A 48,423-nucleotide genomic window follows, 5' to 3' on the forward strand; every position below is an offset into this window, starting at 1 on the left:
CAAATTCGCCGAGCTTGTGGCCGACCATCTGGTCGGTGATGTACACAGGCACGTGCTGCTTGCCGTTGTGCACGGCAATGGTCAGACCGATGAACTCGGGCAGAACCATCGAGCGACGCGACCAGGTCTTGATCGGCTTCTTGTCCTTGTTCGTCACAGCCTTGTCGGCCTTGGCCACCAGATGGTGGTCGACGAAAGGACCCTTCTTGAGAGAGCGTGTCATTTGCTATCCCCTTATTTCTTGCGACGCGACACGATGAAGACCTGCGTGCGCTTGTTGTTACGGGTGCGATAGCCCTTGGTGAGGTTGCCCCATGGATCGACTGGATGGCGACCTTCACCGGTCTTGCCTTCACCACCACCGTGCGGGTGGTCAACCGGGTTCATCACCACACCGCGAACGGTCGGACGGATACCCATGTGACGCTTCGCACCGGCCTTGCCCAGACGGCGCAGGCTGTGCTCTTCGTTGGCGACTTCACCGATGGTGGCGCGGCATTCCACGTGCACGCGGCGGACTTCACCCGAGCGCATGCGCACTTGAGCGTAGACGCCTTCGCGTGCCAGCAGCGTGGCCGACGTACCGGCCGAACGCGCGATCTGCGCGCCCTTGCCGGGTTGCAGCTCGATGCAATGGATCGTCGAACCGACCGGGATGTTGCGGATCGGCAGCGTGTTGCCGGCGCGGATCGGAGCTTCCGAACCGCTCAGCAGCGTTGCACCGGCTTCCAGACCGCGCGGGGCGATGATGTAGCGGCGCTCGCCGTCGGCGTAGCACACCAGAGCGATGTGGGCGGTGCGGTTCGGGTCGTACTCGATGCGTTCGACCTTGGCCGGGATGCCGTCCTTGTTGCGCACGAAGTCGACCACGCGATAGTGATGCTTGTGACCACCGCCGCGATGGCGAATCGTGATGTGACCGTTGTTGTTGCGACCGGCAGCCTGGAACTGCGGCTCGAGCAACGGAGCGTGAGGGGCACCCTTGTACAGGTGATCCCGGGAGATCTTCACCGCGCCGCGTTGGCCCGGCGAAGTGGGTTTCATCTTGATGACGGCCATGATTAAGCGCCTTCCCCGACGAGGTTGAGCTCTTGACCTGCCTTCAGCGTCACATAGGCCTTGCGAACGTTGTCGCGGCGGCCGATGGACTTGCCAAAGCGCTTGGTCTTGCCCTTGGTGTTGAGCACGGACACGCCCTGGACTTCGACCTTGAACATCAGTTCAACAGCGGCCTTGATCTCGGGCTTGGTGGCGTCCTGCAGCACCTTGAAAGTGACGGTATTCGACTTTTCGCCGACCATCGTTGCCTTTTCGGACACGATAGGGGCGACCAGCACGGCCATCAGGCGGCCTTCCTGGTACTGGGTACGGAAGACCGGCGTAGGATTCATGCGGCTCATGCGAACATCTCCTTGAGCTTGTCGACGGCACCCTTGGTGACGAGCACCTTCTTGTAGTGCACCAGCGACACCGGGTCGGCGTAACGCGGCTCGACGACGAGCACGTTCACCAGGTTGCGCGAGGCGAGGTAGAGGTTCTCGTCGACTTCTTCGGCGATCACGAGCACGGACTCGAGATTCATGGCCTTGAACTTGGCGGCGAGCGGCTTGGTCTTGGGCGAATCCACGGTGAGCGAATCGACCACGGCCAGACGGCCTTCACGAGCGAGCTGCGAGAAGATCGACGCCATGCCGGCGCGGTACATCTTCTTGTTGATCTTCTGCGTGAAGTTTTCGTCAGGCATGTTCGGGAAGATGCGGCCGCCGCCACGCCACAGGGGCGAAGACGTCATACCGGCACGGGCGCGGCCCGTTCCCTTTTGCTTGAAAGGCTTCTTGGTCGAGTGATGGACCTGTTCGCGGTCCTTCTGGGCGCGCGTGCCTTGACGGGCGTTGGCCTGGAATGCGACGACGATCTGGTGAACCAGGTCTTCGTTGTAGTCACGGCCGAACACGGTCTCGGGGGCGTCGTACTTCGACGCGGCCTGGCCTTGCTCGTTCAGGAGTTCGAGTTGCATTACTTCGCTCCTTCAGCAGCTTGGGGCTTGGCCTTGATGGCCGGACGCACGGTGACGAAGCCACCCTTCGAACCGGGGATCGCACCCTTGATCAACAGAAGCTGACGCGCTTCGTCGATACGGAACACGTCGAGGTTCTGCGTCGTGACGGTGACGTCACCGAGGTGACCCGTCATGCGCTTGCCCGGGAACACGCGACCTGGATCCTGCGCCATACCGATGGAACCCGGCACGTTGTGCGAACGGCTGTTGCCGTGCGACGCGCGCTGCGAACGCATGTTGTGACGCTTGATCGTGCCAGCGAAGCCCTTGCCGATGGAAGTGCCTTGCACGTCCACCTTCTGGCCCACCGCGAACACGCTACCCGCGGCAATCACGCCACCGGTCTTGTGCTGACCGGCCGTATCGGCGGTCACGCGGAATTCCTGGATGATTTCGCCAGCTTCGACACCCGCCTTGGCGAGATGTCCGGCTTGCGGCTTGGTCACGCGCGATGCTTTACGCGAACCGAAAGTCACTTGAAGCGCGACGTAGCCGTCGGTCTCTTGGGACTTGATCTGGGTCACACGGTTGTTGGACACATCCACCACCGTGACAGGAACTGCGTCCCCGTCATCGGTGAAGAGACGCATCATCCCCACCTTGCGGCCCAGCAACCCGAGGGAGTTGCTCAGACTCATTTGTTTTCTCCAAAAATGGAAGTCTTCCTTCGCCGCTGCCACTTCAATTGGCGACAGCGTTTGGCCCCGTTGAAGGCCCTCGAAGAAAGGTTGATAAATCTCGGCTTGTACGCACCCGCGAAGGCGCAAAACGAGCAGAGCCGGCGATTATAGCCCGCACTGCCCTTTTCACGCAAGGCGTCGCCCCGAGAGGGGCATGCGTCCGGCCGATTCAACGGACAAGGTCCGTCGGCATTGCTGCCGACGGACCCTGAAGAAGCGCAGAACCGGAGTTACTGCAGCTTGATCTCGACGTCGACGCCAGCCGGCAGGTCAAGCTTCATCAGCGCGTCCACGGTCTTGTCGGTCGGGTCGACGATGTCCATCAGGCGCTGGTGCGTACGGATTTCGAGCTGGTCGCGCGACGTCTTGTTGACGTGCGGCGAGCGCAGGATGTCGAAACGCTTCATGCGCGTCGGCAGGGGCACGGGGCCCTTGACGATGGCGCCGGTGCGCTTGGCGGTGTCCACGATCTCAGCGGCCGATTGGTCGATGAGCTTGTAGTCGAACGCCTTCAGGCGGATGCGGATCTTTTGCTTCGTTGCCATGGTGTGTGTCCTTGTGCCTGCGGATTAAGCGATGACCTTGGCCACGACGCCCGAACCCACGGTGCGGCCGCCTTCGCGGATGGCGAAACGCAGGCCTTCTTCCATGGCGATCGGGTTGATCAGCTTCACGGTGATGCTGACGTTGTCGCCAGGCATGACCATTTCCTTGCCTTCAGGCAGCTCGATCGCACCGGTCACGTCCGTCGTGCGGAAGTAGAACTGCGGGCGGTAGTTGTTGAAGAAAGGCGTGTGACGGCCGCCTTCGTCCTTCGACAGCACATACACCTCGGCGGTGAAGTGCGTGTGCGGCTTGATCGAACCCGGCTTGCACAGCACTTGGCCGCGCTGGACGTCTTCGCGCTTCGTGCCGCGCAGCAGCACGCCCACGTTGTCGCCCGCTTGACCTTGGTCCAGCAGCTTGCGGAACATTTCCACGCCCGTGCAGATGGTCTTCTGGGTCGCAGCGATGCCGACGATCTCGATTTCTTCGCCGACCTTGATGATGCCGCGCTCGACAGCGCCGGTCACCACCGTGCCACGACCGGAGATCGAGAACACGTCTTCCACGGGCATCAGGAATGCACCGTCGATGGCGCGCTCAGGCGTCGGGATGTACGTGTCCAGTGCGTCGGCCAGCTTCATGATGGCTTCTTCGCCCAGCTTGCCCTTGTCGCCTTCGAGGGCGAGCTTGGCCGAGCCGTGGATGATGGGGGTGTCGTCGCCCGGGAAGTCGTACTTGTCCAGCAGCTCGCGCACTTCCATCTCGACCAGCTCGAGCAGCTCGGCGTCGTCGACCATGTCGCACTTGTTCAGGAACACGATGATGTAGCCCACGCCCACCTGGCGCGCCAGCAGGATGTGTTCACGGGTCTGGGGCATCGGGCCGTCAGCGGCCGAGCACACCAGGATCGCGCCGTCCATCTGGGCAGCGCCGGTGATCATGTTCTTCACATAGTCGGCGTGACCAGGGCAGTCGACGTGTGCGTAGTGGCGGTTGGCCGTTTCGTACTCGACGTGCGCGGTGTTGATCGTGATGCCGCGGGCCTTTTCTTCAGGCGCTGCGTCGATCTGGTCGTAGGCCTTGGCTTCGCCGCCGAACTTGGCCGACAGCACCGTTGCGATCGCAGCGGTCAGCGTGGTCTTGCCATGGTCGACGTGACCAATCGTGCCCACGTTCACGTGCGGCTTGGTGCGGGTGAATTTACCTTTTGCCATTTTTCAATCCTTAGAAAGAGCATTCCCGTGTATTGGTTTTACGTCTGCATCCGGTTGCTGATTCACCCCGCACGGGAACAGGATGGCACCGAATCGCAGACAAAAAAATCGCGCTGTTCGCACTCTTTTCGCGAAACACCGCGGAACCGGCTTTGCCGGGCCGCTGGTGTTGCCCCCGGTAGGGGGTGGGAGTCGCGACACGAAGTGCGCAGCGACCTGGGGGCGAACCTTACTTCGCGCGGGCCGCCACGATGGCTTCTGCGACGTTACGGGGGGCTTCAGCGTAGTGCTTGAACTCCATCGTGTACGTGGCGCGGCCTTGCGACATCGAGCGCAGCGTGGTCGAGTAGCCGAACATTTCCGACAGCGGCACTTCGGCCTTGATGGCCTTGCCGCCACCCATCATGTCTTCCATGCCCTGGACCATGCCGCGACGCGAGGACAGATCGCCCATCACGTTGCCGGCGTAGTCTTCCGGGGTCTCGACTTCCACGGCCATCATCGGCTCCAGGATCACCGGGCTGGCCTTGCGGCAGCCTTCCTTGAAACCGAAGATCGCGGCCATCTTGAACGCCATTTCGTTCGAGTCCACGTCGTGGTACGAACCGAAGTGCAGCGTCACCTTGACGTCCACCACCGGGTAGCCGGCGAGCACGCCCTGGCCCAGTGCTTCGATCACGCCCTTTTCGACCGCGGGAATGTATTCGCGAGGAACCACACCGCCCTTGATCGCGTCGACGAACTCGAAGCCCTTGCCCGGCTCCTGCGGCTCGACCTTGAGCACCACGTGGCCGTACTGGCCCTTGCCGCCCGACTGACGCACGAACTTGCCTTCGGCATCTTCGACGGTCTTGCGGATGGTTTCGCGGTAAGCCACTTGCGGCTTGCCGACGTTGGCTTCCACGCCGAATTCGCGCTTCATCCGGTCCACGATGATTTCCAGATGCAGCTCGCCCATGCCGGCGATGATGGTCTGGCCCGATTCTTCGTCGGTCTTGACGCGGAACGACGGATCTTCCTGTGCCAGGCGTTGCAGGGCGATGCCCATCTTTTCCTGGTCGACCTTGGTCTTGGGCTCGACGGCCTGGGAGATCACCGATTCCGGGAACACCATGCGCTCGAGCGTCAGGATGGCGGTCGGATCGCACAGCGTTTCGCCCGTGGTCACTTCCTTCAAGCCGATGCAGGCAGCGATGTCGCCGGCACGGATTTCGCTCACTTCGACACGGTTGTTGGCGTGCATCTGCACGATCCGGCCGATGCGCTCTTTCTTGCCGCGCACCGGGTTGTAGACGCTGTCGCCCTTGGTCAGCACGCCGGAATAGACGCGAACGAAGGTCAACTGGCCGACGAACGGGTCGGTCATGAGCTTGAATGCCAGCGCGGAGAACTTCTCGCTGTCGTCAGCCATGCGGGTGACGGGCGTTTCGTCTTCGTCCATGCCGTTGACCGGCGGAATGTCGGTCGGTGCGGGCATGTACTCGACGACGGCGTCGAGCATGGCCTGCACGCCCTTGTTCTTGAAGGCGGAGCCGCACAGCATCGGCTGGATTTCGCCGGCAATGGTGCGCTGGCGGATCGCGGCCTTGATCTCGAGCTCGGTCAGTGCCGTGCCTTCGAGGTATTTGTTCATCAGCTCTTCGCTGGCTTCGGCGGCAGCCTCGACCAGCTTTTCGTGGTACTCGGCACACACATCGACCAGATCGGCCGGGATGTCCTTGTAGGTGAAGGTGACACCCTTGTCTTCGTCCCAGTAGATCGCCTTCATCTTGACCAGATCGACGATGCCCTGGAAGCGGTCTTCCGCACCGATCGGGATCTGGATCACGACCGGGTTGGCCTTCAGGCGGTCGACCATCATCTGGCGCACGCGCAGGAAGTCGGCGCCGGTGCGGTCCATCTTGTTGACGAACGCGAGACGGGGCACCTTGTACTTGTTGGCCTGACGCCAGACGGTTTCCGACTGGGGCTGCACGCCGCCGACGGCGTCGTACACCATCACGGCGCCGTCGAGCACGCGCATCGAGCGCTCGACTTCAATCGTGAAGTCCACGTGACCGGGGGTGTCGATGATGTTGATGCGGTGTTCGTCGAACGTACCGGCCATGCCCTTCCAGAAGCAGGTGGTCGCAGCGGACGTGATCGTGATGCCACGCTCTTGCTCCTGCTCCATCCAGTCCATGGTGGCGGCGCCGTCGTGCACTTCACCGATCTTGTGGTTCACACCGGTGTAGAACAGGATGCGCTCGGTCGTCGTGGTCTTGCCAGCGTCGATGTGCGCCGAGATACCGATGTTGCGGTAGCGCTCGATGGGTGTAATGCGTGCCATGAGAATTTACTCCATTAACGGATGAAAGCCCGCTCACCACACGGCGAGTCGGGCTTCCAACCAGTCTGATTTGAGGGACGGTCTTAGAAGCGGAAGTGGCTGAACGCCCGGTTGGCTTCTGCCATGCGGTGCACTTCGTCACGCTTCTTCATGGCACCGCCACGGCCTTCCGTGGCTTCCATCAGTTCGTTGGCCAGACGCAGGGCCATCGACTTTTCACCGCGCTTGCGAGCGGCTTCCTTGATCCAGCGCATCGACAGGGCGAGGCGACGGACAGGACGGACTTCGACCGGGACTTGATAGTTCGCACCGCCCACGCGGCGCGACTTCACTTCGACCATCGGCTTCACGTTGTTGATGGCAACGGTGAACGCTTCGACGGGGTCCTTGTCCGGGTTCTTCTTTTCGATGAAGTCGAGGGCACCGTAAATGATGCGCTCGGCAACAGCCTTCTTGCCGCCTTCCATGATCACGTTCATGAACTTCGACAGCTCGACATTGCCGTACTTGGGATCCGGCAGGATTTCACGTTTGGGGACTTCGCGACGACGTGGCATTTTTTTAACCTCTTTGCTTCAGTTGGTACCGTTTCCGATACCGCGAGAGCCAGTTGGAACTCTCACTTACTCGACCCGACCTTGGGTCACTTCGTTCGATGTGCCCGCCAAGGCAACCGAACACCGCTTGTTTTCGAGAAGAAGGCTTATGCCTTCTTCGGACGCTTCGCGCCGTACTTGGAGCGCGACTGCTTGCGGTCTTTCACGCCTTGCAAGTCGAGCGAACCGCGCACGATGTGGTAGCGAACACCGGGCAAGTCCTTGACACGACCGCCGCGAACCAGCACGACGCTGTGTTCCTGCAGGTTGTGGCCTTCGCCGCCGATGTAGGAGATGACTTCGAAGCCGTTCGTCAGACGAACCTTGGCCACCTTGCGGAGTGCCGAGTTGGGCTTCTTGGGCGTCGTGGTGTAGACGCGGGTGCAGACACCGCGACGTTGCGGCGAGTTCTGCATGGCAGGGCTCTTCGAATTGATCTTCTCGACCGTTCGACCCTGACGCACCAGTTGATTGATGGTTGGCATGAATGAATGAATCCCAAAACACCCCGACCTTGGACCCCACCGTGACATGGGAAGCCGGGAATTGACGAAAACGTGAAACCCTTCGGAAATTTCCGAAAAGCCCGCGAGTATAGCAGGCGGACGGGCCGCGTGGCCAGCCCCCTACTTGATCCAGAGGCGAACGGCGTCCCAGGCACGGCCGAGGATGCCGGCCTGCTCGACCGCTTCGAGCGCCACCAGCGGCACCTCGGTCACGGGCTCGTCGCCCAACGTGACCTTGAGCGTGCCGACCTGCTGGTTCTTGGCGAAGGGCGCGACCAGCGGTTCGGGGCGCGCGACCTGTGTCTTGATCTTGCTCGCCGAACCCGCGGGCACCGAGACCACGATGGCTTCCGGGCGGCCCAGCTTGAGCGTGTTCGCCTTGCCCTTCCAGACCGCCGGTGTGGCGGCAGGCTGGTTGCCGTCGAACAGTTTGACGGCATCGTAAGCGGTGTAGCCCCAGTTCAGCAGCTTCTGCGACTCGTTGGCACGCGCGTTCTCGCTGGCCGCGCCGAGCACGATCGACAGCAGGCGGCGTCCGCCGTTCAGGTTCGGGAAATCGCGCTTGGCCGTGACGATCATGCAGTAGCCGGCGGCATCGGTGTGGCCGGTCTTCAGGCCGTCGACGGTCGGGTCGCGGAACAGCAGCAGGTTGCGGTTGGTGTCGTTGGTCGACGGCGTGCCCGGATAGCGGTACTTCTTGATCGCGTAATACTGCACGTACTCGGGAAAGTCGTGCATCAGGCGCGTCGCGAGGATGCTCAGGTCGCGCGCCGTCGTGGTGTGGCCCGACGCCGTCAGGCCCTCGGGATTCCTGTAGCTGGTGTTCTTCATGCCGAGCACCTTGGCCTGCTCGTTCATGAGCTGGACGAAGTGCTCGACCGTGCCGCCGACGCCCTCGGCCAGCGCCACCGTGGCGTCGTTGCCCGACTGCACGATCAGGCCCTTGATCAGGTCTTCCACCGGCACCTGCATCTTCGGATCGATGAACATGCGCGAACCGGGCATCTTCCATGCGCGCGGGCTGACCGGCAGCGTCTGCGTGAGCGAGATCTTCTTGGCCTTGAGCGCATCGAACACCAGGTAGGCCGACATCAGCTTGGTCAGCGAGGCCGGCTCGACCGGGCTGTCGATGTCCTTCTGCGCGAGCAACTGGTTGGACGTGATGTCGAGCAGCAGATAGCTGCGCGCGGCGACCTCGGGGGGAACGGGCATTTGCGCCGCGGCCAACATGCAGAAGGATGCCGAAAAAAACAGCACCAGCGCGCGGAGCGCGACAGACAGACGATTCATGGGGATGGGAGACCGGGCTACAGGTCCGCGCGCAGATGGCGGACAACAAGGTTTTTCAAGAGCGGCAATTGTCCGTGAAAGAAATGACCGCCTCCGGGGACGACTGTGACAGGAAGTGACTGCGGGCGAGCCCAATCCATCACGGCCGAGAGCGCAACGGTGTCGTCGGCTTCGCCATGCACGATCAACGTACGTTCGACCGCCCCTTCGGGCAGCACCGGCGGCACCACGCGCGCAACACTGGCACCGACCAGCGTCAGGTGTGCGACCTCGCGCTCGGTCCAGAGTTCCTGCAATGCAGTGATCGCGACGAAGGCGCCGAAGGAAAAACCGGCCACGGCCAGCGGACCCGACGGTGCGAGTTGCGCGACCACGGCACGGTAGTCGTCGCTCTCGCCGCGGCCTTCGTCATGCACGCCCTCGCTGGCGCCGACGCCGCGGAAGTTGAAACGCACCGCGGTCCAACCGCTGGCGATGAAGGCGCGCGCCAGCGTCTGCACCACCTTGTTGTCCATGGTGCCGCCGAACAGCGGGTGCGGGTGCGCGATCACGGCCACGCCGCGCGAAGGCTGGCCATCGGTTGGCAGGTCGCGCTGCACCTCGATGATGCCGGCGGCGCCTTCGAGCCGAAGCTTTTCGGTTTGCGAATTCATCACGGGCGCTCCGCTCAGCGCCCGACGTCGGCCGGCAGCACCAGGCGCTCGACCACCCGGCCATTCTTCAGATGCGACTCGACGATCTCGTCGATGTCGGCCTGGTCGACGAAGGTGTACCAGACGGCTTCCGGGTAGACCACGGCCACCGGGCCGCCCGCGCAGCGGTCCAGACAGCCGGCCTTGTTGACCCGCACCTTGCCGGCGCCGGACAGGCCGGCCGCCTTGACGCTGGCCTTGCAGTGGTCGAAACCCTGCTGCGCGCCGTGCAGGGCGCAGCAGTCCTCGCCGCCCTTGCGCTCGTTGAGACAGAAGAAGATGTGGCGCTCGTAGTAACCAGGCGCGGCGGGCGCGGCGGATGCGGCTGGAGTGGGGGAACGGGGCATCGCCCCATTCTAGGTTTGGCGTCTGCGCCGAGACAGCGCCACCAGCACGTAGCCCAGCGTCGCAAAGGGCCACAGCCAGCCCAGCCATTGCACCAGCCCATGGAAACGGATGAAGCGCCCCTGCTCCCAGGTCGCCAGCGTCTGGGCGAAGTACGCGCTCTCGGGCGCCTGGTTCAGCAGACTCAGATGCAGCACCAGCGCGGCCAGCAGCAAGGCCGCACACAGCCTGCGCGGCGCGGCCAGCAGCAGCAGGCCGAAGACGATGGCGGTCACGGTACCGACCTGCACCGGCAGGCTGAACCAGGCCCAGGCATGCGCCGGACCCCAGCTCAGCGCCGCAGACAACGCGCTGCCGGCCAGGCCTGCGCACAGGATCGCGGCCATCAGCATCGCGCGGCGTGGCACCGATCGCGTCACCATGAAGCCCAGCAGACACGGCACCAGCGCACCCAGCATCACGCACAGCAGTTCGATGCCGGGCACCAGCGGCTGCAGCTCGAACTCCCGCAGCGGCATCCAGTCGAGAAAGGGCGTGTCGACCAGCCATTCGGCGATCGCGTTTTCCAGCCGCTCGAAGACCTGGCCGAGGCCGAAGGGAACCGCTGCCGGGAACAGCAGCGCCACGGGCCACAAGGCCAGCAGCACCAGGCCGTAGCGCGCGTCATCGACGAACCATTGCGTGCGTGCGCGACTCCAGTGCGCCACCGCGCCCAGGCGCTCCAGCGCGGCAGCCAGCATCGAGCCGACCAGCGCGCCCAGCGCATTCAGGCCCAGGTCGACATTCGAGGGGATGCGCATCGGCAGGTAGCCCTGCAGCGTCTCCATGGCAAAGGCGATCGCAGCGCCGGCCAGCGTGGCGCGCAGCACCGCCGGGAAGACGCCGGCGCCCGGTTGCGTGCGCAGCACGACCAGCGCGGCCAGGAATCCGAAGGGCACGTAGCCCGCCACGTTGACCCCGAAGTCGAAGCCGGTCCAGTAGCGCGGCCAAGGCGCCGAGAGGTAGGACCAGGGCGCCAGGCCCTGGTCGCGCCAGTCCGTGAAAGGATAGAGGCTGGCGTAGACGATCAGCGCCGCATACGCCAGCGCCAGCGGCAACGCGGTGGACTTGTGCGGAGCGTTCACCGTGCAGGCGGCCGGAACGGTGCGCCGCACCCTAGAAGGGCTTGACGACCACCAGCACCACGATCGCCAGCAGCAACAGCACCGGCACCTCGTTGAACCAGCGGTACCAGCGGTGGCTGCGCATCGGCGCGCCGGCCACGAACTTGCGCAACAGCACGCCGCAGCCATGGTGGTAGCCCAGCACCAGCAACACCAGCGCCAGCTTGGCGTGCATCCAGCCATTGCCCGGGCCGCGGCCGATGCCGTAGCCCATCCACAGCCAGACGCCGAAGACCAGCGCCGGCACGGCCAGGAAGGTGGTGAAGCGCATCAGCTTGCGCGCCATGAGCAGCAGCCGGGCCCGCTCGGCCTCCGAGCCGGGCGGCACCATCGCCAGGTTCACGAAGATCCGCGGCAGGTAGAAGAGGCCGGCGAACCAGCTGGCGATGAAAACGATGTGCAGCGACTTGATCCAGAGCATGGACGCAGTTTAGTGGGGGCGAAAGCCGCCGCCGCGAAGCGCGCTCCTTTCGCGGAACACCGCGGAACGGGCTCCGCCCGGCCGCCGCTGTTGCCCCGGAGTGCTGCACGCAGTGAGCGCGACCTGGGGGCGAGCCAGAAATGCTTAAAAAAAAGCCCGGCGTCGAACGCCGGGCTGGGAAGCCCTTTTGCTGTCACACATCAAGGCACCCGCTCAGGGAGGAAAAGCGGGGAGCGGCAAGCCGCCCGGGGGTAATTTAACAAAGCGACAAGAACGTATCAAGCACGCGCACAACTATTTTTTAACAATTAACAGTTCGAATTGAATTCCAAAATACTCGTTGCATGCAGAGCCACGCAGCGCCCACAAGGTCTACGGCGGGCGGATGGGGCACACGGTAGTACATCAGGCACAATTTTCGACATGACCCTGCATGCCCCCTTCCCCGCCGGCCGGCCGCGCCGCCTTCGCCGCGATGCCTTCACACGGAACCTGGTTAGAGAGCATGCGCTCACTTCCTACGATCTGATCTATCCTGTCTTCGTGCAGGAAGGCGAACGCAAACGCGATCCGGTGGGCTCCATGCCGGGCGTCGAACGCTTCAGCCTCGACACGCTGTTGCCGGTGGCGGAGGAATGCGTGGCCCTGGGCATTCCGGTGATGGCGCTGTTTCCGGTCATCGATGCGGGCCTCAAAACCCCCGCGGGGGATGAGGCCTTCAATCCCGACGGCCTGATCCCGCGCGTCGTGGCCGCGCTCAAATCGCGTTTCCCGGATCTCGGCGTCATGACCGACGTGGCGCTCGACCCCTACACCAGCCATGGCCAGGACGGCCTGCTGGACGACCACGGCTACGTGCTGAACGACCCGACCGTCGAGGTGCTGGTCAAGCAGGCGCTGGTGCAGGCCGCGGCCGGCGTCGACATCGTGGCGCCGAGCGACATGATGGACGGGCGGATCGGCGCGGTGCGCGATGCGCTCGAGGCGAACGGCGACATCCACACGCGGATCATGGCCTACAGCGCCAAGTACGCGAGCGCCTTCTACGGCCCGTTCCGCGATGCCGTCGGTTCCGCGACGAACCTCGGCAAGAGCAACAAGAAGGTCTACCAGATGGACCCGGGCAACAGCGACGAGGCCCTGCGCGAAGTCGGCATCGACATCGCCGAAGGCGCCGACATGGTGATGGTCAAGCCCGGCATGCCCTACCTGGACATCGTGCGCCGCGTGAAGGACGAGTTCCACGTGCCCACCTTCGCCTACCAGGTGAGCGGCGAGTACGCGATGCTCAAGGCCGCCGCACAGAACGGCTGGCTCGACCACGATGCCGTGGTGCTGGAAAGCCTGCTGGCCTTCAAGCGCGCCGGTGCCGACGGGGTGCTCACCTATTTCGCGCTCGACGCGGCCCGGCTGCTGAAGCAGCAGCGCTGAACGCGCGCCCCTGCCCTGCATGCGCCTCTTCGAAATCACCGGGTCCCAGGTCGACGAGCACGACGCGCTGGCACCGCTCGCCTTGCCGGGCGCCTGCCGCCTGGGCTACCTCTGGATCTCCCTCACGCGCGAGGAATTCCGCGCCTCGCTGGCGGAGGTGCAGGGGGTTCTCCAGTCGCTGTGCGGCATGCAGCTGGTCGATCTGCATGTGAGCGACCTGCTCAACGACCAGTTGCCTTCGCACTACGACTACACCTCCCTCTACGACGTGCTGGTGTTCCGGCGCCTCGCGGCCGGCCCGGCGGCGCCGCATGCCGAGGGCCAGCCCCGGCTGCCGCGCAGCGGGCCGCCCGTGCTGCGGCGCGTGGACACCCGGCCGGTCGGCTTCGCGGTGTTCGACCGCGTGCTGCTGTCGGTGCACCCGGACGACGGCGCCGTGCGCGACGCCTACGCGGCCAAGCTGCTGGCAGCCGCGCGCAACGACCGCCCCGAGGGCACGGCCCCGGCGCTCGACGTGCGCGCCGTGAGCGCCCGCGTGCCCACCAGCCCGGCCGACCTGATGCTGCGCGTGGTCAACCAGATCGTCGATGCCTACCTCGACCTGCGCCGCGAGCTCACGCGGCAGCTCGACCACTGGCAGGCCGAACTGATCGACCCGAAGAGCCGCTTCACCAACTGGAGCGCGCTGATGGAGGCGCGCCAGTCGCTGCACCACCTCGACGAGATCTGCGAAGACCAGCGGGTGGCGGTGCAGGACTGGATCGACGCGATGGAAACGCTGCCGACACCCGACACCGCCCCCGCGCTGCGAGAGCGGGAGCTGCTCATGGTGCGCAGCCGCGACGTGCTCGAGCACATCGAGCGCGTGGTGCACCACGTGCGCCGGCTCGAACAGAACGCCGAGACCGCAGTCCAGATGCACTTCAGCGTGCAGAGCCACCGCGCCAACGACATCATGCGGGTACTGACCGCATTGACCGCCATCTTCCTGCCCTTGAACCTGATCGCCGGCATCTTCGGCATGAACTTCGAGTTCATCCCGCTGGTGCACAAGGCCGACGGCTTCTGGATCGCGATGGGCTCGATGGGGGTCATCGCGCTGGTGCTGGTGGTCGTGTTCTGGCGCAAGCGCTACCTCGCACGCACCGGGCGCTGAAGCCAAGCGCCCATGAAAAAACCGGGCGACGCTTGCGCATCGCCCGGTTTTTCCGGATTCGACTTCAACCGCCCTTCGGGCGGCCGTGGATCAGAGGCCGGCTTGGTTGGTGCGAGCCAGCGAACCGTTCGTGTAGGCAGCGGGGATGGTGCTGTTCACGAAAGCCTTGCGGTCCAGGTTCTGGTTCGGCGCGTGGGCGGCGGCCACAGCTTGCTCGGCCACTGCAGCGCGGCTGGTCGACGAGACCAGCGCGGGGGTGACGCGCGAACCGTTGGTCACGTTCTGGTTCGGAGCGTGTGCGGTCGCGACGGCTTGCGCTTCGACGTTGGCACGGCTGTTGACCGAGTTGACTTGCTGCACGCCTTGGTAGTTTTCAGCGTGAGCGCCGGCAACGGCGAGGAACGACAGGGCAGCAGCAGCGATGATTTGGGTGGTCTTCATTTTGATTTCCTTCAGTGTTCAAGAGTGCAATCGAACCGGTCGGGAGTGGTGGCGGTCCTGTTGACACGCTGCACCCTCGAGGGCCTGTTCACTCGGACTGGCTGGTGGGCTGGCCCGTGAGATGAATTGTGCCGCGAGAATATGGGGTAAACCCTTGCGAATCGGAACCACGGTGTTCACAAAAACGAAACAATGGGTCCCATTTCGCGTGCACAGCTTTGCATTCGAAGCGATTACGCTCCTTCCACGCCCCAGCGGCACAACCTGAAGCGCAATGGACAGCCTCGACCTTCTCAAGACCTTTCGCGAAGTCGCCGCACTCGGCAGCTTCTCGGGTGCGGCCAAGCGCCTGGACATGTCCAAGGCCACGGTCAGCAAGTACGTGGCCGAGCTCGAATCGCGCTTCGGCGTGCGCCTGCTGAACCGCTCGACGCGCTCGGTCAGCCTGACCGACGCCGGTGCCCTGCTGCTCGAGCGCAGCAAGCCGGTGATGGAGATGGTGGCGCTCACCCAGGCCGAACTGCAGGAGCATGCGAGCCGGCCCACCGGGCGGCTGCGCATCACGGCGCCACATGGCATGGGCCAGGGCGACCTGCCGCTGCTGCTGGCGCAATTCATGGGCTACTACCCCGAGGTCAGCATCAGCCTGCAGCTGACCAACCGCACGGTCGACATGGCCGAGGAAGCCGTCGACCTGGCGCTGCGCTTCGGCCCGATCGAGGACGACAACCTGATCGTGCGCAAGCTGCTGCAGATGCCGCTGGTGGTCTGCGCCTCGCCGATCTACTGGAAGAAGCACGGCAAACCGTCCCATCCGTCGGAGCTGGCCACCCACGACACGCTGACGCACTCCCGCCTGGGCACGCATCCGCAGTGGCGATTCGAGGTCGACGGCAAGCCGATGGACGTGCACGTGAAGAGCCGCATGGACTCGACCGAGGGTGCGCCGCTGATCGAGGTGGCGCTGCAGGGCTTCGGCGTGACCTACATGCCGGCGCTGCTGGTGCAGCCGCACCTCGACCGCGGCGAGCTGGTGGCGGTGCTGCAGGACTACGTGCGCGTCGACATGTGGCTGTCGGCGGCCTACCTTCAGCGCCGGCACAACAGCGCGGCACTGCGGGCACTGGTCGACTTCCTGCAGACCCGCATCGGCGCACGCGCCACAGCCGACGCCAAGGCCAAGGCCAGGGCCAAGACCCAGACCAAGGCAACGCCCGCGAAGTGATCGCTGGCGCAGCCTTGGCCGGGCGCCTCAGGCCAGGTGCTGCGCGAAGAACTTCAGCGTGCGCGCGCGCGCCAGCTTCGCGGCTTCGGCGTCGTACGCGCCGCGCTGATCGCAGTTGAAGCCGTGGTGCGCCTCGTACAGGTGCACCTCGACCTCGGGATGCGCCTTCTTGAACGCTTCGACGGTGTCGAGCGGAATCCACTGGTCCTGGGTGGCGAAATGCGCCAGCACCGGTACCTTGGGCTTGCGGGCGATCTCCTCCGGTGCGGTCGCGCCACCACCGTAGTAAGGCGCCGCGGCCGAGAGCCCGCTCACCCCTGCCGCCGCGCGCCAGGTCAGCAGGCCGCCCCAGCAGTAGCCGACGATGCCGACCTTGCCGCCGCGCGCCGCGTACTCGACGGCCGCCTGCAGGTCCTGCAGCACGCCGGGCGCGGGCAGCGCCTCGACGGCGGTCTTCAGCGCGAAGCCGGCGTTCATGTCTTCGGTGCTGTAGCCCAGCTCGACGTCCTTCTTCACGCGCTGGAAGGTCGCCGGCGCGACGGCCAGGTAGCCCTCGGCCGCGTAGCCGTCGGCCACCGAGCGGATGTGCGAGTTGACGCCGAAGATCTCCTGCACGACGACGACCGCGCCCCTGGGCTGGCCCGCGGGCTCGGCCACGTAGGCGGGAAAGGTGAAGCCGTCTTTGGCGGTGAGATCGATGAATTGACCCATGGTCGGTGCTCCTTCAGGTTTCAAGGGAAATGTCGGGTGGCTTGCTCAGTCTTGCGCGTTCAATGCGCGTTCGACGAAGTCGAGGCGATCCTGGCCCCAGAAGAGTTCGCCGTCGATCACATAGGTGGGCGCACCGAAGACCTGGGCGTCGATGGCCTGCTGCGTGTACGCCTCATAGCGCTCCTGCACGGCCTGGCTCTGGGATTGCTCGACGCGCTTGGCCGGCAGGCCGCATTCGACCGCCAGCGCCTCGAGCACGGTCGGATCGGCGATGTTGCGCTCCTGCTGCCAGACCGCGGCGAACACCGCGCTGGCGGCCCGCAATGCGGTCTCGGTGCCGTCGTGCAGGTCGATGGCGATCAGGAACTTGGCCGCATCGTCGCCGGACACCGGGAAAAACTTGGGCTTGAGGTTGATCGGCAGGCCCAGGTGGCGGGAGAAGCGCGCCATCTCGACCAGCCGGTAGGCCTGGCGCTGCGGTGCGCGCTTGCCCAGCGGCAGGCCGCCCGAAACCGGAAACACCGCGCCGAAGTCGACCGGCCGCAGCCGGACCGTCGCACCCGCGGCCTGCGAGATGCCGACGAAGCGCGCGTGGCCGAGGTAGGTCCAGGGACTTTGCGGGGTGAAGAAATAGTCGATCGTGCGGGGCATGGCGGTCCTCGGAGGTGTGCGGTGCTGTAATCCGGCTCGGCAGCTTTTTTAACCGACGCACAGCTTTTGTGCAGGAGGCGGGATTTGGACCAGCAAGTGCTTCTGATCACCGGCGGCGGTCGCGGCATCGGTGCCGCCACCGCCCTGCTCGCGGCGCAGCGCGGCTACGCGGTCGCCGTCAACTATGCCAGCAACTCGCTGGCGGCCGACGAGGTGGTGCGCCGCATTCGTGCCGACGGCGGCAACGCCATCGCGGTGCAGGCCGACGTGGGCGACGAGGCCCAGGTGCTCGCCATGTTCCGCAAGGTCGACGCCCGCTTCGGCCGGCTGGACGCCCTGGTCAACAACGCGGGCGTGGTCGACCAGCAGGCGCGGGTCGACGAGATGAGCGTGGCGCGGCTCGAACGCATGTTCCGCATCAACGTGATCGGCAGCTTCGTCTGCGCGCGCGAGGCCGTGCAGCGCATGAGCACGAAGCACGGCGGCAGCGGCGGTGCGATCGTCAACGTCTCGAGCGGCGCGGCACGGCTGGGCTCGCCCGGCCAGTACGTCGACTACGCGGCCAGCAAGGGCGCGATCGACACCTTCACCATCGGCCTGGCCAAGGAAGTGGCCGACGAGGGCATCCGCGTGAACGCAGTGCGCCCGGGCCTGATCGAGACCGAGATCCACGCCTCGGGCGGCATGCCCGACCGCGCCGCGGCGCTCGCGCCCTCGGTGCCGATGAAGCGCACCGGCAGCGCCGAGGAGATCGCCGGCGCGATCCTGTGGCTGCTCTCGGCCGAGGCCAGCTACACGACCATGGCGCTGCTCGACGTGACCGGGGGACGCTGAGATGGCCAGCCCCACCATGGACCTGATCAAGCCGATGATCACGCTGCTGGCCATCGTCAACCCGCTGGCGATCGTGCCCTTCTTCATCCACTACACGCAGGGTTACACCGAAGGCCAGCGCCGACGGACGGCCTGGGTCGCGGCCTTCAGCGCGTTCCTCGTGATCGCCGCGAGCGCGCTGGTGGGGCTGCAGCTGCTGGGCTTCTTCAACATCTCGATCGCCAGCTTCCAGGTCGGCGGCGGCATGCTGCTGCTGATCAGCTCGCTCAACATGCTCAATGCGCAGCCGGCCGAATCGAAGACCAGCGAGGAGGAGATCCGCGCCACCGAGGTCAAGGCCTCGCTGGGGGCGTCGATCGCCGTGGTGCCGCTGACCATTCCGCTGCTGACCGGCCCGGCCACCATGTCGACCATGGTGATCTATGCCGAGAAGACGCAGCACATCTGGGAACTGGCCGTGCTCGTGGGCTACGGCGTGGTGATCGGACTGGCGACCGGCATCGCCTTCTCGCTGGCCGAGCCGATCGCGCGCGCGCTGGGCAAGACCGGCATCAACGTGATGACGCGGCTCATGGGCCTGATCCTCGCCGCGCTGGCGGTGGAAGTCATGGCCGACGGCCTGGGCAAGCTGTTCCCGGTGCTGGGACGCAGCGCGCTTTGACGCCAGGGGCGCGTCAGCGCGCCTGATCGACCCAGGCCACCACCTCCGCGATCGCCGCGTCGCTGGCCGCCGCTAGCGCCTTCACGCCGCCCGGCGCATCGGCACCGGGCGCCGGCCGCTGCACCACGAAGCTGCGCTGCGCCAGCACGCTGTCGCCGCCGGCAGCGCTCTGGATCAGCGTGGCCCGCAGGCGCACCAGGCCGACACTCCGGGTCGGCGATTCGAAGTAGTGGCTGAATTCGTCGAGCGAGATGCGCAAGGTGCGCGGCACGCGGCCCGCGCTGCGCGCCAGGGTGGCGCTCTCCTCGCGGTTGAGCACCGTGCGCTGCACCGCCAGCGCATCCCGCAGCCGCTGGTAGATCAGCTGGTTGGGCGCCATGCTCCAGCGCGACTGGCCGTAGGGCCGCAACTCGTTGGCGTCGGCGTAGGCCAGCCGGTAGAGGATCTGCGTGCCCTCGAGCCGCGCGCCGGCATCGATCTCGGCCAGCGCCAGCGTGGGCAGGCGGGCCGCATCGGCCGGCACCGCGGGCAGCGACAGCACCGGACCGAAGTCGTAGAGCGTGGCCCGCGCCGGCCGGTCGGGCAGCGCGCCGCAGCCGGCCAGCAGGGCCGCGAGCAGCAGCGCGCCGGCACGAAGGCCGGAAGAGGGAAAACGTGCGTCGTTCATGGTCATCGCCTTCATCAGGGACGTGCGGCGGCGGGCGCCGAGAAGCCCGGCTCGCCCGGGCCGGCGGCCGTGCCGCCGTTGCCGAACAGCAGCGACTGCGGGTTGTCGTTGATGCCGTCGGCCGCGCGGCCCAGGCGGCGCACCGCGTGCGAGGTGTCGTCGGCCACGCGGTTCAGCCGCGGCAGCGTCGCGCCGTTGAAGCTGTCGACCGCCTGCGACAACGCCTTGGTGCCGTCACCCAACCGGTCGATCGGGCCGTCAGGTGCGTTGAGCCGGGTCGCGGTCGCATTGAGGTTGTTGGCCACGCGCGAGATGTCGCCGGCCGCGGTCCTGACCGTGCCCATCGCGTCGCGCGTGCGGTCGATCAGCGGCGGCAGCGCCTGCAGCGCCGGGTTGAGCCCGGTCTTGACCGTGTTGTCGATCTGGCGCGTGAGCTGGTTCGCGCTGGCTGCGGCCTGCGCAATGTTCTCCAACGCGTCGGCGATGCGTTTCTGGTTGGTGTCGCCGAGCAGCGTGTTGGCGCGCTTCGTGACCTCATCGACCTGATCGAGAAGGGCCTCGCCGCGGTCCTGAAGCTGCGCCAGCATGGAGGGCTTGAGCGGAATGCGCGGCGGGTTCTCGTCGTCGGGCGCCAGCACCACCTGCGACTCGCCCTTGTCGTCGATCGCGAGGAAGGCCAGGCCGGTCACGCCCTGGTAGCTCAGCGTCGCGAAGCTCGAGGTGGTGAGCGGCACGCGTTCGTCGACCGCGATGCGCAGGCGCACGTTGCCCTTGACCTTGGGGTCGAAATCGATCGCCGTGACCTTGCCGACCGCGATGCCGCGGTAGCGCACCATGGCCTGCGGCTGCAGGCCGCTGACCGCGTCGCGGGTGGAGAGTTCGTAGGTGTGGCGCACCGTGTTGTCGCGCGTGAGCCAGACCACCAGCGCCACCAGCACGGCGACCAGGCCGAGCACGAAGGCACCGGCGGCGAGGGCATGGGATTTGTTTTCCATGGTCTTATCTTTCCGAATCGGCGGCGGCGGCAACGGCCGGCACCTCATGCAGGGCTTCCATCGCGCGCAGGCCGCGTCCGCCGAGGAAGTAGTTGCGGATGAAGGGATGCTCGCAGGCGATCACCTCGCGCGGCAGGCCCGAGACGATTACGTGCTGGTCGGCCAGCACCGCGATGCGGGTGCTCAGGTCGAACAGCGTGTCGAGGTCGTGCGTGACCATCACCACCGTGAGCCCAAGCTCGCGGTGCAGGCTGCGCAGCAGGTCGCAGAAGCCGTCGGCGCTCTCGGGGTCGAGCCCGGCGGTCGGCTCGTCGAGCAGCAGCAGCGGCGGGTCCATGATCAGCGCGCGCGCCAGGGCCACGCGCTTGATCATGCCGCCCGACAGCGCCGACGGGTTCTTGTGCGCCTGCGACGGGTCGAGCCCCACCATCTGCAGCTTGACCAGCGCCGCGTCGCGGATCAGGTCGTCGGGCAGCAGCTTGAGTTCGCGCAGCGGCAGCGCGATGTTGTCCAGCACGCTGAAGGCCGAGAACAGCGCGCCGTGCTGGAACAGCATGCCGACCTTGGCCGCACCCTTGGCGCCGAGCTGGCCCGGGCGCTGGCCCAGCACCGTGACGTCGCCGCGCGTCGGATGCGCGAGCCCGAGGATCTGGCGCAGCAGCACCGTCTTGCCGGTGCCCGAGCCGCCGACCAGCGACAGCACCTCGCCGCGCCGGATCGTGAGGTCGAGGTCGCGGTGCACCACCTGCTCGCCACCGCCGGACGACGGAAAAGCGGTCCAGAGCCGACGGATCTCGACCACCACGGGCGCGTCGGCGGCGGGTGCGTCGATCATCGGAAGCCCACGCCCTTGAACAGCACCGCGAACAGCGCATCGACCAGGATCACCACGGTGATCGAGGTCACGACCGACGAGGTGGTGCCGCGCCCCAGGCTCTCGGTGTTGGGCTTCACCTTCATGCCGAAATAGCAGGCCACGAGCGCGATCAGGATGCCGAAGACCGCCGACTTGCCCAATGCGAGCCACAGGTTCGACAGCGGCACCGCACGCGGCAGCGCCTGCATGAAATAGGCGGGCGACAGGTCGATCGCGAGGTCGGCCGCGATCATGCCGCCGAACAGCGCGGCCATCGAGGTCCACATGCTGATCAGCGGCATCGCGATGGCCAGCGCCAGCACGCGCGGCATCACCAGCCGGAAGCCGGGCGGGATGCCCATGACGCGCATCGCGTCGAGCTCCTCGGTCACGCGCATCACGCCGATCTGCGCGGTGATGGCCGAGCCCGAGCGGCCCGCCACCAGCACCGCGGCCAGCACCGGCCCGAGTTCGCGGATCAGCGAGAGCCCCAGGATGTTGACCATGAAGGTCTCGGCGCCGTAGTTGCGCAGCTGGTTCGAGGTCAGGTAGGCCAGCACCACGCCGATCAGCAGGCCGACCAGCGCGGTGATCGGCAGCGCCGTGGTGCCGAACTGGTAGAGCTGGCCCGAGAGATCGCGCCAAGGCCCGCGGTGCGGCGCGCGGATCAGCGTGCCGATGTCGAGCACCAGCTGGCCGATCATCTGCAGGAAGTCGCGCGCCACCGCCAGCCCCCGCGGGCCGTTGTGCGCGAAGGACTTGAAGCGGTCCGCCAGCGTGGGCTGTGTCTCGACCGGCGGCCGGCAGGTGAATCGGGCGACGTGCTCGAGCACCGCCTTGTGCGAGGGATCGAGTTCCAGCCGCTGCGGCCAGACGCCGCCCCAGTGGTTCCAGAGCACTTGCGCGCCGATGTGGTCGAGCTGCTCGATCGGCCGCAGGTCCCAGGCCAGCTCGGTCTTCTTCCGCACCTCGCGCAGGCTCTGCGCGAGCGCGTTCCAGTCGTCGCGCGATGAAAAGGCCAGCGCGGTCCAGGGGCCTTGCGCCACGACGGCATTTGCACCGTCGGCCACGATGCGCGGCGACGCGTGCATCCCCCCGCTCGGCGCCGCGGCGACGGGGGTGGGCGCGGTGTGCGGCGCGGAGGATGGCATGGATGCGATCTGTTCCTGAAAGGCTCGTTGTGACGGCCGCATCATCCTAACCGCAGGGGGGTGACGAAAGGCTGGCGGCGCCTGCCCGCGCTAGCGGTTCGTCGGCTGCTTCTGCTCGTAGGCCAGCTCGAGCCGGTAGGCCAGGCCCAGGAACAGGGATTGCGCGAGCGCGAGGGTGCTGGTCAGCGAGCGAAAGCCGAAGGTCGCGCCGTCCTGCACCAGCAGCGTGGCCTGCGCCTGTGCGGCCAGCGGGCTCAGCTGGCTGTCGGTGATCGCCAGCAGCCGCGCACCGCGCGCGACGGCAGCCTGCGCGACCTCGAGCGTCTCCTGCGCGTAGGGCTCGAAGGACACCGCGATCAGCAGGTCGCCCGGCACCAGCGCGCGCAACTGGCCCTGCTGCATGTGGCCCAGGCCGTTGAGCCAGTGCACCGGCTTGGCCGTGTGCTGCAGCGCATAGGCGAGGTACGCGCCCACGGGAAAGGCGCGACGCGACGCCACCAGCCACAGCGTGGGTGCGTCGAGCATCAGCGCGACAGCGGCGTCGAAGGCCGCATCGGGCAAGGCGCGCTGCAGCGCATGCAGGCTGTCGATGCTGCCGCCGATGACCTCGTGGGCGATGTGCGCCGCGGACAGCGAGTCCTTGCCGGCGCCGACCAGGTCGCGGATGCGTTCCTGGTAGTCGCGGTTCGGCGCCAGCTGCCGCACCGCCCCGACCCGGAACAGCGCCTGCATCTGCGTGAAGCCGGAAAAACCGAAGTGCTTGGCGAAGCGCACCACCGCCGACGGCTGCACCTCGCATTGCCGCGCCGCCTCCTGGATGCCCTCGAGCGCGAGCCGGTCACGGCTCTTCTCGACATGGCGCGCGATGTTCTTGAGCTGCCGGCTCAGCGACGCATAGCCCGCGTGCACGGCGGCCAGGAACTCGTCGGCCGTCGCATACGGCGCGGGCCCTTCGGTGTCGGTCGTCCTCGGAGAGGATTTTCTAGTTTTCATTAATTTAGAAATGATTTTCTATTTTCCACTATCATCGGCCCTGCAAACCATTATCTGGTGCGCCTTTCACGACCGCGGCAGCGCGGCCTGGCGTGCCCTTCGAGAGACAACGCGAGGACGCGATGAGCACCCTTCAATTTCCAACGCAGCGGCCCTTCGATGTGGCCTGCCTGGGCCGCCTGGCCGTCGACCTGTACGCGCAGCAGATCGGCTGCAGCCTCGAGGAAGCGACCAGCTTCGCCAAGTACCTGGGCGGTTCGTCCGCCAACATCGCCTTCGGCACGGCCCGGCTCGGCCTGCGCTCGGCCATGGTCTCGCGCGTGGGCAACGAGCAGAACGGGCGCTTCCTGCTCGACACGCTGCGGCGCGAAGGCTGCGACACGAGCCAGGTGCAGATCGACGACCAGCGCCTGACCGGCATGGTGCTGCTGGGCATCAAGGACCAGGACACGTTCCCGCTGCTGTTCGCCCGCGAGAACTGCGCCGACATGGCGCTCGACGCCGACGCCATCGACGAGGCCTTCCTGGCCCGCTGCCGCGCGCTGGTGATCACCGGCACGCACCTGAGCACGCCGACCGTGCTGGCGGCCAGCCGCCGCGCGCTCGACATCGCGGGCCGCCACGGCCTGGTCCGTGTGCTCGACATCGACTACCGCCCCGTGCTGTGGGGCCTGGCCGCCAAGGGCGACGGCGAGACGCGCTACATCGGCAACCAGGATGTGAGCCGCCACCTGCAGGCGCAACTGGGTCAGTTCGAACTGATCATCGGCACCGAGGAAGAGTGGCTGATCGCCGGCGGCGTCGAGGGCGACCTGATGGCCTGCCTGCGCCGCGTGCGCGAATGCACGGACGCCGTGCTGGTGGTGAAGCGCGGACCGCTGGGCTGCAGCATCGTCGAAGGCGCGATTCCCGCGGCCCTCGACGACGCGCTGACCGTGTTCGGCGAGCGCATCGAGGTGCTCAACGTGCTGGGCGCGGGCGACGCCTTCGCCTCGGGGCTGCTCGCGGGCCTGCTGCGCGGCAAGTCGCTGGCCGAATCGGCGGCCATCGCCAACGCCTGCGGCGCGATCGTGGTGTCGCGCCATGGCTGCGCGCCCGCGATGCCGACGCCGGCCGAGCTCGATCACTGGTTTTCCGGTCATCGGCATCCCAAGCCCGACCGCGATCCGCAGCTGTCGCACCTGCACCGCGTCTCGGTCAACCGCGCCGCCTGGCCCGAACTCTACGTGCTGGCCTACGACCACCGCTCGCAGTTCGAGGACCTGGCGCGCCAGGCCGGCGCCGACGCCGCGCGCCTGCCGGGTCTGAAGAAGCTGATCAACCAGGTGGTGGCCGAGGTGGGCCGCGACCCGGGCTGCGAAGGCAAGCTGGGCGTGCTGATCGATGGCCGCATCGGCGAAGCCGCGCTGCACGACGCCACCGGCCGCGGCTGGTGGATCGGCCGCCCGATCGAGAAGCCGGGCTCGCGCCCGCTGCGTTTCGACGGCACCCATTCGCTGGCCTCGCAGCTGCTGCACTGGCCGCGCGAGCACACGGTGAAGTGCCTGGTGTTCTATCACCCGGACGACGCCGCCGCGCTGCGTGCCGAACAGGACGAGTGGCTGCAGCAGGTCTGGGAAGCCACCCGTGCGAGCGGGCACGAACTGCTGCTCGAAGTGATCCCGCCCAAGGACACGCTGGCGCCCGGCGACACCGGCGAGGCCGTGCTGCGTGCGATCCGCCACTTCTACGACCTCGGCTTCAAGCCCGAATGGTGGAAGGTGGGCACCATGTCCCAGCGCCACTGGCAGGCGCTCGATGCGCTAGTGCGCGAGCGCGACCCCTACTGCCGCGGCGCGGTGATCCTGGGCCTGTCGCAGCCGCTGGAGCAACTGGTGGCGGGCTTCGCCGAGGCGCAGGCGCCGATCGTCAAGGGCTTCATGATCGGCCGCACCGTCTGGGCCGGCCACAGCCTGGCGTGGCTGCGCAACGAGATCGACGACCCGACCTTGCAGGCGCGGGTGGCGGCCGACTTCCGGCGCCTGATCGCCGGCTGGCGCGCGAGCCGCGCGACCGTGGCGAACGGCGACGAGGTGGCGGCATGAGCCTGCTCGTCAAAGCCAACCCGAACGGCCGCGTGATCGCCGAGGTCACGCCCGCTTCCGCCGGCTGGACGCACGTGGGCTTCAAGGCCCTGCGCCTGGCCTCGGGCGACGAGGAGCGCTGGCACACCGGCACGCGCGAACTCTGCATCACGGTGCTGAGCGGCCAGGTCGACGTGCAGGTCGGCGAGCGCCGCTTCAGCGCCCTGGGCAACCGCGCCTCGGTGTTCGAGGAACGCTCGCCCACGGCCGTCTACGTGCCGCCCGGACGCGAGGTGTGCGTCACCGCGCTCGGCGCGGCCGAGATCGCGCTGAGCACCGCACCCGCGACCGGCCGCTTCGACGCCCGCGTGATCGAGCCTGCGCAGATGACGCGCAGCGTGCGCGGCCAGGGCAGCAACACGCGCCATGTCTGCGACATCCTGCCCGAGTCGGCGCCGGCCGAGGGGCTGCTGGTGGTCGAGGTGATCACGCCGGCAGGCAACGCCTCGAGCTACCCGCCGCACAAGCACGACAGCGCGGGCGAGGCCGAGACGGTGCTGGAGGAGACCTACTACCACCAGCTCAACCCGGCGCAAGGCTTCGCCTTCCAGCGCGTCTACACCGACGACCGCAGCATCGACGAATCGATGGCCGTGGAACACCGCGACACGGTGCTGGTGCCGCGCGGCTACCACCCCTGCGTCGCGCCGCACGGCTACGACCTGTACTACCTGAACACCATGGCCGGCCCCGAGCGCCGCTGGGCCTTCAAGAACGACCCCGCCCACGAATGGATGGTGGCGCCGCGCTGACGGCTCCGCGTTCATCGCCCCAGAAGAAAAGAAGAGCCCGCGCGACCACGCGCGGCACAGCGTTCAACACCCGGAGACAACCCTCATCATGAAGCGCAACACCCTTCGCATCCTCGCGGCCGCCCTGCTGGCCACCACCTTCGGCGCACAGGCCCAACCGGGCTTTCCGACGCAGCCGGTGAAGTGGGTCGTGCCTTACGCCCCCGGCGGCACGACCGACGTGATCGCACGCCAGCTCGCGATCCGCATGGGCCAGGACCTGGGCCAGCCGGTGATCGTCGACAACAAACCAGGCGCCGCCAGCATCATCGGCGCGACCTTCATCGCGCGCTCGGCGCCCGACGGCTACACGGTCGGCACCGCCGACTCGGGCACCCTCGCCTTCAATCCGGCGATGTACTCGAGCCTGAGCTACAACGCCGACAAGGACTTCAGCTTCATCGGCGGCCTCGGCAGGATGCCGCTGGTGCTGGCCGTGCACCCCGCCTTCCCCGCAAAGAACGTGCAGGAGTTCCTGGCGCTCGCGCGCAAGACGCCGGGCGCGATCTCGTCGGGTTCGTCGGGCCCGGGCTCGCCGCTGCACGTGGCGCTCGAGCTCTTCAAGCAGCGCACGCAGACCGACATCCTGCACGTGGCCTACAAGGGCTCGGCGCCCGCGATCCAGGACCTGATGGCCGGCAAGGTGCGCGTGCTGGCGGTGGCCACGCCGCAGCGGCTGGCGATCCTGCCCGACGTGCCGACCATGGCCGAGGCCGGCGTGCCCGGCTTCGAGGCCTACGCATGGCAAGGCTTCGTCGGCCCGGCCAAGCTGTCGCCGGCGGTGGTCGAGCGTCTCAACAAGGACCTGGTCGCGGCGCTCAAGAACCCGGAAACGCGCGCCAAGCTCGAGGAGATCGGCATCCAGCCGATGCCGATGTCGCCGCAGCAATTTGCCGACTTCACCCGCAGCGAGCAGAAGCTCTGGTCGGGCGTGATCAAGGCCGCCAACATCAAGCTGGACTGAGTGCCAGCATGCCAACGGAGACTCCCATGAACCCATCCCGCCTCCCCACCCGCCGCAGCGCATGCGGCGCCCTCGCCGCGCTGATGGCCGGCGCCGTGCTGCCCGCCTCGGCCCAGTCGGGCGCCTACCCCAACCGCCCGATCGAACTGATCGTGCCCTTCGCCGCGGGCGGCGGCACTGACGTGCTGGCGCGCTCGCTCGCCGAGTCGGCGCGCAAGCATCTGCCGCAGAGCCTGATCGTGATCAACAAGGCCGGCGCGAGCGGCGGCGTGGGCTGGTCCGAGCTGATCCATGCCAAGCCCGACGGCTACAAGCTCGCGATCATCACGGTCGAGCTGACCATGATCCCGCACATGGGCCTGACCAAGTTCACGGCCGACGACATGACGCCCATCGTGCGCCTCAACGCCGATCCGGCCACCCTCGCGGTGCGCGCGGACTCGCCGTTCAAGACCCTCGAGGACCTGCTCGCGGCCGCGCGCAAGGACGCGGGCGGCGTGCGCATCGGCAACGCCGGGCCGGGTTCGCTGGGCCACCTCGCGGCGGCCGCGCTCGAGGACAAGACCGGCACGCGCTTCAACCACGTGCCCTTCCGCGGCGCGAACCCGGCGGTGCTCGACCTGTTGGGCGGCCACATCGAAGCGGTGGCGGTGACACCGGTGGAAGTTGCGACCTACGTGGCCGCGGGCAAGATCCGTCCGCTGGCCGTGATGTCCGAGCAGCGCATCGCGGCCGGCTGGGAACAGGTGCCGACCTTGAAGGAACGCAGGATCGACCTGGTCGTCGGCGGCTGGCGCGGCCTGGCGGCGCCGAAGAACACGCCGCCCGAAGTGCTCGCGCTGCTGGCCACCGCGTTCGCGAAGACGCTGCAGGAGCCCGCGCTGCGCGAGACCATGGCCAAGCAGAACATGGGCGAGGGCTACCTCGACGAGCCCGCGTTCAAGGCGCTGATCGCGCGCGACAACGCGACCTTCAAGCAGCTCATCGACAAGCTCGGCATCAAGGCCTGACACCCGACGCCTCTCAGGCCGCGAAACCCTCGGCCAGCTCCGCGCGCAGCCAGCTGACGAAGGCCGTCACCGCGCGCGGCACGTGCGTGGCATAGGGCCGGATCGCGTAGAGCCGGTCGCCGAAGGCGCCGACCGGCTGCCATTTGGGCAGCACCTCGACCAGCTTGCCGGCCTGCAGCGCGGATTGCGCGCTGAAGTCGGGCAGCAGTGCGATGCCGAGCCCGGCGATCGCGGCGTCGCGCAGCGCCTCGCTGTTGTTGGCGGCCAGCGGCCCCGACACCGGCACCGTGACGCGCGGCGCGGCCGAGGGCTTGCGCGTTTCGAAATGCCAGGCCGGCGTGTCCTGCGCGCGCGGATAGTGCAGGCAGTCGTGCACGCTCAGATCGGCCGGCGCCTCGGGCAGGCCGCGCCGGCGCAGGTAGGCCCGGCTCGCCACCAGCACCGACCGGGTTTCGCAGAGCGTCCACGCGACATGGGTGTCGGGCGGCGCGGCCGTGTGGCGGACCGCGAGGTCGAAGCCCTCCATCGCCAGCGAGCTGAGCCGGTCCGACAGCTCGAGCTCGATGCGCACCTCGGGCTGCGCGCGCAGGAAGTCGGCCAGCCGCGGCACCAGCTGCTGGCGCGCGAAGGCCACCGGCGCCGTCACGCGCACCCGGCCGCGCGGCACGCCGGCCAGGTCCCGCACGCCGGAGAAGCTGTGGGCGATCTGCTCGAAGGGTGCGCGCATGTCCTCGACCAGCCGCTGCCCGGCCTCGGTGAGCCGCACGCTGCGCGTGGTGCGCTGCACCAGCGGCACGCCGGCCGCGCGCTCCAGCTCCGCGATGCGCTGGCTCATGGCCGCCTTGCTCACGCCCAGGCGCTGCGCGGCGGCGGTGAAGCTGCCTTGCTGGCTCAGCACCGTGAGCCAGTGCAGATGGGTCCAGAGCGATTCGATCTTTTGGTCTTCCATCCCTCTATTGTTCACCAATGCGAACAATCAATTCAGCTTTCGAGCCTAGGCGCGCACCGACCCGCTGCCTAAACTGCGGCCATCGTCCCTCCGCGGACACCCACATTCAGCGAAAGCCCCCATGTCCACAGCCATCGCCCACTACATCCACGGCCAGCCGGTCGCCAACACCTCGGGCCGCGCCCAGGACGTGACCAACCCGGCCACCGGTGCCGTCACCGCCCAGGTCGGTCTGGCGGGCGTCGACCAGGTCAACGCCGCCGTGGCCGCCGCGCAGGCCGCGTTCCCGAAGTGGGCCGACACGCCGCCGATCCGCCGCGCCCGCGTGATGTTCAAGTTCCTGCAGCTGCTCAACGAGCACAAGGACGCGCTGGCCCACCTGATCACCGCCGAGCACGGCAAGGTCTTCACCGATGCCCAGGGCGAAGTCAGCCGCGGCATCGACATCGTCGAGTTCGCCTGCGGCATTCCGCAGCTGCTCAAGGGCGACTTCACCGAGCAGGTCTCGACCGGCATCGACAACTGGACGCTGCGCCAGCCGCTGGGCGTGGTGGCGGGCATCACGCCCTTCAACTTCCCGGTGATGGTGCCGATGTGGATGTTCCCGGTGGCCATCGCCGCGGGCAACACCTTCGTGCTCAAGCCCAGCCCGACCGACCCGAGCGCTTCGTTGCTGATGGCGGAACTGCTCAAGCAGGCCGGCCTGCCCGACGGCGTGTTCAACGTGGTGCAGGGCGACAAGGTCGCGGTCGATGCGCTGCTCGAGAACCCCGACGTCAAGGCCATCAGCTTCGTCGGCTCGACGCCGATCGCCAACTACATCTACGAAACCGGCGCCCGCCACGGCAAGCGCGTGCAGGCGCTGGGCGGCGCGAAGAACCACATGGTCGTGATGCCCGATGCCGACATCGACCAGGCCGTCGACGCGCTGATCGGCGCAGGCTACGGCTCGGCCGGCGAGCGCTGCATGGCGATCTCGGTGGCGGTGCTGGTGGGCGACGTGGCCGACCGGCTGCTGCCCAAGCTGATCGAGCGCACCAAGACGCTGCAGGTGCTCGACGGCGAGAACCTCGCGGCCGAGATGGGCCCGATCGTCACCCGCGCCGCGCACGAACGCATCACCGGCTACATCGACCTGGGCGTGAAGGAAGGCGCCAAGCTGCTGGTCGACGGCCGCGGCTTCGACGGTGCCAAGGCCGGCGCAGGCTGCGCCGACGGCTTCTGGATGGGCGGCACGCTGTTCGACCACGTCACGCCCGAGATGCGCATCTACAAGGAAGAGATCTTCGGCCCGGTGCTGGGCTGCGTGCGCGTGGACGATCTCGCGGCCGCGGTCGACCTGATCAACGCCCACGAGTTCGGCAACGGCGTCTCGTGCTTCACGCGCGACGGCAATGTGGCGCGCGAGTTCGGCCGCCGCATCCAGGTCGGCATGGTCGGCATCAACGTGCCGATCCCGGTGCCCATGGCCTGGCACGGCTTCGGCGGCTGGAAGCGCTCGCTGTTCGGCGACATGCATGCCTACGGCGAAGAAGGCGTGCGCTTCTACACCAAGCAGAAGAGCATCATGCAGCGCTGGCCCGAGAGCATCGCCAAGGGTGCCGAGTTCGTGATGCCGACGGCGAAGTAGACCCGTAAGCATTCCGGCGGGAATCGCCACCTACACTGACCAGCCCGAGGCACGGACACACCGGCCCGGGCTTTTTTTCGATCTGGAGACAACGCGTGAGCAAGAGCGACAGCGACAGCGAAAGCACCTTCGACTACATCGTCATCGGCGGCGGCACGGCCGGCGCGCTGATGTGCAACCGGCTCACACGGCAGGCGCAGAAGCGCACGCTGCTGATCGAGGCCGGCCGCCGCGACGACTACCACTGGATCCACATCCCGGTCGGGTACCTCTACTGCATCGGCAATCCGCGCACCGACTGGCTCTACAACACCGAGCCCGACCCGGGCCTCAACGGCCGCGCGCTGCGCTACCCGCGCGGCAAGACGCTGGGCGGTTCGTCGTCGATCAACGGCATGATCTACATGCGCGGCCAGGCCCGCGACTACGACCAGTGGGCCGCGCTCACCGGCGACGACGCCTGGCGCTGGAGCGAGGTGCTGCCGGCCTTCAAGAAGCACGAGGACCACTACCTGGGCGCCGACGAGATGCACGGCGCGGGCGGCGAATGGCGGGTCGAGAAGCAGCGCCTGCGCTGGGACATCCTCGACGCCTTCGCGCTGGCCGCGCAGGAAGCCGGCATCCCGCACTCGACCGACTTCAACCGCGGCAGCAACGAAGGCGTGGGCTACTTCCAGGTCAACCAGAAGAACGGCTGGCGCTGGAACACGGCCAAGGCCTTCCTGCGCCCGGTCTGCTACGGCCGGCCCAACTTCGAGATGTGGACCAACGCGCAGGTCACCCGGCTGATCGTCGAGACCCAGGCTGACGGCAGCCAGCGCTGCACCGGCGTCGAGGTCTGGGACGGCAAGGAGATGGTCACCGCGCACGCGACCCAGGAGGTGGTGCTGTGCGGCGGCGCCATCGGCTCGCCGCAGATCCTGCAGCTCTCGGGCATCGGCCCGGCCGAACTCTCGCGGCAGCACGGCATCCCGGTGGTGGCCGACCTGCCCGGCGTGGGCGCCAACCTGCAGGACCACCTGCAGATCCGCGCGGTGTTCAAGATCGAAGGCGCGCCCACGCTCAACGTGCTGGCCTCGTCGCTGTTCGGCAAGGCGAAGATCGGCCTCGAGTACGCGCTCAAGCGCACCGGGCCGATGAGCATGGCGCCCTCGCAGCTGGGCGCCTTCACGCGCAGCTCGCCCGCGCACGAATGGCCGAACCTCGAGTACCACGTGCAGCCGCTGTCGCTCGACGCCTTCGGCGATCCGCTGCACGCCTTCCCGGCCTTCACCGCCAGCGTCTGCAACCTCAACCCGACGAGCCGCGGCACGGTGCGCATCAAAAGCGCGCGCTTCGGCGACGCGCCCGCGATCGTGCCCAACTACCTGAGCACCGCCGAAGACCGCCAGGTCGCCGCCGATTCGCTGCGGGTGACGCGGCGCATCGTGGCGCAGCCGGCGCTGGCCCAATACAAGCCCGAGGAATGGAAGCCCGGCCTGCAGTACCAGACCGACGAGGAACTCGCGCGGCTGGCCGGCGACATCGCGACCACCATCTTCCATCCGGTGGGCACCGCCAAGATGGGCGCCGACAACGATCCGATGGCCGTGCTCGACTCGCACTTCCGCGTGCGCGACGGCAAGGGCGGCCTGATCGCGGGCCTGCGCGTGGTCGATGCCAGCGCGATGCCGACCATCACCAGCGGCAACACCAACAGCCCGACGCTGATGATGGCGGAGAAGGCCGCCGAGTGGATCGTGCGCGGCGACTGAGGCCGCGGCAGTTCATTCGGCGCTGCGCGCCTCGGCCACGATCCAGTCCCGGAAGGCGCGCAGCAGCGGTGCCTGCGCGCGCGACTCCGCATAGACCAGGTAGTAGGCGTCGGCGCTCGTGAGCGCCTGCGGGAACAGCACGGTGAGCGTGCCGGCCGCAATCTCCGCCTCGACCAGGAAGCTGGGCAGCAGGGCCGCGCCCAGCCCCGAGACCGCCGCCTGCGCGATCATCGAGAACTGCTCGAAGCGCGGCCCGCGCAACGCCGACGCGCCGGCCACGCCCACCTGCTCGAACCATTCGGCCCACTGCATCGGCCGCGTGCTCTGCTGCAGCAGCACCACCGCTGCCAGGTCGTCCGGGCTGCGGATCGCATGGCGCTCTGCAAAGGCCGGGCTGCACACCGGCACCACCGCCTCGTGCATCAGGTACTCGCAAGCCGCGCCGGCCCAGTGCGGGGCGCCGAAATGGATCGCCGCGTCGAAGGGCTCCTGCGCGAAATCGAAGGGCTCGGAACGGGCCGCGAAATTCACCGTGACTTCCGGGTGCAGCGCGACGAAACCACCCAGCCGCGGGATCAGCCAGCGCGTGCCCAGCGTGGGCAGCACCGCCAGGTTGAGCAGGCCGCCGCCGCCGGCCGAGGCCATGACCTTCTGCGTGGCGGCGGACACCTGCTGCAGCGCCGCGCGCACGTCGGCCTCGTAGATGCGGCCGACGTCGGTGAGCACGATGCGCTGGCGCACGCGGTGGAACAGGGCCACGCCGAGTTGTTCTTCGAGCTGGCGGATCTGGCGCGAGACCGCGCTCTGCGTGAGGTGCAGCTCGTCGGCCGCGCGCGAGATGCTGTGGTGCCGCGCCGCGGCCTCGAAGGCCAGCAGGTCGGCGACCGGGGGCAGGAAGGATTTTCTGAACATGGTCATTCGAGGAGGGAATGAAAGATGCTGCTTTGTCGATCGACGATAGAAACAGCCTCGGCGACAGCCCGCACTTCATTCTCCTTCAGCATCAAGTTCTTCCACTTTTTCGCTATCCAATGGGGCCCGGCTGGCCGACAGTGGCGCTCGCGCCCGATGGCCTTTCCCGCCCCGGACCGATCCCTTCCCTCCCGGAGACAACACCACATGAAGAAGTCCCTCAAGACCCTCGCCGCGGCGGCGCTGTGTGCGCTCGCCTGCGCTGGCGCCACCGCACAGCAGACGCCGACCGGCGGCACGCTGGACAAGATCAAGGCCAGCGGCAAGGCCGTGCTCGGCGTGCGCGAAGCCTCGCCGCCGATGGCCTACATGCTGGGTGCGGGCGAGAAGTACGTGGGCTACCACGTCGAGCTGTGCGAGCGCGTGCTCAAGGACATCGTGCCCAACGCCAAGCTCGAGTACATGGCCGTGACCGCGCAGAACACCATCCCGCTGGTGCAGAACGGCACGCTCGACATCGGCTGCGGCCCCACCACCAACAACACGGCGCGCCAGCAGCAGGTGGCCTTCGCACTCACCACCTACGTGAGCGAAGTGCGCATGGCGACCAAGGTCGACTCGGGCATCACCTCGCTCGACCAGCTCGCGGGCCGCAACGTGTCGGCCTCGACCGGCACCACCGCCGTGCAGCTGCTGCGCAAGCGCGAGCGCGCGACCAACGCCACCTACAACACGATGCTCGGCAAGGACCACCTCGAGAGCTTCCTGATGCTGGAGTCGGGCCGCGCCGACGCCTTCGTGCTCGACGACAACCTGCTGGCCGGCATCATCGCGAACGCCAAGAACCCCACGTCCTACCGCATCGTCGGCGACGCCCTGGGCGCCGAGCCGATCGCGCTGCTGTTCCGCAAGGACGACCCGGCCTTCAAGACCGCGGTGGACGACGCGCTGCGCAAGCTCATGAAGAGCGGCGAGCTGGAGAAGATCTACACCAAGTGGTTCGTCGCACCGATCCCGCCGCGCAACACCAGCCTCAACCTGCCGATGAGCCCGGCACTCAAGCAGCTGATCGCCGAACCCAACGACAAGCCGCTGGAAAGCTACGCCAAGTAGGGGTCTGACGCGGGCGGTTCAGCGCAGCCCGCCGAAGCGCGGCGCCGGACCGCCCGGCGTGCCGGCGGCCTGGCGCAGCAGCGTCTCCCGCAGGCGTGCCGCGGCCACGATGGGCGCCATCGCCAGCGCCAGCCGGTCGGCGATGGCCGCCAGCTCGGCATCGTTCTGCTCGGCGGCATGGGCGTGCGCGAAGCGCACCACCTCGACGGCGTAGTCGGCATTGACGGCCATCCACTCGGTGTCGGTCACGCGGCCGGTCTTGCGCCGCAGCGCCACGTGCAGCCGCGCCGCGATGGCGATCCGTTCGTTCTCGGTCATTGACGGCCTCCCATGTCGTGCGTCATCCGCCGACGCTCGCGGTGCACGCGCAAGCCCACGATCCCCGCCAACAGGGTCGGCAGGACCACCGCCATGTTTCGGTGCTTCATGGGCCTCTCGCTTGTGTGATGGGGACGCGAGCGTCTTGCACGAGCCGTGCCACCGGTCGCATCCTGAAACACCCTGCGCGGTGCACAGCGCCATCAGCGGGTAATTCCCAATGCACTGCCGCGGTGCACGCCCTACAGTTGCGCCACTCGCAGACGGCACGCCCGTAGCGCGGGGGTACCGAGGAGACAATTTCCCAGGCGCACGAACGCCGACAACAAGAACAGAGACAAGCCCAGGCATTCACCAGAAATGCCGTTGAAAAAATGGAAAAGCGCCGCTGGTCGGCGCTTTTTCTTTGGGCGCCACACGGTGCCGCGCCAGGGGCGCCGCGTGCCCCTGCGACAATGCCGCCCCATGGAAATGCTGGTGCTCACGCTCGGCTCGCTGTTCGCGGGCTTCATCGATTCGATCGTGGGCGGGGGCGGACTGATCCTGGTGCCGGTGCTGTTCAGCGTCTTCCCCGGCGCCGCGCCCGCCACGCTGTTCGGCACCAACAAGAGCGCCTCGGTCTGGGGCACGGCCGCGGCCACGGCCCAGTTCGCACGCAAGGTCGACCTGCGCTGGCGCGCGCTGGCCGGCGCCGCTGTGCTGGCCTTCGGGGGCTCGCTGGCCGGCGCCTGGACCGTCACCCAGATCTCGCCCGACTTCCTGCGCAAGCTGCTGCCCTTCATCCTGCTCGCCCTGCTGGCCTACACGCTGGCGCGCAAGGACATGGGCCGCCACCACACGCCCCGCTTCAGCGGCCGGGCCGAGATGGCGGCGACCGGCGCGGTCGGGCTGATGCTGGGCTTCTACGACGGCTTCTTCGGACCTGGCACCGGCAGCTTCTTCGTCTTCCTGTTCGTGCGCTGGCTGGGCTACGACTTCCTCAACGCCTCGGCCTCGGCCAAGCTGCTCAACACCATGACCAACCTGGGTGCGCTGCTGCTGTTCGCGGCCAAGGGACACGTGTGGTGGCACTACGGCCTGGTGATGGCGGTGGCCAACGTGGTGGGCAGCCTGATCGGCGCACGCGTGGCACTGCGGCACGGCGCGGGCTTCGTGCGCGGCGTGTTCCTGTTCGTGGTCAGCGCGCTGATCCTCAAGACCGGCTACGACGCCTTCCTGCGCTAGAAGCTGAACAGGCCCTATGGCGCCGCGGCCGGGCCCGACGGCGCCGGCCAGGCGATCTCGCTCGCCATGCGCGGCTTGCCGATGGGCGCAGTGGCCTTGCCGATGCGCACGGCCGCCATGTCGGCCTCGCCCGGGTACTGGTTCAGCAGCCAGTAGTCGAACACGCGGCGCGCGATCGGCGCCGCGGCACCGGCGCCCCAGCCGGCGTTCTCCACGATCACGGCCAGCGCGATCTTCGGATCGTTGGCCGGCGCGAAGCCTATGAACAGCGCGTGGTCGCGCTGGTGCTCCTCGAGGGCACGGGCGTTGTATTTGGTGTTCTGCGCCTGCGTCACGGCCTGCGCGGTGCCGGTCTTGCCGGCCGCGCCATAGCCGGCGCCCGCGAACACGCCGCGCGCGGTGCCGCTGGTGATCACGCTGGTCAGGCCTTCGCGCACGACCGCCACGTTGGCCGCCGAGAAGCCCAGGTTTTCCGCGGGCGGCTGGATCGTCGACTTGACCTGGCCGGTGACGGTGTCGCGCACCGCCAGCGCCAGGTGCGGCCGGTGCCGCACGCCGCCATCGGCCACGATCGCCGCGGCCTGCGCGAGCTGCAGCATGGTGAAGTTGTTGTAGCCCTGGCCGATGCCCAGCGAGATGGTCTCGCCCGCGAACCACTTCTTCTGCTCGGGCCGCTTGTAGGCGTTGCGCTTCCACTCGGTGCTGGGCAGCACGCCGCGCACCTCGCCGCCGAGGTCGATGCCGGTGATCTGGCCGAAGCCCAGCGGCTTCATGAAGTCGTGGATCCGGTCCACGCCCATCTCGTTGGCCAGGGTGTAGTAGTAGACGTTGCTCGACACCTGGATCGAGCGCCGCATGTCGAGGTTGCCCAGGTTGCCTTCGGGGCTGCCGAAGCGGTGGCCGCCGAAGTTGAAGAAGCCGGGGTCGTTGACCAGCACGTTGGGCCCGCGCGTGCCGGTCTCGAGTGCGGCCAGCGCCATGAAGGGCTTGTAGGTCGAGCCTGGCGGGTAGGTGCCGCGCAGGGCCCGGTTGAGCAGCGGCTTGTCGAGCGATTCGCTCAACTCCTTCCAACTCTCGGTGTCGATGCCTTCGACGAACAGGTTGGGGTCGAAGGTCGGCTTGCTCACGAAGGCCAGCACCGCGCCGGTCTTGGGATCGATCGCGACCAGCGCGCCGCGGCGGTCGCCGAACATGTCCTCGATCAGCTTCTGCAGCTTGATGTCGAGCGACAGCATCACCGTATCGCCCGGCGTCGACGGGTGGCTGGCGAGCCGGCGCACCGCGCGCCCGCCAGCCGAGGTCTCCATCTGCTCGACGCCGGTCTGTCCGTGCAGCGTCTTCTCGTAGCTCTGCTCGACGCCGAGCTTGCCGATGTGGTCGGTGCCCTTGTAGTTGGCGATCTCTTCGTCGTCCCAGTCTTCCATCGCTTCTTTTTCGCGCTGGTTGATGCGGCCGATGTAGCCGAGCACGTGGCTCGCGACGTCGCCGTTGGGATAGTTGCGGAACAGCCGCGCCTTGATCTCGACGCCGGGGAAGCGATAACGCTGCGCAGCGAAGCGGGCCACTTCCTCGTCGGACAGGCGCGTGCGGATCGGCACGGAGTCGAAGCTGCGCGAGTCTTCCCGCAGCCGCTTGAAGCGGCGCCGGTCGCGCGGCGTGACCTCGACCACCTCGGCGAGTGCGTCGATGGTTTCCTCGACCTTGCCGGCCTTCGAGGGCGTGATCTCCAGCGTGTAGGCCGAATAGTTGGAGGCCAGCACGATGCCGTTGCGGTCGAGGATCAGGCCGCGGTTGGGCACCACCGGCACGATCGCCGTGCGGTTGCTCTCGGCCTGCTCGGCCAGGTCGGCGTGGCGCACGATCTGCAGGTAGACCAGCCGCGAACACAGCAGGCCGAAGGCGCCCAGCACCACCAGCCCGATCACGATCACGCGCCGCTTGAAGCGGGCGAGGTCGGCGGCGACGTTGCGGATTTCGGTCATGCGGCGTAGAGGCTACGCGCCGCCTGCGCAGGCATCAAGCCACGCACGGCACACGCGAAGCCGAAAGCACTCATAGCGGCCGATTGGCGTCCGGGTCCGGCGTGCGCCGCTGCGGCGCCAGCAGGATCACGCTGACCAGCGGCCACAGCAGCGCCTCGAGGGCCGGCGCGATCAGCAGCGTCCAGCCCGGGAACACGCCGCCGCCGATCATGCGGATCACGAGTTCGATCAGGTGCGACAGCGCGAACAGCGGCAGCACCTGCAGCGACTGCGAGACCACCGAGTACCAGAGGATGCGCCGGTGGCCCATGATCGCCAGGAAGCTCAGCGTGGTGTACGACAGCGCATGCTGGCCCAGCAGCGCCGACTGGTGCACGTCCATGCACAGGCCGAACGCGAAAGCCGCGCCGATGCCGATCCGCGCGGGCTGATGCACGCTCCAGAACACGATCACCAGCGCCAGCAGGTCGGGCGCCCAGGCACCGCGGCCCAGCGGCACCATCGTGATCAGGAAGGCGACGATCAGGCTGCCCCAGATGAAGATCGGGTTGACCGGCAGCAGCAGCTGCTGCTGCCCGGGACGCATGATCATGGCGCCGGCCTTCCCCGGCCACGGGCCGGTGTGGTGGGGGCCAATGCCGCGGACGCCGCGGTCTTCGGCTTGTCGTTCGTCTTCGCGCCGGCCGGCGCCGAGGCAGCGGCGGCCGCCGGCACCGGCGTGCCCACGGGCGTCAGCACGAGCACGTAGCGCGCCGCCGTCACGCCGGCGAGCGGCAGGCAGTAGATGCGCGCGAAGCCCGAGTCGGCGCGCCGCTCGATGCGCTCGATCTTGGCCACCGGCAGGCCGGCCGGATACACGCCGTCGACCCCGCTGGTCGCGAGCAGGTCGCCTTCCTGCAGATCGGCATTGGCGGCCATGAAGCGCAATTCCAGGCCGCCGCCATGGGCGCTGGCGTCACCGAAGGCCACGCTGCGCGCGCCGGTGCGGGCGTTCTGGACCGGAATGGCGAGGTCGCGATCGATGACCAGCGTGACCTCGCTGGTGAACGGCTGCACCTGTGTCACCTGGCCCAGCACGCCGTGCTCGTCGATCACCGGCGAACCGGCCTCGACGCCCTGCGACAGGCCCTGGTCGATGACGATCTTGCGGGTGTAGGGGTCGGCTGCGTCGTAAAGCACTTCGGCCGCGCGGCCGGGCGTGCGGGTGGTCTGGCGCAGCGCGAGCAACGCGCGCAGGCGCTCGTTGTCGATGGACAGCGTGTCGGCCTGGCTCGCGCGCTCGGCCTGCAGCGCCAGCGCGCGGCGGGCCTCGGCCTCGTTGCGCTGCGCGACCTGCAGGTCTTCCATGTAGAGGCCGCCCTGCGCGAACAGCTGCACCGGCTTGAGCGCCAGCCACTGGACCGGATAGAGCACCGCACCGACGGTCGCGCGCAGTGGCCGCGTCAGGTGGAAGCGTGCGTCGGCCACCATCAGGAACAGCGCCAGCGCGCTGAAGAAGATCAGCTTGCTCAGCGCCGACGGCCCCTGGCTGAAGAGGGGCGGTGCGGAGCGATCGAGGGTGCCGAGTGGCATGACGCTTTATGCCACGAGTGGCGCGGGCCTGGAGCGAAGGGGCTTCGGACTTGTTTCAGGGCAGCCGCGGAACCGGCTTCGCCGGGCCGCTGGCTGCGCCCCCGGCAGGGGGTGGGAGCGCAACGCGCGACCTGGGGGCGAGCAACATTATTCGCTGGTGAAGATGCTGCCCAGCCGGTCCATGCGCTCCAGCGCGATGCCGCAGCCGCGCACCACGCAGGTCAGCGGGTCTTCGGCCACCAGCACCGGCAGGCCGGTTTCCTCGGCCAGCAGGCGGTCCAGGTCGCGCAGCAGCGCGCCGCCGCCGGTCAGCATCATGCCGCGCTCGGCGATGTCGGCGCCCAGTTCGGGCGGCGTCTGCTCGAGCGCGTTCTTCACCGCCGAGACGATGTTGTTGAGCGGATCGGTCAGCGCTTCCAGCACTTCGTTGCTGCTGATGGTGAAGCTGCGCGGCACGCCTTCGGACAGGTTGCGGCCCTTGACTTCCATCTCCTTGACTTCGGAGCCCGGAAAGGCCGAACCGATGGTCTTCTTGATGACTTCGGCCGTCGGCTCGCCGATCAGCATGCCGTAGTTGCGGCGGATGTAGTTGATGATGGCCTCGTCGAAGCGGTCGCCGCCGACGCGGACGCTGCCCTTGTAGACCATGCCGCCCAGCGAGATCACGCCGACTTCGGTGGTGCCGCCGCCGATGTCGACCACCATCGAGCCGCTGGCTTCGGACACCGGCAGGCCGGCACCGATGGCCGCGGCCATGGGTTCCTCGATCAGGTAGACCTTGGTCGCGCCGGCCGCTTCGGCCGCGTCCTTGATCGCGCGGCGCTCGACCTGGGTCGAGCCGCAGGGCACGCAGATGATGATGCGCGGGCTCGGTGCGAGCAGCGAGCGCGGATGCACCATCTTGATGAACTGCTTGATCATCTGCTCGGTGATCACGAAGTCGGCGATCACGCCGTCCTTCATCGGGCGGATCGCCTCGATGTTGCCGGGCACCTTGCCCAGCATGGCCTTGGCTTCGCGGCCAACGGCCTGGATCACCTTCTTGCCGTGGGGGCCGCCTTCATGGCGGATGGCTACGACCGACGGCTCGTCCAGCACGATGCCCTTGTTACGGGCGAAGATGAGGGTGTTGGCGGTGCCGAGATCGATCGCGAGGTCGGTCGAAAAGTACCGACGGAAAGCTCCAAACATGTGGAATTCCTCTGAAGCACGGCATGCGCATCGGCATGTCGTCGCTTATTTTGTGGTCGTCTGACGGGGTGGATTGATCTGTTTTTGCAGCAAAAGCCAGCGCGTTCGCGGGGGTTGCGGCAAAGGCGGGATAATACCCGAATCCCCTGGCTTTCCCTTGCTTTCGACCCCCTCGCAGGGCCGGTTTAGCCGCCGTTTCGCTCGATTTAGCTCGATTTCTCATGTCACTCACCTCTTCCGATATCGCCCGCATCGCGACGCTCGCGCGCCTGCAACTGGCACCCGACGAAAGCGCGCGCATGCAGGGCCAGATCAACGGCTTCTTCGACCTTGTCGAAACCATGCGCGCGGTCGACACCACCGGCGTCGAGCCGCTGGCCCATCCGGTGGCTGCCATCGAGGACATCACGCTGCGCCTGCGCGAGGACGTGGTGAGCGAACCCGACAACCGCGACGCCAACCAGAAGAGTGCGCCCGCGGTCGAACGCGGCCTGTTCCTCGTCCCCAAGGTGATCGAATGAGCGCCGCGCTGCACCAACTCGGCGTGGCCGGCCTGGCCAGGGCGCTGGCGGCACGCGAAGTGTCGGCCGTCGAAACGGCCCAGCATTTCCTGAACCGCATCCAGGCCCAGCCCGCGCTCGGCGCCTTCGTCGCGGTCGATGCCGACGCCACGCTGGCGCAGGCCCGCGCCGCGGACGCGCTGATCGCGACCGGCAACGCGCCCGCGCTGGCCGGCGTGCCGATCGCGCACAAGGACATCTTCGTCACCACCGACTTCCCGACCACCGCCGGCTCGCGCATGCTGGCGGGCTACCGCTCGCCCTTCAATGCGACCGTGGTGCAGCGCCTGGCCGACGCCGGCGCGGTGACGCTGGGCAAGCTCAGCTGCGACGAATTCGCCATGGGCTCGGCCAACGAGAACGTGGCCGTGCCGGCCGTGGGCGGCGACGCCGTGGTGCCGGTGCGCAACCCCTGGGACACCAGCCGCATCCCCGGCGGTTCTTCGGGCGGCAGCGCCGCCGCCGTGGCCGCGCGCCTGGCGCCGGCCGCCACCGGCACCGACACCGGCGGCTCGATTCGCCAGCCGGCCTCGTTCTGCGGCATCACCGGCATCAAGCCAACCTACGGCCGCGCCTCGCGCTACGGCATGGTGGCTTTCGCCTCCAGCCTCGACCAGGCCGGCCCGATGGCCCGCTCGGCCGAGGACTGCGCGCTGCTGCTGTCGACCCTGTGCGGTCCCGACCTCGACCGCGACTCGACCTCGATCGATCGCCCGGCCGAGGACTATTCGCGCACGCTGAACGGCTCGCTCGACGGCCTGCGCATCGGCGTGCCCAAGGAGTTCCTGGGCGACGGCGTGGCGCCCGGCGTGCGCGCCGCGGTCGATGCGGCGCTGGCCGAGTACGAGAAGCTGGGCGCGAAGCGCGTGGCCATCACGCTGCCGCGCACCGAGCTGTCGATTCCCGTGTACTACATCCTCGCGGCGGCCGAAGCGTCGAGCAACCTGAGCCGCTTCGACGGCGTGAAGTTCGGCCACCGCGCCAAGGACTACAAGGACCTGGCCGACATGTACGGCAAGACGCGCGCCGAAGGCTTCGGCGACGAGGTCAAGCGCCGCATCATGATCGGCACCTACGTGCTGTCGCACGGCTATTACGACGCCTACTACCTGCAGGCGCAAAAGGTGCGCCGCATGATCGCCGACGACTTCCAGCAAGCCTTCGCGCAGTGCGACGTGATCGCCGGCCCGGTGGCGCCGACCGTCGCATGGAAGCTCGGCGAGCACGGCGGCGATCCGGTCGCCGACTACCTGGCCGACATCTTCACGCTGCCCGCCTCGCTGGCCGGCCTGCCGGGCATGAGCCTGCCCGTCGGCTTCGGCGAGCACGCGATGCCCGTGGGCCTGCAGCTCATCGGCAACTACTTCGCCGAAGCGAAGCTGCTCAATGCCGCGCACCGCTTCCAGCAAGCCACCGATTGGCACACCCGCACGCCCGAGGGCACATGACGATGAGCGAACCCGTGAACTCCTTCGAAGAACAACAACAGGGCCGCCCGACCGGCCCGCTGGTGCAGGGCTATGAGGTCATCATCGGCTTCGAGACCCATGCGCAGCTCTCGACCGCGTCGAAGATCTTCAGCCGCGCCTCGACGGCCTTCGGCGCCGAAGCCAACACCCAGGCCTGCGCGGTCGACATGGCGCTGCCGGGCACGCTGCCGGTGATGAACAAGGGCGCGGTCGAGCGCGCGATCAAGCTCGGCCTGGCGCTGGGCTCGACCATCGCGCCGCGCAGCGTGTTCGCGCGCAAGAACTACTTCTACCCCGACCTGCCCAAGGGCTACCAGATCAGCCAGTTCGAGATCCCGGTCGTGCAGGGGGGCTCAGTGTCCTTCCTGCTGGGCGAGGAGACCAAGACCGTGCGCCTGGTGCGTGCCCACCTCGAGGAAGACGCGGGCAAGTCGCTGCACGAGGACTTCATCGGCCAGTCGGGCATCGACCTGAACCGCGCCGGCACGCCGCTGCTCGAGATCGTGACCGAGCCCGACATGCGCTCCACCGCCGAGGCCGTGGCCTATGCGAAGGAGTTGCACAAGATCGTCACCTGGATCGGCATCTGCGACGGCAACATGCAGGAAGGCAGCTTCCGCTGCGACGCCAACGTGTCGGTGCGCAAGCCCGGAGACAGGCTGGGCACGCGGCGCGAGATCAAGAACCTGAACAGCTTCAAGTTCATGCAGCAGGCGATCGACTACGAGATCCGCTGGCAGATCGAGGAGATCGAGGACGGCCGCAAGGTGCAGCAGGCCACGGTCCTGTTCGACCCCGACACCGGCGAGACGCGTGCGATGCGCACCAAGGAAGACGCAGCCGATTACCGCTACTTCCCCGACCCCGACCTGCCGCCGCTGGCGATCGCGCCGGAGTGGGTCGAGCGTGTGCGGGGCGAGATGCCCGAACTGCCGCGCGCGATGGCCGAGCGCTATGTCGCGAGCCACGGCCTGTCGGCCTATGACGCGGCGCAGCTCACGCAGAGCACCGCGCTGGCCGGCTACTTCGACGCCGCCGTGGCCGCGGGCGCCGCGCCCAAGCTGGCCAGCAACTGGATCACCGGCGAGATCGCGCGGCGCCTGAACACGCAGGACATCGCCATCACCGAGGCCCCGGTGGGCGCCGCGCAGCTCGCGACGCTGATCGTGCGCATCGGCGACGGCACGGTGTCGAACAACGCCGCGCGCCAGGTCTTCGAGGCGCTGTGGACGGGCGAAGCGAGTGACGTCGATGCGGTGATCGAGGCCAAGGGTTTGAAGCAGATGAGCGATTCCGGCGCGCTCGAAGCCATCATCGATGGCGTGCTCGCGACCAACGAGAAGAACATCGCCGAGTACCGCGCGGGCAAGGACAAGGCCTTCAATGCGCTGGTCGGCCAGGTGATGAAGGCCAGCCAGGGCAAGGCCAACCCGGCGCAGGTCAATGCGCTGCTGAAGACGAAGCTGGGCTGAGGCCGCGGGCCCGGGCGTTCAGCGCCCGGCGCCGGCCCCCGCGGGCGCGGTGGCGGCCCACAGCGGCCGCAGCCGCACGCGCTCCTCGTCGAAGCGCGCATTCACGCGCTTCTTCTCGTCGTCCTGCGCGGCGATGAAGCGGTTCTGGATCGCGACGCTCTGCTCGTTGTCCTCGAGCTTGCGGCGCAAGGACGGCGGCGCCTTGCTCACGTCCTTCTTGTAGAACTCCATCTCGTCGTCGACCGACTGGCGCTCCTTGCCCAGTTCGCTCACCCGCTTGCGTGCGGCATCGATCACGGTGTCGATCTGCTGCATGGCCTCGGCGCGCTCGCGCTCGTGGGTGGCGAGGTTGGGGTAGCGCATCAGCAGCGCGCGCTCGCGGCGGCGCTCCTCGTTGAGCCGCGCGGCCTGCTGCGCGGCCTGGCGGGCGCGGTCGTCGCGCTCGGCCTGTTCGCGCGCGGTGTAGGTGGGTTCGACGATGCGGCGGGCGCCGCTGGGACTCAGGGCGCGCTGCTCGCGATCGCTGCAATCGGCGATCGGGCGATCGGCCGTGAGCGTGCGGCCGCGTGCGTCGGTGCAGCTGTAGATGCTGCTCCCGGAAGGCGATGCAGTCTGCGCGGCGACGGTGCCGGCCGCGAGCAGCGGCAGCAGCATCGACCAGGCCCCGCAGCGGGTTCGATCTTGCAGTGCCATTCGTTCTCCCTCCAGTTGCAGAGTCGCGCCTCAGGCGCCGTAACGCTCCCTGTAAGCCAGCACGCCCGCACGGTGGACTTCGAGGTCCCCGGTGCCTTGCGTCGAGAGGTACTGTAGCAAGTCGTCCAGCGTGGCGATCGCCAGCACCTGCATGCCCAGCTGATCGCGGACATATTGCACGGCGCTGTGGGGCACGTCGACGCCGTTCTCGGTGGCACGCTCCTGGCGGTCGAGTGCGATGGCCACTGCATGGGGCGTGGCGCCGGCTGCGCGGATCAGCGCGATCGATTCACGCACCGCGGTGCCCGCGGACATCACGTCGTCGACGATCAGCACCCGCCCGCGCAGCGGCGCGCCGACCAGCGTGCCGCCCTCGCCGTGGTCCTTGGCTTCCTTGCGGTTGTAGGCGAAGGGCACGTTGCGGCCGCGGCGCGCGAGCTCGGTCGCGACCGTGGCGCCCAGCGGAATGCCCTTGTAGGCCGGGCCGAGGATCATGTCGAACTCGAGTCCGCTGGCGATCAGCCGCTCTGCATAGAATTCGGCCAAGCGCAGCATCTTCGCGCCGTCGTCGAACAGACCGGCGTTGAAGAAATACGGGCTCAGCCGGCCGGCCTTGGTCTTGAACTCGCCGAACCGCAGCACGCCGGACTCGATCGCGAATTGCACGAAATCCAGAGCCACCGCAGCGCCCGCCTCATTCACCTCAGCCATCAGGAATTCCTTTGTTCAAACTGACCAGTCTCAACCTCAACGGCCTGCGTTCGGCGACCACCAAGGGCGTGGCCGACTGGGTGGCCGAACTGGCGCCGGATTGTATTTGCATGCAGGAAATCCGCGTCCAGGCCAGCGACATCGAGGGCCGCTTCGAGCAGATGGCGGGCCTGCAGGGCCATTTCCATTTTGCGGAGAAGAAGGGCTATGCGGGCACCGCGATCTACACGAAGCATGCGCCCAGCGCGGTGGTGGTGGGCTGGGGCGATGCCGAATTCGATGCCGAAGGCCGTTATCTCGAACTGCGCTTCGACACGCCGAAGCGCAAGCTCTCGATCATCAGCTGCTACTTCCCCAGCGGCTCCTCGGGCGAGGAGCGCCAGGCCGCCAAGTTCCGCTTCCTGAAGGGCTTCTTCCCGCACCTGCTGGCGTTGAAGAAGGAGCGCGAGTTCATCCTGTGCGGCGACATCAACATCGCGCACCAGGAGATCGATCTGAAGAACTTCAAGGGCAACATGAAGAACAGCGGCTTCCTGCCCGAGGAGCGCGCCTGGATGACCCGCCTGCTCGACGCCGGCGCCGAAGGCGCGGGCCTGGTCGACGTCTACCGCAAGCTCAAGCCCGACACCACCGGCGACGCCTACACCTGGTGGAGCAACCGCGGCCAGGCCTATGCGAAGAACGTGGGCTGGCGGCTGGACTACCATTTGGCTTCTCCTGCCCTGGCGGAAAGCGCTCGTACCGTCGCCATCTACAAGGACGTCAAGTTCAGCGACCACGCACCGCTGACCATCGACTACGACTTCGACCTTTGATCAGACGAGGCCTCGATCCGCTTTGGGCCGAGGCTGTGTGAAAATTCCGCCGCGCCATACTTTCGGGGTCCTTGACCTCTTGGCACATTGAGAAACGCAACCTGAGCTCATTTGAGAGGTCGACTTTCTGGGTAGCCCCCACCGCCCGTGTTTTCACACAGCTCGGCCCAAACCGGCTGTACGGTTTTCCCCAAAGCAGCCGCACAGCCTTCGGCGTTTGGCCATGTATGAAGCCGCAACATCCGCTGGAGGTTGTGCGCCTCCACATGTCGCCTCATCACGCTACTCAGACGGCCCTGCACATGCAAGCGGCGCAGTCTTCCGAGGACTGAAGCGCGACCTGCTCACACGGGCCGGTGCCGGTGCGTCATGTTGCGGAAAGTGCTGGGGCTGCCCATAATGCGAGCCATTCTTATTTAGGTACCGGCCCTTGATCGGCCCTGTGCGGATCGTGAACCCCCTGCCTCCTGCGTCCCCTCATCCGGTCGAATCGCTCTACGCCGAACACCATGGCTGGCTGCAAGGGTGGCTGCGGCGCCAGCTCGGCAATGCCTTCGATGCCGCCGACCTGGCACACGACACCTTCGTGCGCGTCCTCGGCAAGAGCGGCCACGAACCGATCCGCGAGCCACGTGCCTACCTGACGACGATCGCAGGAGGACTGGTCGCCAGCCATTGGCGACGCCATGCGCTGGAGCAGGCCTGGCGCGAGACGCTGGCAGCGCGGCCCGTGGCCCTGGCGATCTCCGTCGAGGAGCGCTGCCTGATCCTTGAAACGCTCGAACGCATCGCACGCCTGCTCGACGGCCTGCCGACCCAGGTGCGCGAAGCCTTCCTGCTCTCGCAACTCGACGGCCTGAGCTATGCGCAGATCGCCGAACAGCTCGGCATCACCGTCAACGTGGTCCAGAAGTCCATGGCCCGTGCCTTGGCGCATTGCTACAAGGCGCTGTATTGAGCGCGCAGCTGTCCCCCGGGCCCGATGGCGGCGAGGCCGTGCCGGATGCCATCGTCGAGCAGGCCATCGGCTGGTATGTGCAGCAGGCCTCCGGTGCACACGACCGGCAAGACCCTGCAGCCTTCGCCCGTTGGCATGCCGCGCACCCCGACCATGCGCGCGCATGGCAGCGCCTGCAGGCCATGGGCCACCAGATCCGCGATGGCTCAGGCGGGTTCGAGCCGGCCATCGCGCGCAACACGCTCAACCGCGCAGCCAGCCTGTCCGCGCGCCGCCGCACGCTGAAAACGCTGATGTGGGTCGGCGCCGGAGGCGCCGCAATCTACCTGGTGCAAGACCCGCTGCCCCTGCGCAGCCGCATCGCGCAGGCCTGGGTCGACTGGCGCACCGCCACCGGCGAACGCCGTACCGTGGTACTCGGCGACGGGAGCACGCTGCTGATGAACACCTGCACCGCGCTCGATGTGCACTTCGGCGCGCATGAGCGCCGACTGGTCCTGCACCACGGCGAAATCATGATCGCGACGGCACGCGATCCGGCCGGTCGGCCCTTCGTCGTGGCCACGCGCGACGGCACGCTGACGCCGATCGGCACGCGC

General features: G+C 67.6%; 51 protein-coding genes (1 of these 51 only partly in view). 19 read left to right on the plus strand and 32 right to left on the minus strand.

Going from position 1 to position 48,423, the window contains the following annotated elements:
* The 15 genes from rpsS to ACSFBC_RS23115 all read right to left on the minus strand — a co-directional run.
* On the minus strand, positions 1 to 223 hold the 5' portion of the coding sequence (gene rpsS / locus ACSFBC_RS23045) for a 30S ribosomal protein S19 (RefSeq protein WP_062478874.1). Its footprint begins 56 nt before the window's first position; only the first 223 of its 279 coding nucleotides appear in the window; the start codon lies at positions 221 to 223; its stop codon lies off the left edge, out of view.
* 11 nt (positions 224 to 234) lie between these two features.
* Positions 235 to 1,059, minus strand: coding sequence for a 50S ribosomal protein L2 (gene rplB / locus ACSFBC_RS23050; protein ID WP_140844738.1), 825 nt, complete (start codon positions 1,057 to 1,059; stop codon positions 235 to 237).
* A 2-nt stretch (positions 1,060 to 1,061) separates the two neighbouring features.
* Positions 1,062 to 1,400, minus strand: a complete 339-nt coding sequence (rplW, locus tag ACSFBC_RS23055) for a 50S ribosomal protein L23 (protein ID WP_435512655.1) — start codon at positions 1,398 to 1,400, stop codon at positions 1,062 to 1,064.
* Positions 1,397 to 2,017: a 50S ribosomal protein L4 gene (gene rplD / locus ACSFBC_RS23060; RefSeq protein ID WP_183024151.1), complete on the minus strand. Its 621-nt coding sequence runs from the start codon at positions 2,015 to 2,017 to the stop codon at positions 1,397 to 1,399. The genes rplW and rplD overlap by 4 nt, the downstream gene beginning before the upstream one ends.
* Positions 2,017 to 2,697, minus strand: a complete 681-nt coding sequence (gene rplC, locus ACSFBC_RS23065; protein WP_219209297.1) for a 50S ribosomal protein L3 — start codon at positions 2,695 to 2,697, stop codon at positions 2,017 to 2,019. Before rplC ends, rplD begins: the two co-directional genes overlap by 1 nt.
* 272 nt (positions 2,698 to 2,969) lie before the next feature.
* Positions 2,970 to 3,284 carry a 30S ribosomal protein S10 gene (gene rpsJ / locus ACSFBC_RS23070; RefSeq protein WP_007838118.1) on the minus strand — a complete coding sequence of 105 codons (315 nt, stop codon included), beginning with the start codon at positions 3,282 to 3,284 and terminating at the stop codon, positions 2,970 to 2,972.
* 24 nt (positions 3,285 to 3,308) lie between these two features.
* Positions 3,309 to 4,499, minus strand: coding sequence for an elongation factor Tu (tuf, locus tag ACSFBC_RS23075; RefSeq protein ID WP_435512489.1), 1,191 nt, complete (start codon positions 4,497 to 4,499; stop codon positions 3,309 to 3,311).
* Between the two features lie 229 nt (positions 4,500 to 4,728).
* Positions 4,729 to 6,828, minus strand: a complete 2,100-nt coding sequence (fusA, locus tag ACSFBC_RS23080) for an elongation factor G (RefSeq protein WP_435512656.1) — start codon at positions 6,826 to 6,828, stop codon at positions 4,729 to 4,731.
* A gap of 83 nt (positions 6,829 to 6,911) precedes the next feature.
* Positions 6,912 to 7,385 carry a 30S ribosomal protein S7 gene (gene rpsG, locus ACSFBC_RS23085; RefSeq protein ID WP_435512657.1) on the minus strand — a complete coding sequence of 158 codons (474 nt, stop codon included), beginning with the start codon at positions 7,383 to 7,385 and terminating at the stop codon, positions 6,912 to 6,914.
* A gap of 146 nt (positions 7,386 to 7,531) precedes the next feature.
* Positions 7,532 to 7,909, minus strand: coding sequence for a 30S ribosomal protein S12 (gene rpsL, locus ACSFBC_RS23090; protein ID WP_013543948.1), 378 nt, complete (start codon positions 7,907 to 7,909; stop codon positions 7,532 to 7,534).
* A 141-nt stretch (positions 7,910 to 8,050) separates the two neighbouring features.
* A complete protein-coding gene (locus ACSFBC_RS23095; protein ID WP_435512658.1) occupies positions 8,051 to 9,220 on the minus strand; it encodes a D-alanyl-D-alanine carboxypeptidase family protein in 1,170 nt (389 codons plus the stop codon).
* Positions 9,221 to 9,237: 17 nt separating this feature from the next.
* Positions 9,238 to 9,873: an alpha/beta hydrolase gene (locus ACSFBC_RS23100; RefSeq protein WP_435512659.1), complete on the minus strand. Its 636-nt coding sequence runs from the start codon at positions 9,871 to 9,873 to the stop codon at positions 9,238 to 9,240.
* 14 nt (positions 9,874 to 9,887) lie between these two features.
* Complete coding sequence (locus tag ACSFBC_RS23105) at positions 9,888 to 10,259, minus strand: (2Fe-2S) ferredoxin domain-containing protein (RefSeq protein ID WP_435512660.1); 372 nt, start codon at positions 10,257 to 10,259, stop codon at positions 9,888 to 9,890.
* Positions 10,260 to 10,268: 9 nt separating this feature from the next.
* Positions 10,269 to 11,381, minus strand: coding sequence for a VanZ family protein (locus tag ACSFBC_RS23110; protein WP_435512661.1), 1,113 nt, complete (start codon positions 11,379 to 11,381; stop codon positions 10,269 to 10,271).
* A gap of 31 nt (positions 11,382 to 11,412) precedes the next feature.
* Positions 11,413 to 11,841 carry a CopD family protein gene (locus tag ACSFBC_RS23115; RefSeq protein ID WP_435512662.1) on the minus strand — a complete coding sequence of 143 codons (429 nt, stop codon included), beginning with the start codon at positions 11,839 to 11,841 and terminating at the stop codon, positions 11,413 to 11,415.
* Positions 11,842 to 12,264: 423 nt separating this feature from the next.
* Here ACSFBC_RS23115 and hemB point away from each other — a divergent pair, with 423 nt between their 5' ends.
* Both hemB and ACSFBC_RS23125 read left to right on the plus strand, forming a co-directional pair.
* Positions 12,265 to 13,272: a porphobilinogen synthase gene (gene hemB / locus ACSFBC_RS23120; protein ID WP_435512663.1), complete on the plus strand. Its 1,008-nt coding sequence runs from the start codon at positions 12,265 to 12,267 to the stop codon at positions 13,270 to 13,272.
* A 19-nt stretch (positions 13,273 to 13,291) separates the two neighbouring features.
* Positions 13,292 to 14,428, plus strand: coding sequence for a magnesium transporter CorA family protein (locus ACSFBC_RS23125; protein ID WP_435512664.1), 1,137 nt, complete (start codon positions 13,292 to 13,294; stop codon positions 14,426 to 14,428).
* Between the two features lie 90 nt (positions 14,429 to 14,518).
* Here ACSFBC_RS23125 and ACSFBC_RS23130 read toward each other — a convergent pair whose 3' ends face one another.
* The gene (locus tag ACSFBC_RS23130) at positions 14,519 to 14,869 is read right to left on the minus strand and encodes an alpha/beta hydrolase (RefSeq protein ID WP_435512665.1); all 351 of its coding nucleotides are present in this window, start codon (positions 14,867 to 14,869) and stop codon (positions 14,519 to 14,521) included.
* Positions 14,870 to 15,143: 274 nt separating this feature from the next.
* Here ACSFBC_RS23130 and ACSFBC_RS23135 point away from each other — a divergent pair, with 274 nt between their 5' ends.
* Positions 15,144 to 16,094: a LysR family transcriptional regulator gene (locus ACSFBC_RS23135; protein ID WP_435512666.1), complete on the plus strand. Its 951-nt coding sequence runs from the start codon at positions 15,144 to 15,146 to the stop codon at positions 16,092 to 16,094.
* A 27-nt stretch (positions 16,095 to 16,121) separates the two neighbouring features.
* Here ACSFBC_RS23135 and ACSFBC_RS23140 read toward each other — a convergent pair whose 3' ends face one another.
* Together ACSFBC_RS23140 and ACSFBC_RS23145 are read right to left on the minus strand one after the other, a co-directional pair.
* On the minus strand, positions 16,122 to 16,805 hold the full coding sequence (locus tag ACSFBC_RS23140) for a dienelactone hydrolase family protein (RefSeq protein WP_435512667.1): 684 nt from the start codon (positions 16,803 to 16,805) through the stop codon (positions 16,122 to 16,124).
* 45 nt (positions 16,806 to 16,850) lie between these two features.
* Positions 16,851 to 17,456: a 2-hydroxychromene-2-carboxylate isomerase gene (locus ACSFBC_RS23145; RefSeq protein WP_435512668.1), complete on the minus strand. Its 606-nt coding sequence runs from the start codon at positions 17,454 to 17,456 to the stop codon at positions 16,851 to 16,853.
* Between the two features lie 84 nt (positions 17,457 to 17,540).
* Here ACSFBC_RS23145 and ACSFBC_RS23150 point away from each other — a divergent pair, with 84 nt between their 5' ends.
* Complete coding sequence (locus ACSFBC_RS23150; RefSeq protein WP_435512669.1) at positions 17,541 to 18,290, plus strand: SDR family oxidoreductase; 750 nt, start codon at positions 17,541 to 17,543, stop codon at positions 18,288 to 18,290.
* 16 nt (positions 18,291 to 18,306) lie between these two features.
* A complete protein-coding gene (locus ACSFBC_RS23155; RefSeq protein WP_435512709.1) occupies positions 18,307 to 18,951 on the plus strand; it encodes a MarC family protein in 645 nt (214 codons plus the stop codon).
* Positions 18,952 to 18,964: 13 nt separating this feature from the next.
* Here ACSFBC_RS23155 and ACSFBC_RS23160 read toward each other — a convergent pair whose 3' ends face one another.
* The 5 genes from ACSFBC_RS23160 to ACSFBC_RS23180 all read right to left on the minus strand — a co-directional run bounded on the left by ACSFBC_RS23160 (position 18,965) and on the right by ACSFBC_RS23180 (position 23,613).
* Complete coding sequence (locus ACSFBC_RS23160) at positions 18,965 to 19,618, minus strand: ABC-type transport auxiliary lipoprotein family protein (RefSeq protein ID WP_435512670.1); 654 nt, start codon at positions 19,616 to 19,618, stop codon at positions 18,965 to 18,967.
* Between the two features lie 14 nt (positions 19,619 to 19,632).
* Complete coding sequence (locus ACSFBC_RS23165) at positions 19,633 to 20,613, minus strand: MlaD family protein (RefSeq protein ID WP_435512671.1); 981 nt, start codon at positions 20,611 to 20,613, stop codon at positions 19,633 to 19,635.
* A gap of 4 nt (positions 20,614 to 20,617) precedes the next feature.
* A complete protein-coding gene (locus ACSFBC_RS23170; RefSeq protein ID WP_435512672.1) occupies positions 20,618 to 21,448 on the minus strand; it encodes an ABC transporter ATP-binding protein in 831 nt (276 codons plus the stop codon).
* Positions 21,445 to 22,620, minus strand: coding sequence for an MlaE family ABC transporter permease (locus tag ACSFBC_RS23175; protein ID WP_435512673.1), 1,176 nt, complete (start codon positions 22,618 to 22,620; stop codon positions 21,445 to 21,447). The genes ACSFBC_RS23170 and ACSFBC_RS23175 overlap by 4 nt, the downstream gene beginning before the upstream one ends.
* Positions 22,621 to 22,710: 90 nt before the next feature.
* Positions 22,711 to 23,613, minus strand: coding sequence for a MurR/RpiR family transcriptional regulator (locus ACSFBC_RS23180; protein WP_435512674.1), 903 nt, complete (start codon positions 23,611 to 23,613; stop codon positions 22,711 to 22,713).
* Between the two features lie 122 nt (positions 23,614 to 23,735).
* Between ACSFBC_RS23180 and ACSFBC_RS23185 the strand changes: the two genes are divergently transcribed.
* From ACSFBC_RS23185 to ACSFBC_RS23200, 4 genes are all read left to right on the plus strand, one after another.
* Entirely contained in the window at positions 23,736 to 25,697 is a 1,962-nt protein-coding gene (locus tag ACSFBC_RS23185) for a bifunctional 5-dehydro-2-deoxygluconokinase/5-dehydro-2-deoxyphosphogluconate aldolase (RefSeq protein WP_435512675.1), read from the plus strand.
* A complete protein-coding gene (gene iolB / locus ACSFBC_RS23190; protein WP_435512676.1) occupies positions 25,694 to 26,488 on the plus strand; it encodes a 5-deoxy-glucuronate isomerase in 795 nt (264 codons plus the stop codon). The genes ACSFBC_RS23185 and iolB overlap by 4 nt, the downstream gene beginning before the upstream one ends.
* Before the next feature lie 88 nt (positions 26,489 to 26,576).
* Positions 26,577 to 27,491 carry a Bug family tripartite tricarboxylate transporter substrate binding protein gene (locus ACSFBC_RS23195; protein WP_435512677.1) on the plus strand — a complete coding sequence of 305 codons (915 nt, stop codon included), beginning with the start codon at positions 26,577 to 26,579 and terminating at the stop codon, positions 27,489 to 27,491.
* Between the two features lie 26 nt (positions 27,492 to 27,517).
* On the plus strand, positions 27,518 to 28,501 hold the full coding sequence (locus ACSFBC_RS23200; RefSeq protein WP_435512678.1) for a tripartite tricarboxylate transporter substrate binding protein: 984 nt from the start codon (positions 27,518 to 27,520) through the stop codon (positions 28,499 to 28,501).
* Between the two features lie 13 nt (positions 28,502 to 28,514).
* On the opposite strand, the gene ACSFBC_RS23205 is transcribed toward ACSFBC_RS23200, so the two are convergent.
* The gene (locus ACSFBC_RS23205; RefSeq protein ID WP_435512679.1) at positions 28,515 to 29,450 is read right to left on the minus strand and encodes a LysR family transcriptional regulator; all 936 of its coding nucleotides are present in this window, start codon (positions 29,448 to 29,450) and stop codon (positions 28,515 to 28,517) included.
* 121 nt (positions 29,451 to 29,571) lie between these two features.
* On the opposite strand from ACSFBC_RS23205, the gene ACSFBC_RS23210 reads away from it, so the two are divergent.
* Positions 29,572 to 31,080, plus strand: a complete 1,509-nt coding sequence (locus ACSFBC_RS23210) for a CoA-acylating methylmalonate-semialdehyde dehydrogenase (RefSeq protein WP_435512680.1) — start codon at positions 29,572 to 29,574, stop codon at positions 31,078 to 31,080.
* 95 nt (positions 31,081 to 31,175) lie between these two features.
* Complete coding sequence (locus ACSFBC_RS23215) at positions 31,176 to 32,834, plus strand: GMC family oxidoreductase (protein WP_435512681.1); 1,659 nt, start codon at positions 31,176 to 31,178, stop codon at positions 32,832 to 32,834.
* A gap of 12 nt (positions 32,835 to 32,846) precedes the next feature.
* Here the strand turns inward: ACSFBC_RS23215 and ACSFBC_RS23220 are convergent, their stop codons facing one another.
* Entirely contained in the window at positions 32,847 to 33,746 is a 900-nt protein-coding gene (locus ACSFBC_RS23220) for a LysR family transcriptional regulator (RefSeq protein WP_435512710.1), read from the minus strand.
* A 207-nt stretch (positions 33,747 to 33,953) separates the two neighbouring features.
* Between ACSFBC_RS23220 and ACSFBC_RS23225 the strand changes: the two genes are divergently transcribed.
* Positions 33,954 to 34,859: an amino acid ABC transporter substrate-binding protein gene (locus ACSFBC_RS23225; protein ID WP_435512682.1), complete on the plus strand. Its 906-nt coding sequence runs from the start codon at positions 33,954 to 33,956 to the stop codon at positions 34,857 to 34,859.
* Between the two features lie 18 nt (positions 34,860 to 34,877).
* On the opposite strand, the gene ACSFBC_RS23230 is transcribed toward ACSFBC_RS23225, so the two are convergent.
* Positions 34,878 to 35,177: a hypothetical protein gene (locus tag ACSFBC_RS23230; protein ID WP_435512683.1), complete on the minus strand. Its 300-nt coding sequence runs from the start codon at positions 35,175 to 35,177 to the stop codon at positions 34,878 to 34,880.
* Positions 35,178 to 35,642: 465 nt separating this feature from the next.
* Between ACSFBC_RS23230 and ACSFBC_RS23235 the strand changes: the two genes are divergently transcribed.
* The gene (locus tag ACSFBC_RS23235) at positions 35,643 to 36,401 is read left to right on the plus strand and encodes a sulfite exporter TauE/SafE family protein (RefSeq protein WP_435512684.1); all 759 of its coding nucleotides are present in this window, start codon (positions 35,643 to 35,645) and stop codon (positions 36,399 to 36,401) included.
* A 14-nt stretch (positions 36,402 to 36,415) separates the two neighbouring features.
* On the opposite strand, the gene mrdA is transcribed toward ACSFBC_RS23235, so the two are convergent.
* The 4 genes from mrdA to ACSFBC_RS23255 all read right to left on the minus strand — a co-directional run bounded on the left by mrdA (position 36,416) and on the right by ACSFBC_RS23255 (position 41,146).
* Positions 36,416 to 38,383, minus strand: coding sequence for a penicillin-binding protein 2 (mrdA, locus tag ACSFBC_RS23240; RefSeq protein ID WP_435512685.1), 1,968 nt, complete (start codon positions 38,381 to 38,383; stop codon positions 36,416 to 36,418).
* 70 nt (positions 38,384 to 38,453) lie between these two features.
* Positions 38,454 to 38,975, minus strand: a complete 522-nt coding sequence (gene mreD, locus ACSFBC_RS23245) for a rod shape-determining protein MreD (protein WP_435512686.1) — start codon at positions 38,973 to 38,975, stop codon at positions 38,454 to 38,456.
* Positions 38,972 to 39,955, minus strand: coding sequence for a rod shape-determining protein MreC (gene mreC / locus ACSFBC_RS23250; RefSeq protein ID WP_435512687.1), 984 nt, complete (start codon positions 39,953 to 39,955; stop codon positions 38,972 to 38,974). The genes mreD and mreC overlap by 4 nt, the downstream gene beginning before the upstream one ends.
* Positions 39,956 to 40,102: 147 nt before the next feature.
* Positions 40,103 to 41,146, minus strand: a complete 1,044-nt coding sequence (locus ACSFBC_RS23255) for a rod shape-determining protein (RefSeq protein WP_140844795.1) — start codon at positions 41,144 to 41,146, stop codon at positions 40,103 to 40,105.
* A gap of 221 nt (positions 41,147 to 41,367) precedes the next feature.
* On the opposite strand from ACSFBC_RS23255, the gene gatC reads away from it, so the two are divergent.
* From gatC to gatB, 3 genes are read left to right on the plus strand one after another with little or no spacing between them, the layout of a single operon-like run.
* Positions 41,368 to 41,667, plus strand: coding sequence for an Asp-tRNA(Asn)/Glu-tRNA(Gln) amidotransferase subunit GatC (gatC, locus tag ACSFBC_RS23260; protein WP_435512688.1), 300 nt, complete (start codon positions 41,368 to 41,370; stop codon positions 41,665 to 41,667).
* Positions 41,664 to 43,154, plus strand: a complete 1,491-nt coding sequence (gene gatA / locus ACSFBC_RS23265) for an Asp-tRNA(Asn)/Glu-tRNA(Gln) amidotransferase subunit GatA (protein WP_435512689.1) — start codon at positions 41,664 to 41,666, stop codon at positions 43,152 to 43,154. The genes gatC and gatA overlap by 4 nt, the downstream gene beginning before the upstream one ends.
* A 2-nt stretch (positions 43,155 to 43,156) precedes the next feature.
* Positions 43,157 to 44,647, plus strand: coding sequence for an Asp-tRNA(Asn)/Glu-tRNA(Gln) amidotransferase subunit GatB (gatB, locus tag ACSFBC_RS23270; RefSeq protein ID WP_435512690.1), 1,491 nt, complete (start codon positions 43,157 to 43,159; stop codon positions 44,645 to 44,647).
* A gap of 18 nt (positions 44,648 to 44,665) precedes the next feature.
* Here gatB and ACSFBC_RS23275 read toward each other — a convergent pair whose 3' ends face one another.
* Both ACSFBC_RS23275 and pyrE read right to left on the minus strand, forming a co-directional pair.
* The gene (locus ACSFBC_RS23275) at positions 44,666 to 45,340 is read right to left on the minus strand and encodes a DUF4124 domain-containing protein (RefSeq protein WP_435512691.1); all 675 of its coding nucleotides are present in this window, start codon (positions 45,338 to 45,340) and stop codon (positions 44,666 to 44,668) included.
* A 30-nt stretch (positions 45,341 to 45,370) separates the two neighbouring features.
* Complete coding sequence (pyrE, locus tag ACSFBC_RS23280; protein ID WP_435512692.1) at positions 45,371 to 46,051, minus strand: orotate phosphoribosyltransferase; 681 nt, start codon at positions 46,049 to 46,051, stop codon at positions 45,371 to 45,373.
* Between the two features lie 11 nt (positions 46,052 to 46,062).
* Here pyrE and ACSFBC_RS23285 point away from each other — a divergent pair, with 11 nt between their 5' ends.
* The 3 genes from ACSFBC_RS23285 to ACSFBC_RS23295 form a co-directional block, all read left to right on the plus strand.
* Positions 46,063 to 46,866 carry an exodeoxyribonuclease III gene (locus ACSFBC_RS23285; RefSeq protein WP_435512693.1) on the plus strand — a complete coding sequence of 268 codons (804 nt, stop codon included), beginning with the start codon at positions 46,063 to 46,065 and terminating at the stop codon, positions 46,864 to 46,866.
* A 460-nt stretch (positions 46,867 to 47,326) separates the two neighbouring features.
* The gene (locus ACSFBC_RS23290; protein WP_435512711.1) at positions 47,327 to 47,824 is read left to right on the plus strand and encodes a sigma-70 family RNA polymerase sigma factor; all 498 of its coding nucleotides are present in this window, start codon (positions 47,327 to 47,329) and stop codon (positions 47,822 to 47,824) included.
* A partial coding sequence (locus ACSFBC_RS23295; RefSeq protein WP_435512694.1) for a FecR domain-containing protein occupies positions 47,821 to 48,423 on the plus strand: 603 nt, incomplete at its 3' end. The genes ACSFBC_RS23290 and ACSFBC_RS23295, both read left to right, overlap by 4 nt.

The organism is Variovorax frigidus (genome assembly GCF_051216515.1).
GTDB lineage: Bacteria > Pseudomonadota > Gammaproteobacteria > Burkholderiales > Burkholderiaceae_C > Variovorax.

Coding starts and splice junctions, on each gene's coding strand:
- rplB (WP_140844738.1), bottom strand. CDS start 1,059: ATGGCCGTCATCAAGATGAAACCCACTTCGCCGGGCCAACGCGGCGCG.
- rplW (WP_435512655.1), bottom strand. CDS start 1,400: ATGAGCCGCATGAATCCTACGCCGGTCTTCCGTACCCAGTACCAGGAA.
- rplD (WP_183024151.1), bottom strand. CDS start 2,017: ATGCAACTCGAACTCCTGAACGAGCAAGGCCAGGCCGCGTCGAAGTAC.
- rplC (WP_219209297.1), bottom strand. CDS start 2,697: ATGAGTCTGAGCAACTCCCTCGGGTTGCTGGGCCGCAAGGTGGGGATG.
- rpsJ (WP_007838118.1), bottom strand. CDS start 3,284: ATGGCAACGAAGCAAAAGATCCGCATCCGCCTGAAGGCGTTCGACTAC.
- tuf (WP_435512489.1), bottom strand. CDS start 4,499: ATGGCAAAAGGTAAATTCACCCGCACCAAGCCGCACGTGAACGTGGGC.
- fusA (WP_435512656.1), bottom strand. CDS start 6,828: ATGGCACGCATTACACCCATCGAGCGCTACCGCAACATCGGTATCTCG.
- rpsG (WP_435512657.1), bottom strand. CDS start 7,385: ATGCCACGTCGTCGCGAAGTCCCCAAACGTGAAATCCTGCCGGATCCC.
- rpsL (WP_013543948.1), bottom strand. CDS start 7,909: ATGCCAACCATCAATCAACTGGTGCGTCAGGGTCGAACGGTCGAGAAG.
- ACSFBC_RS23095 (WP_435512658.1), bottom strand. CDS start 9,220: ATGAATCGTCTGTCTGTCGCGCTCCGCGCGCTGGTGCTGTTTTTTTCG.
- ACSFBC_RS23100 (WP_435512659.1), bottom strand. CDS start 9,873: ATGAATTCGCAAACCGAAAAGCTTCGGCTCGAAGGCGCCGCCGGCATC.
- ACSFBC_RS23105 (WP_435512660.1), bottom strand. CDS start 10,259: ATGCCCCGTTCCCCCACTCCAGCCGCATCCGCCGCGCCCGCCGCGCCT.
- ACSFBC_RS23115 (WP_435512662.1), bottom strand. CDS start 11,841: ATGCTCTGGATCAAGTCGCTGCACATCGTTTTCATCGCCAGCTGGTTC.
- hemB (WP_435512663.1), top strand. CDS start 12,265: ATGACCCTGCATGCCCCCTTCCCCGCCGGCCGGCCGCGCCGCCTTCGC.
- ACSFBC_RS23125 (WP_435512664.1), top strand. CDS start 13,292: ATGCGCCTCTTCGAAATCACCGGGTCCCAGGTCGACGAGCACGACGCG.
- ACSFBC_RS23130 (WP_435512665.1), bottom strand. CDS start 14,869: ATGAAGACCACCCAAATCATCGCTGCTGCTGCCCTGTCGTTCCTCGCC.
- ACSFBC_RS23135 (WP_435512666.1), top strand. CDS start 15,144: ATGGACAGCCTCGACCTTCTCAAGACCTTTCGCGAAGTCGCCGCACTC.
- ACSFBC_RS23140 (WP_435512667.1), bottom strand. CDS start 16,805: ATGGGTCAATTCATCGATCTCACCGCCAAAGACGGCTTCACCTTTCCC.
- ACSFBC_RS23145 (WP_435512668.1), bottom strand. CDS start 17,456: ATGCCCCGCACGATCGACTATTTCTTCACCCCGCAAAGTCCCTGGACC.
- ACSFBC_RS23155 (WP_435512709.1), top strand. CDS start 18,307: ATGGACCTGATCAAGCCGATGATCACGCTGCTGGCCATCGTCAACCCG.
- ACSFBC_RS23160 (WP_435512670.1), bottom strand. CDS start 19,618: ATGAACGACGCACGTTTTCCCTCTTCCGGCCTTCGTGCCGGCGCGCTG.
- ACSFBC_RS23165 (WP_435512671.1), bottom strand. CDS start 20,613: ATGGAAAACAAATCCCATGCCCTCGCCGCCGGTGCCTTCGTGCTCGGC.
- ACSFBC_RS23170 (WP_435512672.1), bottom strand. CDS start 21,448: ATGATCGACGCACCCGCCGCCGACGCGCCCGTGGTGGTCGAGATCCGT.
- ACSFBC_RS23175 (WP_435512673.1), bottom strand. CDS start 22,620: ATGCCATCCTCCGCGCCGCACACCGCGCCCACCCCCGTCGCCGCGGCG.
- ACSFBC_RS23180 (WP_435512674.1), bottom strand. CDS start 23,613: ATGAAAACTAGAAAATCCTCTCCGAGGACGACCGACACCGAAGGGCCC.
- ACSFBC_RS23185 (WP_435512675.1), top strand. CDS start 23,736: ATGAGCACCCTTCAATTTCCAACGCAGCGGCCCTTCGATGTGGCCTGC.
- iolB (WP_435512676.1), top strand. CDS start 25,694: ATGAGCCTGCTCGTCAAAGCCAACCCGAACGGCCGCGTGATCGCCGAG.
- ACSFBC_RS23195 (WP_435512677.1), top strand. CDS start 26,577: ATGAAGCGCAACACCCTTCGCATCCTCGCGGCCGCCCTGCTGGCCACC.
- ACSFBC_RS23200 (WP_435512678.1), top strand. CDS start 27,518: ATGAACCCATCCCGCCTCCCCACCCGCCGCAGCGCATGCGGCGCCCTC.
- ACSFBC_RS23205 (WP_435512679.1), bottom strand. CDS start 29,450: ATGGAAGACCAAAAGATCGAATCGCTCTGGACCCATCTGCACTGGCTC.
- ACSFBC_RS23210 (WP_435512680.1), top strand. CDS start 29,572: ATGTCCACAGCCATCGCCCACTACATCCACGGCCAGCCGGTCGCCAAC.
- ACSFBC_RS23220 (WP_435512710.1), bottom strand. CDS start 33,746: ATGTTCAGAAAATCCTTCCTGCCCCCGGTCGCCGACCTGCTGGCCTTC.
- ACSFBC_RS23225 (WP_435512682.1), top strand. CDS start 33,954: ATGAAGAAGTCCCTCAAGACCCTCGCCGCGGCGGCGCTGTGTGCGCTC.
- ACSFBC_RS23230 (WP_435512683.1), bottom strand. CDS start 35,177: ATGACCGAGAACGAACGGATCGCCATCGCGGCGCGGCTGCACGTGGCG.
- ACSFBC_RS23235 (WP_435512684.1), top strand. CDS start 35,643: ATGGAAATGCTGGTGCTCACGCTCGGCTCGCTGTTCGCGGGCTTCATC.
- mrdA (WP_435512685.1), bottom strand. CDS start 38,383: ATGACCGAAATCCGCAACGTCGCCGCCGACCTCGCCCGCTTCAAGCGG.
- mreD (WP_435512686.1), bottom strand. CDS start 38,975: ATGATCATGCGTCCCGGGCAGCAGCAGCTGCTGCTGCCGGTCAACCCG.
- mreC (WP_435512687.1), bottom strand. CDS start 39,955: ATGCCACTCGGCACCCTCGATCGCTCCGCACCGCCCCTCTTCAGCCAG.
- ACSFBC_RS23255 (WP_140844795.1), bottom strand. CDS start 41,146: ATGTTTGGAGCTTTCCGTCGGTACTTTTCGACCGACCTCGCGATCGAT.
- gatC (WP_435512688.1), top strand. CDS start 41,368: ATGTCACTCACCTCTTCCGATATCGCCCGCATCGCGACGCTCGCGCGC.
- gatA (WP_435512689.1), top strand. CDS start 41,664: ATGAGCGCCGCGCTGCACCAACTCGGCGTGGCCGGCCTGGCCAGGGCG.
- gatB (WP_435512690.1), top strand. CDS start 43,157: ATGAGCGAACCCGTGAACTCCTTCGAAGAACAACAACAGGGCCGCCCG.
- ACSFBC_RS23275 (WP_435512691.1), bottom strand. CDS start 45,340: ATGGCACTGCAAGATCGAACCCGCTGCGGGGCCTGGTCGATGCTGCTG.
- pyrE (WP_435512692.1), bottom strand. CDS start 46,051: ATGGCTGAGGTGAATGAGGCGGGCGCTGCGGTGGCTCTGGATTTCGTG.